The sequence below is a fragment of the Streptomyces sp. NPDC045967 genome (genome assembly GCF_056430495.1).
The window spans coordinates 57,672-115,342 of record NZ_JBWKLE010000010.1 but is presented as its reverse complement, the minus strand read 5'-3'; the positions used below and the strand labels follow the sequence as shown (position 1 = coordinate 115,342).

The 57,671-nt window shown below is 73.2% G+C and carries 49 protein-coding genes and 2 pseudogenes (2 of these 51 cut by a window edge); 26 read left to right on the top strand and 25 right to left on the bottom strand.

What is annotated here, in order from left to right; all coding sequences use genetic code 11:
• Positions 1-282 carry the 5' end (the start) of an acyl-CoA dehydrogenase family protein gene (locus AC07FY_RS20630; protein WP_479008178.1) on the bottom strand. It extends 858 nt beyond the left edge of the window, so 282 of the gene's 1,140 nt are visible here — the first part of the coding sequence; its start codon is at positions 280-282; the stop codon falls past the left edge of the window.
• A gap of 143 nt (positions 283-425) precedes the next feature.
• Between AC07FY_RS20630 and AC07FY_RS20625 the strand changes: the two genes are divergently transcribed.
• The 3 genes from AC07FY_RS20625 (at position 426) to AC07FY_RS20615 (ending at position 3,828) form a co-directional block, all read left to right on the top strand.
• Entirely contained in the window at positions 426-2,057 is a 1,632-nt protein-coding gene (locus AC07FY_RS20625; RefSeq protein ID WP_479008176.1) for an AMP-binding protein, read from the top strand.
• Between the two features lie 4 nt (positions 2,058-2,061).
• Entirely contained in the window at positions 2,062-2,874 is an 813-nt protein-coding gene (locus AC07FY_RS20620) for a PaaX family transcriptional regulator (protein WP_479008174.1), read from the top strand.
• A gap of 114 nt (positions 2,875-2,988) precedes the next feature.
• Positions 2,989-3,828, top strand: coding sequence for a GNAT family N-acetyltransferase (locus tag AC07FY_RS20615; RefSeq protein ID WP_479008172.1), 840 nt, complete (start codon positions 2,989-2,991; stop codon positions 3,826-3,828).
• Between the two features lie 16 nt (positions 3,829-3,844).
• On the opposite strand, the gene AC07FY_RS20610 is transcribed toward AC07FY_RS20615, so the two are convergent.
• Entirely contained in the window at positions 3,845-6,109 is a 2,265-nt protein-coding gene (locus AC07FY_RS20610) for a bifunctional salicylyl-CoA 5-hydroxylase/oxidoreductase (RefSeq protein WP_479008170.1), read from the bottom strand.
• A gap of 4 nt (positions 6,110-6,113) precedes the next feature.
• Positions 6,114-6,941, bottom strand: coding sequence for an enoyl-CoA hydratase family protein (locus tag AC07FY_RS20605; RefSeq protein ID WP_479008168.1), 828 nt, complete (start codon positions 6,939-6,941; stop codon positions 6,114-6,116).
• A gap of 191 nt (positions 6,942-7,132) precedes the next feature.
• On the opposite strand from AC07FY_RS20605, the gene AC07FY_RS20600 reads away from it, so the two are divergent.
• Positions 7,133-7,552: an ATP-binding protein gene (locus AC07FY_RS20600; protein WP_479008166.1), complete on the top strand. Its 420-nt coding sequence runs from the start codon at positions 7,133-7,135 to the stop codon at positions 7,550-7,552.
• On the opposite strand, the gene argF is transcribed toward AC07FY_RS20600, so the two are convergent.
• The 7 genes from argF to AC07FY_RS20565 all read right to left on the bottom strand — a co-directional run bounded on the left by argF (position 7,553) and on the right by AC07FY_RS20565 (position 16,713).
• Positions 7,553-8,563 carry an ornithine carbamoyltransferase gene (argF, locus tag AC07FY_RS20595; RefSeq protein ID WP_479008164.1) on the bottom strand — a complete coding sequence of 337 codons (1,011 nt, stop codon included), beginning with the start codon at positions 8,561-8,563 and terminating at the stop codon, positions 7,553-7,555. It lies immediately after the preceding gene.
• Between the two features lie 143 nt (positions 8,564-8,706).
• On the bottom strand, positions 8,707-9,933 hold the full coding sequence (locus AC07FY_RS20590) for an arginine deiminase (protein ID WP_479008162.1): 1,227 nt from the start codon (positions 9,931-9,933) through the stop codon (positions 8,707-8,709).
• Between the two features lie 46 nt (positions 9,934-9,979).
• Entirely contained in the window at positions 9,980-10,483 is a 504-nt protein-coding gene (locus tag AC07FY_RS20585; RefSeq protein ID WP_479008160.1) for a hypothetical protein, read from the bottom strand.
• 211 nt (positions 10,484-10,694) lie between these two features.
• Complete coding sequence (locus AC07FY_RS20580; protein ID WP_479008158.1) at positions 10,695-13,268, bottom strand: polynucleotide kinase-phosphatase; 2,574 nt, start codon at positions 13,266-13,268, stop codon at positions 10,695-10,697.
• Positions 13,265-14,806: a 3' terminal RNA ribose 2'-O-methyltransferase Hen1 gene (locus AC07FY_RS20575; protein ID WP_479008156.1), complete on the bottom strand. Its 1,542-nt coding sequence runs from the start codon at positions 14,804-14,806 to the stop codon at positions 13,265-13,267. Before AC07FY_RS20575 ends, AC07FY_RS20580 begins: the two co-directional genes overlap by 4 nt.
• Positions 14,807-14,824: 18 nt before the next feature.
• Positions 14,825-15,772 carry a homocysteine S-methyltransferase gene (gene mmuM / locus AC07FY_RS20570; protein ID WP_479008154.1) on the bottom strand — a complete coding sequence of 316 codons (948 nt, stop codon included), beginning with the start codon at positions 15,770-15,772 and terminating at the stop codon, positions 14,825-14,827.
• 17 nt (positions 15,773-15,789) lie between these two features.
• Positions 15,790-16,713, bottom strand: coding sequence for an LLM class F420-dependent oxidoreductase (locus AC07FY_RS20565; RefSeq protein ID WP_479008152.1), 924 nt, complete (start codon positions 16,711-16,713; stop codon positions 15,790-15,792).
• Positions 16,714-16,917: 204 nt separating this feature from the next.
• Between AC07FY_RS20565 and AC07FY_RS20560 the strand changes: the two genes are divergently transcribed.
• A complete protein-coding gene (locus AC07FY_RS20560) occupies positions 16,918-17,205 on the top strand; it encodes a hypothetical protein (RefSeq protein ID WP_479008150.1) in 288 nt (95 codons plus the stop codon).
• Positions 17,206-17,271: 66 nt separating this feature from the next.
• On the opposite strand, the gene AC07FY_RS20555 is transcribed toward AC07FY_RS20560, so the two are convergent.
• The 4 genes from AC07FY_RS20555 to AC07FY_RS20540 form a co-directional block, all read right to left on the bottom strand.
• Entirely contained in the window at positions 17,272-17,757 is a 486-nt protein-coding gene (locus AC07FY_RS20555) for a DUF6099 family protein (protein ID WP_479008148.1), read from the bottom strand.
• 122 nt (positions 17,758-17,879) lie between these two features.
• A complete protein-coding gene (locus AC07FY_RS20550; protein ID WP_479008146.1) occupies positions 17,880-18,272 on the bottom strand; it encodes a nucleotide pyrophosphohydrolase in 393 nt (130 codons plus the stop codon).
• Between the two features lie 3 nt (positions 18,273-18,275).
• Complete coding sequence (locus AC07FY_RS20545; RefSeq protein WP_479008144.1) at positions 18,276-19,523, bottom strand: AAA family ATPase; 1,248 nt, start codon at positions 19,521-19,523, stop codon at positions 18,276-18,278.
• Between the two features lie 382 nt (positions 19,524-19,905).
• On the bottom strand, positions 19,906-20,301 hold the full coding sequence (locus AC07FY_RS20540; protein WP_030012729.1) for a cell division protein SepF: 396 nt from the start codon (positions 20,299-20,301) through the stop codon (positions 19,906-19,908).
• Between the two features lie 155 nt (positions 20,302-20,456).
• Between AC07FY_RS20540 and AC07FY_RS20535 the strand changes: the two genes are divergently transcribed.
• The gene (locus tag AC07FY_RS20535; protein WP_479008142.1) at positions 20,457-21,170 is read left to right on the top strand and encodes a DUF2470 domain-containing protein; all 714 of its coding nucleotides are present in this window, start codon (positions 20,457-20,459) and stop codon (positions 21,168-21,170) included.
• Between the two features lie 28 nt (positions 21,171-21,198).
• Here AC07FY_RS20535 and AC07FY_RS20530 read toward each other — a convergent pair whose 3' ends face one another.
• From AC07FY_RS20530 to AC07FY_RS20505, 6 genes are all read right to left on the bottom strand, one after another.
• Complete coding sequence (locus tag AC07FY_RS20530) at positions 21,199-22,536, bottom strand: LLM class flavin-dependent oxidoreductase (protein WP_479008141.1); 1,338 nt, start codon at positions 22,534-22,536, stop codon at positions 21,199-21,201.
• Positions 22,537-22,636: 100 nt separating this feature from the next.
• Complete coding sequence (locus AC07FY_RS20525; RefSeq protein WP_479008350.1) at positions 22,637-23,407, bottom strand: ABC transporter permease; 771 nt, start codon at positions 23,405-23,407, stop codon at positions 22,637-22,639.
• Positions 23,408-23,766: 359 nt separating this feature from the next.
• On the bottom strand, positions 23,767-24,561 hold the full coding sequence (locus tag AC07FY_RS20520) for an ABC transporter ATP-binding protein (RefSeq protein ID WP_479008139.1): 795 nt from the start codon (positions 24,559-24,561) through the stop codon (positions 23,767-23,769).
• 6 nt (positions 24,562-24,567) lie between these two features.
• Positions 24,568-25,605 carry an ABC transporter substrate-binding protein gene (locus tag AC07FY_RS20515; protein WP_479008137.1) on the bottom strand — a complete coding sequence of 346 codons (1,038 nt, stop codon included), beginning with the start codon at positions 25,603-25,605 and terminating at the stop codon, positions 24,568-24,570.
• Between the two features lie 104 nt (positions 25,606-25,709).
• Positions 25,710-26,297, bottom strand: coding sequence for an NADPH-dependent FMN reductase (gene ssuE, locus AC07FY_RS20510; protein ID WP_479008135.1), 588 nt, complete (start codon positions 26,295-26,297; stop codon positions 25,710-25,712).
• 106 nt (positions 26,298-26,403) lie between these two features.
• Positions 26,404-27,363: a TauD/TfdA dioxygenase family protein gene (locus tag AC07FY_RS20505; RefSeq protein ID WP_479008133.1), complete on the bottom strand. Its 960-nt coding sequence runs from the start codon at positions 27,361-27,363 to the stop codon at positions 26,404-26,406.
• A 1,097-nt stretch (positions 27,364-28,460) separates the two neighbouring features.
• On the opposite strand from AC07FY_RS20505, the gene AC07FY_RS20500 reads away from it, so the two are divergent.
• Genes AC07FY_RS20500 through meaB form a run of 3 tightly spaced genes read left to right on the top strand, consistent with a single transcriptional unit; the run spans position 28,461 to position 33,521 of the window.
• Positions 28,461-30,326 carry a methylmalonyl-CoA mutase family protein gene (locus AC07FY_RS20500; RefSeq protein ID WP_479008131.1) on the top strand — a complete coding sequence of 622 codons (1,866 nt, stop codon included), beginning with the start codon at positions 28,461-28,463 and terminating at the stop codon, positions 30,324-30,326.
• Positions 30,323-32,527, top strand: coding sequence for a methylmalonyl-CoA mutase (gene scpA, locus AC07FY_RS20495; protein ID WP_479008129.1), 2,205 nt, complete (start codon positions 30,323-30,325; stop codon positions 32,525-32,527). Before AC07FY_RS20500 ends, scpA begins: the two co-directional genes overlap by 4 nt.
• 10 nt (positions 32,528-32,537) lie before the next feature.
• Positions 32,538-33,521, top strand: coding sequence for a methylmalonyl Co-A mutase-associated GTPase MeaB (gene meaB / locus AC07FY_RS20490; protein ID WP_479008128.1), 984 nt, complete (start codon positions 32,538-32,540; stop codon positions 33,519-33,521).
• Between the two features lie 261 nt (positions 33,522-33,782).
• Here the strand turns inward: meaB and AC07FY_RS20485 are convergent, their stop codons facing one another.
• Positions 33,783-34,784: an asparaginase gene (locus AC07FY_RS20485; protein ID WP_479008127.1), complete on the bottom strand. Its 1,002-nt coding sequence runs from the start codon at positions 34,782-34,784 to the stop codon at positions 33,783-33,785.
• A gap of 124 nt (positions 34,785-34,908) precedes the next feature.
• On the opposite strand from AC07FY_RS20485, the gene AC07FY_RS20480 reads away from it, so the two are divergent.
• From AC07FY_RS20480 to AC07FY_RS20410, 15 genes and pseudogenes are all read left to right on the top strand, one after another.
• Positions 34,909-35,364 (top strand): Lrp/AsnC family transcriptional regulator, encoded by a 456-nt coding sequence (locus AC07FY_RS20480; protein ID WP_479008126.1) that lies wholly within the window; start codon positions 34,909-34,911, stop codon positions 35,362-35,364.
• Between the two features lie 656 nt (positions 35,365-36,020).
• Entirely contained in the window at positions 36,021-36,476 is a 456-nt protein-coding gene (locus AC07FY_RS20475; RefSeq protein WP_479008125.1) for a helix-turn-helix domain-containing protein, read from the top strand.
• 334 nt (positions 36,477-36,810) lie between these two features.
• Entirely contained in the window at positions 36,811-37,338 is a 528-nt protein-coding gene (locus AC07FY_RS20470; protein WP_479008124.1) for a regulator component, read from the top strand.
• A complete protein-coding gene (locus AC07FY_RS20465) occupies positions 37,335-38,525 on the top strand; it encodes an MAB_1171c family putative transporter (RefSeq protein ID WP_479008122.1) in 1,191 nt (396 codons plus the stop codon). The genes AC07FY_RS20470 and AC07FY_RS20465 overlap by 4 nt, the downstream gene beginning before the upstream one ends.
• The gene (locus tag AC07FY_RS20460; protein WP_479008120.1) at positions 38,522-39,715 is read left to right on the top strand and encodes a cytochrome P450 family protein; all 1,194 of its coding nucleotides are present in this window, start codon (positions 38,522-38,524) and stop codon (positions 39,713-39,715) included. Before AC07FY_RS20465 ends, AC07FY_RS20460 begins: the two co-directional genes overlap by 4 nt.
• Positions 39,716-39,960: 245 nt before the next feature.
• Positions 39,961-40,230 (top strand): hypothetical protein, encoded by a 270-nt coding sequence (locus AC07FY_RS20455; RefSeq protein ID WP_479008119.1) that lies wholly within the window; start codon positions 39,961-39,963, stop codon positions 40,228-40,230.
• A 14-nt stretch (positions 40,231-40,244) separates the two neighbouring features.
• Positions 40,245-40,496, top strand: coding sequence for a hypothetical protein (locus AC07FY_RS20450; RefSeq protein ID WP_479008117.1), 252 nt, complete (start codon positions 40,245-40,247; stop codon positions 40,494-40,496).
• 304 nt (positions 40,497-40,800) lie between these two features.
• Positions 40,801-41,673 carry a glycosyltransferase family 2 protein gene (locus AC07FY_RS20445; protein WP_479008348.1) on the top strand — a complete coding sequence of 291 codons (873 nt, stop codon included), beginning with the start codon at positions 40,801-40,803 and terminating at the stop codon, positions 41,671-41,673.
• A 183-nt stretch (positions 41,674-41,856) separates the two neighbouring features.
• Complete coding sequence (locus AC07FY_RS20440; RefSeq protein WP_479008115.1) at positions 41,857-42,624, top strand: GntR family transcriptional regulator; 768 nt, start codon at positions 41,857-41,859, stop codon at positions 42,622-42,624.
• A gap of 112 nt (positions 42,625-42,736) precedes the next feature.
• Entirely contained in the window at positions 42,737-42,964 is a 228-nt protein-coding gene (locus AC07FY_RS20435) for a 4Fe-4S dicluster domain-containing protein (RefSeq protein ID WP_125741086.1), read from the top strand.
• A gap of 14 nt (positions 42,965-42,978) precedes the next feature.
• A complete protein-coding gene (locus tag AC07FY_RS20430) occupies positions 42,979-44,328 on the top strand; it encodes an ABC transporter substrate-binding protein (protein WP_479008113.1) in 1,350 nt (449 codons plus the stop codon).
• The gene (locus AC07FY_RS20425; RefSeq protein ID WP_479008111.1) at positions 44,325-45,215 is read left to right on the top strand and encodes an ABC transporter permease; all 891 of its coding nucleotides are present in this window, start codon (positions 44,325-44,327) and stop codon (positions 45,213-45,215) included. The genes AC07FY_RS20430 and AC07FY_RS20425 overlap by 4 nt, the downstream gene beginning before the upstream one ends.
• Positions 45,212-45,970 carry an ABC transporter ATP-binding protein gene (locus AC07FY_RS20420; RefSeq protein WP_479008109.1) on the top strand — a complete coding sequence of 253 codons (759 nt, stop codon included), beginning with the start codon at positions 45,212-45,214 and terminating at the stop codon, positions 45,968-45,970. Before AC07FY_RS20425 ends, AC07FY_RS20420 begins: the two co-directional genes overlap by 4 nt.
• Positions 45,971-45,992: 22 nt before the next feature.
• Positions 45,993-48,809, top strand: a complete 2,817-nt coding sequence (locus tag AC07FY_RS20415; RefSeq protein ID WP_479008107.1) for a fumarate reductase/succinate dehydrogenase flavoprotein subunit — start codon at positions 45,993-45,995, stop codon at positions 48,807-48,809.
• 211 nt (positions 48,810-49,020) lie between these two features.
• Positions 49,021-49,864 (top strand): annotated as a pseudogene (locus AC07FY_RS20410) (Imm49 family immunity protein).
• Positions 49,865-50,038: 174 nt separating this feature from the next.
• On the opposite strand, the gene AC07FY_RS20405 reads toward AC07FY_RS20410, so the two are convergent.
• On the bottom strand, positions 50,039-51,715 hold the full coding sequence (locus AC07FY_RS20405; RefSeq protein WP_479008105.1) for an SWIM zinc finger family protein: 1,677 nt from the start codon (positions 51,713-51,715) through the stop codon (positions 50,039-50,041).
• A 454-nt stretch (positions 51,716-52,169) separates the two neighbouring features.
• Between AC07FY_RS20405 and AC07FY_RS20400 the strand changes: the two genes are divergently transcribed.
• Both AC07FY_RS20400 and AC07FY_RS20395 read left to right on the top strand, forming a co-directional pair.
• Entirely contained in the window at positions 52,170-54,479 is a 2,310-nt protein-coding gene (locus AC07FY_RS20400) for a molybdopterin-dependent oxidoreductase (protein WP_479008103.1), read from the top strand.
• 133 nt (positions 54,480-54,612) lie between these two features.
• Positions 54,613-55,164, top strand: a complete 552-nt coding sequence (locus AC07FY_RS20395; protein ID WP_479008101.1) for an EF-hand domain-containing protein — start codon at positions 54,613-54,615, stop codon at positions 55,162-55,164.
• Between the two features lie 133 nt (positions 55,165-55,297).
• Here AC07FY_RS20395 and AC07FY_RS20390 read toward each other — a convergent pair.
• From AC07FY_RS20390 to AC07FY_RS20380, 3 genes and pseudogenes are all read right to left on the bottom strand, one after another.
• Positions 55,298-55,702 (bottom strand): annotated as a pseudogene (locus AC07FY_RS20390) (DUF4158 domain-containing protein); the annotation flags it as partial.
• A gap of 343 nt (positions 55,703-56,045) precedes the next feature.
• Entirely contained in the window at positions 56,046-57,383 is a 1,338-nt protein-coding gene (locus tag AC07FY_RS20385) for a class I SAM-dependent RNA methyltransferase (protein ID WP_479008099.1), read from the bottom strand.
• Between the two features lie 104 nt (positions 57,384-57,487).
• Positions 57,488-57,671 carry the final stretch of an APC family permease gene (locus tag AC07FY_RS20380; protein WP_479008097.1) on the bottom strand. It continues 1,871 nt past the right edge of the window, so 184 of the gene's 2,055 nt are visible here — the last part of the coding sequence; its start codon lies off the right edge, out of view — the gene reads right to left on this strand; the stop codon is at positions 57,488-57,490.

The window sequence follows — 57,671 nt, the reverse complement described above, 5'->3', positions numbered from 1 at the left end:
GCCCGAGCGCAGCACCGGATACGCCCCGAGCCCCTGGAGGGCGAGGGCCGTCTCGGCCTCCGTGCAACCGTAGGCGAGCGACTCCCGCAGCAGGCACAGTTCGAGCGCGCCCGAGGAGAACACCCGCTCGAGCAGGCCGAGCTCGCCCAGCGCCGCGAGCAGCGGCCGGTTGACCCGTCCCGGCTCCCCCTTCTCGGCCAGCGGCCTCAGCCGGTCGGCCGCCTGGGCGCGCAACTGCCCGCACCACGCCTCCTGGTCCGCACCGAGCGCGAATCCGTTCATCCGAACATCCCCGCTTCTATCGCGTCCTGTTGACTGTCGTCACCATCACGATACGCTGCTTCGGTACCCCCCGGCGGGATCCGGGGGAGACCGCACGGCCGGCTCCACCGCATCCGGGACCGTCGCAAGGGGGCGAACCCGCCTTGGATCTCAAGCCTTCCGCTCACGCCGACACCTTTGCGCGCGATCATCTGCCGCCCCCGGACACCTGGCCGGAGCTCCTCTTCGAACTGCCCGAACTGGCCTATCCCGACCGGCTGAACTGCGCTGCGGAGCTGCTCGACGCCACCATCGCCCGGTTCGAACCCGGGGGCGCCGACCGGCCGGCGTTCCGCGGCGCCGGGGGCGAGGTGTGGACGTACGGCGCGCTGCGCGAGCGCGTGGACCGCCTCGCCCACGTCCTCACCGACGACCTCGGGGTCGTCCCCGGCAACCGGGTGCTGCTGCGCGGCCCCACCGGCCCCTGGCTCGCCGCCTGCTGGCTCGCGGTGCTCAAGGCGGGCGCGGTGGCGGTGACCGTACTGCCCCAGCAGCGCGCCCAGGAGCTGGCCACGGTCTGCGCGATGGCCCGGGTGCGGCACGCCCTGTGCCACGTGGACGCCTGGGACGACCTGGTCAAGGCCGAGGTGCCGGAGCTGCGCATCACCCCGTACGGCGGCGGGGCCCGGGACGATCTGCTGCGCCTGGCCGGCCGGCACGCGGGCCGGCCGTTCCCCGCCGTCGCCACCTCGGCCGACGATGTCGCCCTGATCGCCTTCACCTCGGGAACCACCGGCCGGCCCAAGGGGTGCATGCACTTCCACCGGGACCTGCTGGCCATCGCCGACACCTTTTCCCGCGCCGTGCTGCGCCCCCGCCCCGACGACGTCTTCGCGGGCAGCCCTCCCCTGGGGTTCACCTTCGGCCTGGGCGGGCTGGTCGTCTTCCCGCTGCGGGCCGGGGCCTGCGCGCTGCTGCTGGCCGAGGCGGGGCCGCGCCACCTGCTGCCCGCGCTCGCCGAGCACCGGGTGACGGTGTTGTTCACCGCGCCCACCGCCTACCGGACGATGCTGGACGCGCTCGGCCCGTCCGACGTCGGCGTGCACGACCTGTCCGCACTGCGCCGCTGCGTCTCGGCGGGCGAGAACCTGCCCGAAGCGACCTGGCGGGCCTGGCACGAGCGCACCGGCCTGCGGATCATCAACGGCATCGGGGCCACGGAACTGCTGCACATCTTCATCTCCGCCGCCGACGACGACATCCGGCCGGGCACCACCGGCCGGGTGGTCCCCGGCTGGCAGGCCCGCGTCGTGGACCGCGCGGGCCGCCCGGTCGCGGACGGCGAGCCCGGCCTGCTGGCCGTCCGCGGCCCGGTGGGCTGCCGCTACCTGGCCGATCCGCGGCAGGGGGAGTACGTACGGGACGGGTGGAACCTGACCGGCGACACCTACGTGCGCGATACGGAGGGCTACTTCCGCTACGTCGCCCGCGCCGACGACATGATCATCTCGGCGGGGTACAACATCGCGGGCCCGGAGGTGGAGGAGGCCCTGCTGCGCCACCCGGACGTGCTGGAGGCCGCCGTGGTGGGCCGCCCGGACGAGCGGCGCGGGCAGGTGGTCGTGGCGTACACCGTCACGCGGGAGGGCTCGGGGCTCACCGAGGAGGACCTGCGCACCTTCATGCGGGCGGAACTGGCCCCTCACAAGTGCCCGCGCTCCTTCGTGTTCCTGCCCGCCCTCCCCCGGACCGCCACGGGCAAGCTGCAACGGTTCCGGCTGAGGGATCTAGAGTGAAGCCGTGGTCGAGCAGCACACTCCGCGATCCCTGATCGTCACGTTCTACGGCGCCTACGGGCGGGCCTTCGAGGGCCCGGTCCCGGTGTCCGCGCTGGTGCGCCTGCTGGGCGCGGCCGGTACGGACGCCCCGTCGGTCCGCTCGTCGGTGTCCCGGCTGAAGCGGCGCGGCTTCCTGCTGCCGGCCCGCGCGGCGGACGGTTCGGCGGCGTACGAGCTCTCCGCGGAGGCCCGCCAGCTGCTGGACGACGGCGACCGCCGGATCTACGGGAACCCCGGGGGCGGGGCCGGAGCCTCGGACGAGTGGCTGGTGGCGGTGTTCTCCGTCCCCGAGCAGGAGCGGCACAAGCGGCACCTGCTCCGCTCCCGGCTGGCCCGGCTGGGCTTCGGCTCGGTGGCGCCGGGCGTGTGGATCGCCCCGGCCCGGCTGCACGGGGAGACCGGGCACACGCTGGAGCGGCTGCACCTGACCGCGTACGTGGAGCTCTTCCGGGGCGCCCACCTCGGTTTCGCCCCCACCGCCGAGGCGGTGGCCCGCTGGTGGGACCTGGCGTCCCTGGCCAAGCAGCACGAGGAGTTCCTGGACCAGCACGAGCCCGTCCTGCGTGCCCTCCAGTCGGGTCCCGCCCCGACCCCGGAGGAGGCGTACCGGGGCTACCTGCTGGCCCTGGACAGCTGGCGCCGCCTGCCGTACGCCGACCCGGGCCTGCCGCGCGCACTGCTCCCGGCGGACTGGCCGGGCGACCGCTCCGCGGCCGTCTTCGCCGAGTTGCACGCCCGGTTGCGGGACACCGGCGCCCGGTTCGCCCAGCCGTAGCCGGCCGTCCGGCGCGGCCGCGCGCGGCCACGCGCGGCCCGCGGGCCCGGCCGAGCGGGCGGGCCCGCGGGAAATGCGGATGCGCGGGACTCGCGCGTCGCGCCAGGATGTGCCATGACCTGGACCTTCAGTTCCGACCTCGCCGCCTATCTGGCCGCGGCCGGCCCGGCCGTGGCCGCGCAACCCGTGCCCAACACGCTCCTGCTGACCGTGGCCGACGCGCTGGAACGGCGCGGCCCCCATGCCTACGGCCCCGCCGACCCCGTCTTCGGCTGGTGGACCGGGCCCGACGGCGCCGTGTCGGCGGGGCTGCTGTGCACCCCGCCCCATCCCCTCCAGCTCGGTGCGCTGCCCCCGGAGGCGGTCGGGGCGCTGGCGCGGTGCCTGGCCACCGAGCCGCTGCTCGCCGCAGTCCCCGGCTTCAACGCCCGCCGCGCGGACGCCGAGGCGCTGGCCCGCGCCTGGGGCCGGCCCACGCGCACGGCCGAGGAGAACCGGCTCTACCGGCTGACCGGCCTGATCGCCCCGGATCCCGCGCCCGCCGGGCGGGCACGGCGGGCCACCGGGGAGGACCTGCCGCTGCTGCGGAAGTGGATCACGGCTTTCGACGAGGAGCTGGGGCTGCCGGGCCCGGCGTCCGAGGCCGCGCTGCGTGACCGGGTGTCCTACGGCGGCTTCCTGCTGTGGGAGCACGACGCGGCCCCCGTGTCACTGGCGTCCTTCTCCCGCCCGATCGGCGCGGCCTCCCGGGTCGGGCCGGTCTACACCCCGCCCGAGCTGCGGGGCCGCGGCTACGCGGCCGGGGCCACGCACGCGGCGAGCCTGGCGGCGTACGCGGCGGGCGCCTCGGAGGTCCTGCTCTTCACGGACCTGGCCAACCCGACCAGCAACGGCGTCTACCTGCGGCTGGGTTACACCCCGGTCGAGGACCGGGCCGAGATCGTGCCGGCCTGAGCGCGGCGTCCGAGTGTCAGCCGCGTCCCGTCGGGGGCTTGCGGCTGCCGGCCCGGTAGGGCTGCGGCCAGGGTGCGGCCGGGCCCTCGTAGGACTGGTCGGCGGCGGCGTGCAGGGTCCAGTGCGGGTCGTAGAGGTGGGGCCGGCCGACGGCGCACAGGTCCGCCCGCCCGGCCAGGAGCAGGGAGTTCACGTCGTCCCAGGAGGAGATGGCGCCGACGGCGATGACGGGGACGCCCAGCGCGTTGCGGATCCGGTCCGCGTAGGGGGTCTGGTACGAGCGCCCGTACTCCGGTGCCTCGTCCGCGACGACCTGCCCGGTCGAGACGTCGATGGCGTCCGCGCCGTGGGCGGCGAAGGCGGCCGCGATCCCGACCGCGTCCTCGGGCGAGGTGCCGTCGGGTGCCCAGTCGGTGGCGGAGAGGCGGACCGTCATCGGCCGGTCCGCGGGCCATGCGGCGCGCACGGCGTCGAAGACCTCCAGGGGGAAGCGCAGCCGGTTCTCCAGGGTGCCGCCGTAGGCGTCGGTGCGGTGGTTGGTCAGCGGGGAGAGGAACCCGGAGAGCAGGTAGCCGTGGGCGCAGTGCAGTTCCAGCAGGTCGAAACCGCAGTCGGCGGCGCGGACCGCGGCGGCCGCGAACGCGGACCGGACCGCGGCCATGTCCGCGCGGGTCAGGGCGCGGGGGACGACGGAGACACCCGGCCGGTAGGGCAGCGCGGAGGCGGCCACCAAGGGCCAGTTGCCCTCCGGGAGGGGGTCGTCCATGCCCTCCCACATGAGCCGGGTGGAGCCCTTGCGGCCGGAGTGCCCGAGCTGGACGCCGAGTGCGGTGCCGGGGGCCGAGGCGTGGACGAAGTCGGTGATCCGCTGCCAGGCGGCGGCCTGCTCCGCGGTGTACAGGCCGGTACAGCCGGGGGTGATCCGGCCCTCGGCGCTGACGCACACCATCTCCGTCATGACCAGGCCGGCCCCGCCGAGCGCCCGGGCGCCCAGGTGCACCAGGTGGAAGTCGCCGGGGACCCCGTCGCGGGCGGAGTACATGTCCATGGGTGAGACGACGACCCGGTTGCGCAGGGTCAGCCCGCGCAGGGTGAAGGGGGTGAACATGGGCGGGGTCGCCTCGTCCGGGCAGCCGAAGTCCCGTTCCACGGCCCGGGTGAACCGGGTGTCGCGCAGCCGCAGGTTGTCGTGGGTGACGCGGCGGCTGCGCGTGAGGAGGTTGAAGGCGAACTGCCGCGCGGGCTGGTCGGTGTATCCGGCGATCTCCTCGAACCAGCGCATGCTGGCGGCCGCGGCCCGCTGGGTGCTGGCGACCGCCGGCCGCCGGGCCGCCTCGTAGGCCGCGAGCGCGGCCGGTACATCGGGCTCGGTACGGATCGCCTCGGCGAGGGCGAGGGCGTCCTCGACGGCCAGTTTGGTACCGGATCCGATGGAGAAGTGCGCGGTGTGGGCCGCGTCGCCGAGCAGGACCACGTTCCCGTGCGACCACCGGGCGTTGACGACGGTGCGGAACCGCGTCCAGGCGGAGCGGTTGCCGCGCAGCGGCCGCCCGCGCAGGGCATCGCTGAAGACCTTGGCGCAGCGGGCGGCGGACTCGTCCTCGTCGCACAGGTCGAGGCCCGCCGCCCGCCACACCTCCTCGCGCATCTCGACGATGACGGTGGAGGCGTCGGCGGCGTAGGGGTAGGCGTGCAGTTGCATGACGCCGTGTTCGGTCTCGGCGATCTCGAAGCGGAAGGCGTCGAAGGCGAAGTCGGCGGCGAGCCAGACGTACCGGCACCGCCCGCCGGTCACGGCCGGCCCGAAGCGGTCGGCTCCGGCCTCGCGGGTCGCGCTGTGCACCCCGTCCGCCGCGACCACCAGGTCGTGGCCGGCGGCCAGGGCGAAGGCGTCGGGGGCCTCGGCGCGGAAGCGGAGGCGGACGCCGAGCCCGGCGCAGCGCTCGTGCAGGATCTGGAGCAGGCGGCGGCGCCCGAGGGCGGCGAAACCGTGGCCGCCGGAGGTCAGCAGCCGCCCGCGGTGCACGATGTCGACGTCGTCCCAGCGCACGAACTCCGCGCTCAGGGCCGCGTACACCGCGGCGTCGGCCTGCTCGATGCCGCCGAGGGTCTCGTCGGAGAGGACCACGCCGAAGCCGAAGGTGTCGTCGGGGGCGTTGCGTTCCCAGACCTCGACGTCGTGGCCCTGGCGGGCCAGCAGCGCGGCGGCGTACAGCCCGCCCGGCCCCCCTCCGACGACGGCGACCCGCAGGGGGGCCGCGGACGTGTGGCGCGTCGCCATCCGGCTACCTGCCCTTCCACTCCGGCGGGCGCTTGCCCGTGAAGGCCGCGTGGAACTCGGCGTAGTCCCGGCCGTGCATCAGCAGCGCCTGGGTGTTGGCGTCGAGTTCCACCGACGCGGCCAGCGGCATGTCGAGTTCGGCGGTGAGCAGTGCCTTGGTCTGGGCGTGGGCGAGGGCTGGTCCGGCGGCGAGCCGCGCGGCGAGTTCGGCCGCCCGCACGTGCGCCTTGCCCTCCTCGGTGAGCTCGCTGAGCAGGCCGATCCGCTCGGCCTCGGGGGCCCGTACGGGCTCTCCGAGCATCAGCAGGCGGGTGGCGTGGCCCAGGCCGACGACGCGGGGCAGCAGGTAGGCCGCGCCCATGTCCCCGCCGGAGAGGCCGACGCGGGTGAAGAGGAACGCGAAGCGGGCGGTGGGGTCGGCGATCCGGAAGTCGGCGGCGAGCGCGAGGACGGCGCCGGCTCCGGCGGCCACCCCGTGCACGGCGGCGATCACCGGGAAGGGGCACTCGCGGATCGCGCGCACGACCTGGCCGGTCATCCGGTTGAAGTCCAGCAGCTCGGCGGTGTCCATGGCGAGGGTGGCGCCGATGATCTCGTCCACGTCTCCGCCGGAGCAGAAACCGCGCCCCTCGCCGCCGAGCACGAGGGCGCGCACGGACCGTTCGCGGGACAGTTCGGCCAGCAGGTCGCGCAGGTCGGCGTAGGCGCCGAAGGTCAGCGCGTTGAGCTTCTCGGGGCGGTCGAAGGTGACGGTGGCCACGCCGTCCTGCCGGGCTACCCGCAGGTGGCGCCACCGTTCGGTCGCTTCAGTGGAACCGGTGAAGGGGCTCACACCGTGACGGTATCACTGCATCGTGACTGCCGTCACAGAAACGCGACACGCCACGGTGCGGGGGGGCGCCCTCGAGGAGCGGAATTCGACTTCGTATGGTTGAACGTAGTATTTTCAGCCGCTCCGCCTGCCGCCCCACGCCGCCCGCCTCCCGCCGCCCCCTTGCGCCCCACGGAACGGAGGGACCCGCCGTGCCCGACGCCGCCTGGCGGATCACCCTGCCGCACACCACGGCCGCCGTGCCCCTCGCCCGCGCCCTGGTCCGTACCGCACTGACCGCGGTGGACGAGCCGGCCGACCGCGACACCGCCGAGCTGCTGACCGCGGAACTGGTCGCCAACGCCGTCGAGCACACCCGCCCGGACCGCCCGATCGAGCTGCACGTGGAACTTCTGGAGAGCGGCTGCCAGGTCGAGGTCCACGACGGCGATCCGAGTCTGCCCGGCGGTCTGGCGGCCCGCCCGGACGACAGCCACCCCGATCCCTGGCAGGAGCACGGCCGCGGACTGCTGCTGATCCGCGCCCTGAGCTCGTCCTGCGGCCACCGGCCCACCGCGCACGGCAAGGCGGTGTGGTTCACCCTGCCGGGGCGCGGCCTGTCGTGCGTATGACTATGCGCCGGGCTTCGCGAGTGTCGCGACGAGCACGGCCTTGATGGTGTGGAGCCGGTTTTCGGCCTCGTCGAAGACGACGGAGTGCGCGGACTCGAACACCTCGTCCGTCACCTCCAGCGACTCCAGCCCGTGCCGCTCGTGGATCCGCCGCGCCACCTTGGTGCCCAGGTCGTGGAAGGCCGGCAGGCAGTGCATGAACTTCACGTCCGGGTTGCCGGTGGCCCGCAGCACGTCCATGGTCACCGCGTACGGGGACAGCGCCGCGATCCGCTCGTCCCAGACGGCCTCGGGCTCGCCCATGGACACCCAGATGTCGGTGAGGACGAAGTCGGCCTGGGCCACGCCCTCGGCGACGTCCTCGGTCAGGGTGACGCGTGCTCCGCTGCGCGCGGCCAGCTCGCGTGCCGCGGCCACCACGGGCTCGGCAGGCCAGTAGGCCTTCGGGGCGACGATCCGTACGTCCATGCCCAGCAGCGCGCCGGTCACCAGATAGGAGTTGCCCATGTTGAAGCGCGCGTCGCCGAGGTAGGCGAAGGAGATCCGCTCCAGCGGCTTGGCGCAGTGCTCGGTCATGGTGAGGGTGTCGGCCAGCATCTGGGTGGGGTGCCAGTCGTCGGTGAGCCCGTTGAAGACGGGGACCCCGGCGTGGGCCGCGAGCTCCTCGACCGCCTCCTGGCTGTCGCCCCGGTACTCGATCCCGTCGAACATCCGGCCCAGCACCCGGGCGGTGTCCTTGATGGACTCCTTGTGGCCCATCTGCGAGCCGGAGGGGTCCAGGTAGGTCGTGCGGGCGCCCTGGTCGGCCGCCGCGACCTCGAAGGCGCAGCGGGTGCGCGTCGAGGTCTTCTCGAAGATCAGCGCGATGTTCCGGCCCTGGAGCAGGGGCCGCTCGGTGCCGGCCCTCTTGGCGGCCTTGAGTTCGGCCGCGAGCTCGAGGAGGCCGCGGAACTCGGCGGCCGTGAAGTCGAGCTCCTTGAGAAAACTGCGGCCGGCGAGGTCGGGGGCCATGGGGTCGCTCCAGCGTCACGGTGACAGGGGTTTGGAAGTCTATACGATCCCCCGTATTGATATACAGGCCACCCCCGCTGCCGGTGCCGTCCCGCCCCGCCGCCCCCGTTGAACCCCCTCCCCACCCCCGGGGAGCCCCCTCCTCAGATGCCGTCCCGCTCCACGGGACAGCTCATGCAGCGCGGCCCGCCCCGGCCCCGGCCCAGCTCGCTGCCCGGGATCTCGATGACCTCGATGCCCTCCTTGCGCAGATGGGTGTTGGTGGTCACGTTCCGCTCGTAGGCGACGACCACGCCCGGTTCGACGGCCAGCACGTTGCACCCGTCGTCCCACTGCTCGCGCTCCGCCGAGTGCACGTCCTGGGTGGCGGTCAGCACCCGGATCGAGTCCAGCCCCAGCGCCGCCGCGATGGCGCGGTGCATGTGCTCCGGGGCGTGGTCGGTCACCTTCAGCTCCTGCGGCTCCGCGCCGGGTTCGATCGTGTAGGAGCGGAGCATGCCGAGGCCCGCGTACTGAGTGAACGTATCTCCGTCGACCATCGTCATCACCGTGTCCAGGTGCATGAACGCCCGCCGCTTCGGCATGTCCAGGGCCACGATGCTGGTCGCCGACCCGGCGGCGAACAGTCCCCGCGCCAGCATCTCCACCGCCTGCGGGGTGGTCCGCTCGCTCATCCCGATGAGCACCGCGCCGTTGCCGATGACCAGGACGTCGCCGCCCTCGATCGTCGACGGGTAGTCGGCCTGCCCCTGCGACCAGTAGTGGAAGGCGCCCGAGGAGGTGAACAGCGGGTGGTGCCGGTAGATCGCCTCGAAGTGCACGGTCTCGCGCTGCCGCGCCGGCCAGCGCATGGCGTTGATGGACACCCCGTCGTAGATCCACGCGGAGGTGTCCCGGGTGAACAGGTGGTTGGGCAGCGGCTTCATGAGGAAGTCGTCCAACTCCATCGCGTGGAAGCGCACCGACACCGGCTCGGCGTGCCGCTCCAGGAACTCCCGCTTGGTCATCCCGCCGACCAGCGCCTCGGCCAGGTCCGCCGAGCCCAGCGCGTCGAAGACCGCCCTGAGGTGGTCGGTGGCGAGCGGCCCGTACTCCTTCTCGTGGAACACCCGGTCCAGGACGAGGTGCCTGGCCTCCGGGATGTCGAGTGCCTCGCGCAGCAGGTCGCCGAAGAGGTGGACCGCCACCCCCCGGTCGCGCAGCACGTCCGCGAAGCCGTCGTGCTCCTGGCGGGCCCGGCGCACCCACAGCACGTCGTCGAAGAGGAGCGCGTCCTTGTTGCTCGGTGTGAGCCGCTTCAGCTCCAGGTCGGGCCGGTGGAGGATGACGCGGCGAAGCCGCCCGGTCTCGGAGTCGACATGGAATCCCATGCCCTACACGTTCCCAGACCGGGCGGACTTTTGACCTGGCGTCGGCTCAGCGGGGGGTGCCCAGACCGAGAAGTGCCGTCGGGGTGCCCACCAGTTCGGGCGCGATCACACCCAGCTTCGGCGCGGTGAGGTTCGGCAGACCGTGGTTGGAGCCGTCGGGCATCGTCAGCGGCAGGCCGAGGGCCGCGGCCGGGGTACGGGCGCGCATCGTGGTGGACGGGGCGTCGAGGGAACCCTCGCCGTCCGTCGCCGGCTCGCCCAGCAGGTTCGGCACCGGAGAGGTGACGAGGGTGTTGCCGAGTTCGGCGGCGATCGGCACGGCCGGGAGCAGTGGGGTCGGGAGCAGGTCCCCCCGGTGGAAGCGGGGCGCCTCGGGCGCTCCGGCGACCGCCATCGGCACCCCGGTGGCCACGCGGGGGGCGTCCACGCCCAGCGTGGTCTCCACGGCCTCCAGCGGGACTCCGACCGGGACCGAGTCGGCCACGGCCGGGGTGGCCGCGCCGGCCGCCACACAGGTCAAGAGCGCCGCAAAGGTTCCGCGCGCGGTCATCTTCATAGGTGATGTTCCGTCCTTCCAGGTTCGCGGACAGTCCGCTGCCCTGGATGAACGATCCCGCCGGTGGTTTTCCCGGCGTTCCCCGTGAAAGTTCCCCCATACGACCTAATTCGCGGCCGTAGGGGGCTCCGGCTTTACGCCCCCGCCCGGCGTCCTGTACCGCCCCCGCCCGGCGCTGCCCGCCCCCGCCCTCCCCCGGCCGTCCTCAGAGGCGGGGGTCGACCGGCTCCGACTCCAGGGCGAGCACCGCGAAGACCGCCTCGTGGACCCGCCACAGCGGCTCGCCCGCCGCCAGCCGGTCCAGCGCCTCCAGCCCGAGCGCGTACTCCCGCAGGGCCAGCGAGCGCTTGTGGCCGAGGAAGCGCTCGCGCAGCCGCTCCAGGTGCTCGGGGCGGGTGTACTCCGGCCCGTAGATGATCCGCAGGTACTCCCGCCCCCGCACCTTGATCCCGGGCTGCACCAGGCGGCCCCGGCCGTCCCGGGCGTACGCCTGGAGCGGCTTGACGACCATGCCCTCGCCGCCGGCGGCCGTCAGCTCCAGCCACCAGTCGGTGCCCGCCCGCACCGACTCCTCGTCGGCGGTGTCCACCAGGATCCGGCCGGTGCGCCGCAGCAGCCCGGTGCCCGCCGCCTCGTCCGCGGCGACCAGCCGGTCCAGCCAGAACAGCTGCTCGTCGTGGGGGACCGCGGCGAGCGACCGTCCGGCCACCGCCAGCAGCTGGAACGGGGCGAACCGCACGCCGTCCAGCCCGTCGGTGCTCCAGCAGTAGCGCCGGTACGCCTCGGTGAAGGCGGCCGCGTCCGCCGCCCGGCCGCGCTGGCGCTCCAGCAGGCCGCCGGTGTCGACGCCCCGGGCGGCGGCCGCCTCCAGGGCGGCGATCGCGCCCGGGAACACCGCGCCCGAGGCCGCGCCCACGGCGGCGTACTGGTGGCGCAGCAGTCCGCCGGACTTCAGCGACCAGGGCAGCAGTTCGCCGTCGATCAGCAGCCAGTCGGTGGCCAGCTCCTCCCAGAGCCCGGCGTCGGTGACGGCGGCGCGCAGCCGGGCGAGGACCTCCTCGGTGACCTCCGGCTCCTTGAAGAAGGGCCGGCCGGTGCGGGTGTGGACGGATCCGGTCGGGCCGTCCACGCCGAAGCGCTCCCGGGCCGCGTCGGCGTCCTTGCAGAGCAGGACCGTGGCGCGGGAGCCCATGTGCTTCTCCTCGCAGACCACCTGGGCGATGCCGTCCTTGCGGTACTGGGCGAACGCCTCGGCCGGGTGCTCCAGGAAGCCCTCCTCCCGGGAGGTGGCGGTCGGTGCCATGGTCGGCGGGAGGTAGGGGATGAGGCGGGGGTCCACGGCGAAGCGGCTCATGACCTCCAGGGCCGCCGCCGCGTTCTCCTCGCGGACGGTGACGTTGCCCAGGTGCCGGGTCTCCACGATCCGCCGCCCGTGCACGTCGGCCAGGTCCAGGGGACGGCCGTCGAGTCCGCCGGGGGCCTCGGCGACGAGCGGCTTCACCGGCTCGTACCAGACCTTCTCGGCCGGTACGTCGACCAGTTCGCGCTCGGGCCAGCGCAGAGCGGTCATCCTGCCGCCGAACACGGCCCCGGTGTCGAGGCAGATGGTGTTGTTGACCCAGGAAGTGCTCGGGACCGGGGTGTGGCCGTAGACCACGGCCGCCTTGCCGCGGTACTCCTCCGCCCACGGATAGCGCACGGGCAGGCCGAACTCGTCGGTCTCGCCGGTGGTGTCCCCGTACAGCGCGTGGACACGGACCCGGCCGGAGGTGCGGCCGTGGTACTTCTCGGGCAGCCCGGCGTGGCAGACCACCAGCCGGCCGCCGTCGAGCACGTAGTGGCTGACCAGACCGCGGATGAACTCGGCCACCTCCCGGACGAACTCCTCCGGCTCCGCCGCCAGCTGCTCGACGGTCTCGGCGAGGCCGTGCGTCCGCTGGACCTTGGCGCCCTTGAGGTGACGGCCGAGCTTGTTCTCGTGGTTCCCGGGCACGCACAGGGCGTTCCCGGACCTGACCATGCCCATCACACGGCGCAGGACGCCGGGACTGTCGGGACCGCGGTCGACGAGGTCGCCGACGAAGACGGCGGTGCGCCCCTCGGGGTGCACCCCGTCCTCGTAGCCGAGCTTGGCGAGCAGCGTCTCCAGTTCGGAGGAGCAGCCGTGGACGTCGCCGATGATGTCGAAGGGGCCGGTGAGGTGGGTGAGGTCGTTGTAGCGCTTCTCCAGGACGACCTCGGCGGCCTCCACCTCGTCGACGGAACGCAGCACGTGCACCTTGCGGAAGCCTTCGCGCTCCAGTCCGCGCAGCGACCGCCGCAGGTCGCGGCGGTGGCGCTGGATGACGGCGCGCGGCAGTCCGGCGCGGTCGGGGCGGGCGGCGTTGCGCTCGGCGCACACCTCTTCGGGCAGGTCGAGGACGATGGCGACGGGCAGGACGTCGTAGCGGCGGGCGAGCTCGACGAGCTGCCTGCGGGCCTCGGGCTGCACGCTGGTGGCGTCGACGACGGTGAGGCGGCCGGCCTCCAGGCGCTTGCCGGCGATGTAGTGCAGGACGTCGAAGGCGGCCTTGCTGGCGCTCTGGTCGTTCTCGTCGTCGGCGACGAGCCCGCGGCAGTAGTCGGAGGAGAGCACCTCGGTCGGCTTGAAGTGCTCGCGCGCGAAGGTGGACTTGCCCGATCCGGTGGCCCCGACGAGGACGACGAGGGACAGGTCGGGCACGGGAAGGACGCGGGCCCGGTGGGCGCCGGTGGTATCGGTGCCGGTGGTGGTGGTCATGCTGCCTCGCCCTCCTTCGGGGTGTCGGTGGCCGTGGTGGTGGCCGTGGCGGTGGTGTCGGTGGCCGTGGCGGTGGTGTCGGTCTGCGTGGTGGCGGTGTCGGTCTGCGTGAAGACGGCCATCTGGGTGGGCGGGCCGACCTCGGGGTCGTCGTCACCGACGGGGACGAACGCGACGCCGTAGCCGTAGCGTCCGGCGACGGCGCCGGCCCAGGCGCGGAACTCCTCCCGGGTCCACTCGAAACGGTGGTCGCCGTGCCGGACATGCCCGGCGGGCAGGGACTCCCAGCGGACGTTGTACTCGACGTTCGGGGTGGTCACGAGGACCGTGCGGGGCCGGGCCGCGCCGAACACCGCGTACTCCAGGGCGGGCAGCCGCTCCGGGTCCAGGTGCTCGATCACCTCGCTGAGCACGGCGGCGTCGTAGCCGGCCAGCCGCTTGTCGGTGTAGGCGAGCGAGCCCTGGAGCAGCCGGACGCGCGCGCTCTGCCGCTCGCCCATCCGCTCCAGGCGCAGCCGCCTGGCCGCGAGGTTCAGGGCGCGCACGGACACGTCCATGCCGACCACCTCCGTGTACACCGGGTCGCCCAGCAGCGCCTGCACCAACTGCCCCTGGCCGCAGCCCAGGTCCAGCACGCGCTGGGCGCCCGCGCCGCGCAGGGCGGCGAGGATCGCCTCCCTGCGCCGCACGGCGAGCGGCAGCGGCCGTTCCTCCGTGTCTCGGGACTCGTCGACGGCGTTGTCGAGCTCCTCGACCTCGCTGCCGTCGGCCTCGGCAAGGCGGATCAGCTCCAGGCGCTCCAGGGCGTCCCGGGTCAGGCGCTGGTGGCGGGCGAGGTAGCGGGAGCTGATCAGACCGTTCTCGGGGTGCGCGGCCAGCCAGCCCTCTCCGGCGCGCAGCAGCTTGTCGACCTCGTCGGGGGCGATCCAGTAGTGCTTGGCGTCGTCGAGCACGGGCAGCAGGACGTACAGCTGGCGCAGGACGTCGGCGAGCCGCAGCCCGCCCTCCAGCACCAGCCGTACGTAGCGGGAGTCCCCCCACTCGGGGAACCGCTCGTCGAGCGGGACGGGCTCGGCCCGTACGGAGTCCCAGCCGAGCGGGTCGAACAGCCGGTGCACGAGCTCGGGCCCGCCGCGGGCGGGCAGCGCCGGGATCTCCACGCGCAGCGGGCGCACCTGCTCCGGAAGCTCCGGGCGGGCGGCGCACTGGCCCTTCAGCGCACTGCGGAACACCGAGCCGAGCGCGACGGCGAGCAGCGAGGAAGCCGCGTACGGCCGGTCGTTGACGTACTGCGCGAGTGCGGCGTCGGGCGCCTTGCCGTGCCCCTTGCCCTGTCCGCGCCGCACGAGCGCGACGGGGTCCACCTCCAGCATCAGCGCCGCCGTGCACCGCTGGGGGGTGGCCTCGGGGTAGAACACGTGGGCGGGGCCGTGGGAGGTGGAGAACGCCTGCGCCTTCCCGGGATGCTTGTGCAGCAGGTAGCCGAGATCGGTGGCGGGTCGTTCAGGGGATCCGGTGGTGGAGATCGTCAGGAACACACCACCGATTGTTGCTGGTCACCCGCCCTGACTGCCTCCGGTTTTTCGCGGCGCCCGGGGCGTGGCGCGGCCGGGCGGGCCGGGCGGCCGGGCCAGGCCGGCGGCGAGTGCCGCGATGTCCTCGGGGCCGATGCGGCAGCAGCCGCCGATGAGGCGGGCGCCGGTGCGCCGCCAGGCGTCCGCGGGCCACGCGGCGCGGGTCGCGGGGGCGTGCCAGGTGGCGGTGGCCGCCTCCCAGACGGAGCCGTCGTTGGGGTAGGCCAGGAGCGGTGTGCGGGTGGTGGCCGCGGCTGCTTCGAGGGCCGGCAGGACCTGCGCCGGGTCGCAGCAGTTGACGCCGACGGCGATCACCCGCGGCGAGGCCGCCGCGAGGGCGAACGCCTCGGAGAGGGGCGCGCCGGAGCGGGTGCGGCCGTCGGCGACGGTGTAGCTCAGCCAGGCCTCGGCGCCGGTCTCCTCGAGGACGCCGAGCAGGGCCTGCGCCTCGTCCGGGTCGGGGATGGTCTCCAGGGCGAGGAGGTCGGGTCCGGCGGCGAGCAGGGCCTCGACGCGGGGGCGGTGGAAGGCGGCGAGCTCGCGCACGCTCAGGCCGTAGCGGCCGCGGTACTCGGAGCCGTCCGCGAGGACCGCCCCGTACGGGCCCACGGAGGCGGCCACCCACACCTCGTGGTCGGCGGCCTCGGCGGCCCGGGCGGCGAGCGCGACGCTGCGGCGCAGCAGGGCGGCGGCGCGGGGGTGGCCGGGGCCGATCTGATAGCTCGCGGTGATCAGCACCTCGGCGCCGGCCCGTGCGTACGCCGTGTGGGCGGCCCGCACCTGGTCGGGTCGTTCGGCGAGCACCCGGCCCGTCCACAGGCCGCCGGACAGGTCGCAGCCCTGGGCGGCGAGCTGGTTGCTCAGCCCGCCGTCGAGGAGCACGGTCCGCCGGGCCAGGGCCGGGGCGAGCGGGCCGCTTGCACGTGGCATGTGCGTTCCGCCCCCGGTCAGCCGAGCTGGGAGAGGACCTGGCCGGAGATCAGCTCCAGGTGGTCCAGGTCGTCGAGGTCGAGCAGCTGGAGGTAGACGCGGGAGGAGCCGATGGCGCCGTAGGCCCCGAGCTTCTCGACGACCTCGGCCGGGGAGCCGGCCAGGCCGTTGGCCTTGAGCTCCTCCACGTCACGGCCGATGGCGGCGGCGCGGCGGGCCACCTCCGCGTCGTCCTTGCCGACGCAGACGACGAGGGCGTTGGAGTAGACGAGGTCGCCGGCCTTGCGGCCCACCTCCTCGGCGGCCTCCCGGACCCGCGCGAACTGGCGCTCGCTGTCGGCGAGCGAGCCGAAGGGCATGTTGAACTCGTCGGCGTACCGGGCGGCCAGGCGCGGGGTGCGGCGGGCGCCGTGGCCGCCGATGAGGATGGGGACCTTGGCCTGGGCGGGCTTGGGCAGGGCGGGCGAGTTCTCCAGGCGGTAGTGGTGGCCCGCGTAGTCGAAGGTGGCACCGGCCTCGGTGGCCCACAGGCCGGTGATGACGGCGAGCTGCTCCTCCAGCCGGCCCATCCGCTCGGCCGGGAAGGGGATCCCGTACGCCTTGTGTTCCTCCTCGAACCAGCCCGCCCCCAGACCGAGTTCGATGCGGCCGCCCGACATCTGGTCGACCTGGGCGACCTGGATGGCGAGCACTCCGGGCAGCCGGAAGGTGCCGGCGGTCATCAGGGTGCCGAGCCGGATCCGGCGGGTCTCGCGCGCCAGGCCCGCGAGGGTGATCCACGCGTCGGTGGGGCCGGGCAGGCCGTCGGCCGCGCCCATCTTCAGATAGTGGTCGGACCGGAAGAACGCATCGAAGCCCAGGTCCTCGGTGGCCTTGGCGACGGTCAGGAGGGTGTCGTAGCTCGCGCCCTGCTGGGGTTCGGTGAAAATGCGAAGATCCATGCCCCCCATCCTGCCCCTCCCGCCCCTGCCGGGTGAATCTGCGTCAACCGGACGGTCCACGCCGGACGCCGCCAGTGACCACCCCCGGAGGGGATCGTTGGCTCGGACGGAGCCGGACCGCCCGGCCCGCGCGCCGGCGGCCGCATCGCCGGTCCGTCCACCGCGCCCTTCCGCCCCGGAAGGGCCAGGGCCGAGGAGGCCGCCATGTCCCACGAGGCCGTGCCGGAAACCCACCGACAGACCGGGCAACGCGAGCGGGCCGAACAGGCCGGGCAGGCCGGGCAGGCGGCACACGAGGACGCGGGCCGGGAGTCCGCCGACCCCGCCGGGCGCGGCGCACCGAAGGGCCTGCTGCAGCAGATGGAAGAGCTGATGGCGGCGCTGAACGCCGATCTGTCTCAGCTCGACGCCGACCTCCAGTTCTCCACCGCCGGCCGCGCCCCGGGCACACCCGCCGTCGAGGGCGAGCGCCCGGCCTGCGGGCCGCGGTGACCGCGCGGGTCCCGTCGCGCGCGGCGGGACCCGCGGGGCACCTGGGCACCTGGGCACCTGGGCACCTCAGGCCACACCCGAGGCGGACCCCCGCTCGCGCACGGCCATGCGGCGCAGGATCGCCCGCACCCGGTCGCTCGACTCGTCAGCCGCGTCGATCGACTCTATGCACTGCCAGTACAGCGTCTCCTCATCCGTCCCGCAGGCCACACCGACCAGGGCTATGCCCACTTCGCCCAGCAGCGCCTGCAGTCCGAGCAGCGCCTGCCGGACATCCGAGACGCCCGTCAACTGCGCTGCGCGCGACGGATATTCGGGCGCGCTGCCCTCGCCGCGCGACGCCGCCCGGTCGATCACCCCGCACCCTCTGCCTCCCGCCTCCCCCAGTCCCCGTGCCTCCGCTCTCATCTCCGGCGGCCCGGTGACCGCCAGATAGCTCCCTACGCCCTGGGCCAGCGCCTGCGCCTGCCAGGCCTCGCCCACGATGTCCCACGCAGCCCCGCTCTGTGCCAGCGCGTGCCGGCCGGCCGCGATGAGCCGTACCGCATCCATATGCCGTCCCCCGTCCGCACGACATCCCGCCTTCTCACCACTACCCAGAGTGAGGGCAACGAGTCAGTAAAGCCAGGGGTATTCGGAAATTGTGGACACAATCGTGATTGTGGAGAAGTCCATCACTCCGAAGAGTGACGATCGACGGTCGGTTCGCCTGCCACGGGGAAGCGCAATTCGTTCCTTTCGATCTTCGCGGCGAGCGCATCCAGCACATCCACCCCCAGGACCTCACAGAACTGCAGGAGATACGCGAGCACATCGGCCACCTCATCGGCCACGCGGTGGGCGGTTTCCGGCTTCTCCATGACCTCGGCCGACTGCTCCGGCGTCAGCCACTGGAAGATCTCGACCAGTTCGGCCGCCTCCACGCTCAGCGCCACCGCCAGGTTCTTGGGCGTGTGGTACGGCTCCCAGCCGCGCGCCGCGGCGAACGCGGCGAGTCTGCGCTGCAACTGCCCGAGCCGCTCGTCGCGCGGTCCGTGCGTGTCCTTGATGTCCTCGGCGTCGCTCATGGGTCACAGGTCTACCACCGTGACCCCCGACAGTTCCCGGGCGGCCGCCGCCGTCCGCTCCCCCACCGCCGCCGCCAGCCTGACGTGCCCGCGACCGCAGGACAGCAGCGCCAGGCGCAGCAGTTCGGCGCTCTGCGAGCGGTCCAGACCGCGGTCGAAGCCGTCGGCCAGTACCGTCAGCGCCTGCTGAGCGGACAGCAGTTCGGCCGCCGGGTCCATGGCGAGCACCCCCGGCCCGGTCAGCAGGACCAGGGCCAGGGCGAGGAACCGCAGCTCGCCGGCGCCGAGGCGGGCCAGCTCCGTGGCGGGCCGGCCGGGGCCGCGGTCCAGGACGGCCGTGACGCGGCCGTCGGCGGGAGCCCGTACGTCCAGCCCGGCGACCGGTCCCGCGCAGCCGGTCCGGGCCGCCTCGGCCAGCAGCGCGTACCGGGTGCCGCATTCGTGGCGGGTCCGGCGCAGTACGTCGGCCAGGTTGGCGCAGTCGCCGAGCAGCCGGCCTTCCCCCGGCGGGACCGGCGCGCGCATCCGGTCGGGCCGGGGGTCGCAGGGGAACACCGAGCGCAGGGCCACCACGACCTGTTCGGCGGCGGCCAGGACCTGGCGCTGGCCGGCCGTCGCGCCGGCCACGCGCAGCGGGAGCAGCGCCGTGCCGAGCCGGTCGTCCGGGAGCGGGGCCCGAGTGACCCCGACGGCGCCCCCGGTCAGCCAGGCGGCCTGTACGGAGCGCCGGCCGGGGTCGCGCAGGGCGGTGGCGAGCAGGATCTGCCCCGGCTGCGAGAGCCGTTCCCCGACGACGCGCAGGGTGGGCTCGGCCTGGACGGCGAGGTCGAGGCGGACCGGTCCCGCGGGGCCGTCGACGGTGCAGCCGACACGGAAGCCGCGCCGTCCGCCGCCGTCGGGGACGGCCAGGTCGGGGATGCGGGCCGCGGCGTCGGGGAACGCCTCTTCAAGGGTGGCGCCGGAGCCGAGCGCCGCGAGGGCCTCGTAGGCCGCCAGCGCCTGGGACTTGCCGCTGCCGCTCGGCCCTGCGAAGAGGGTGACGGGCCCGAGGGCGAAGGCCGCCCCGCGGTGCGGCCCGAAGGCGGACAGCCGCAACTCCGTGATGCCGGGCCGGTGCAGCCGCCCGGCCTGCCCGGGCACGACCGCCGGCCCGCCGGCGACCGCCGCACCGCCGGACCGGCCGGGGCGCCGCCCGACGGACCCGGCGCCGGCCGGGGCGGCGGACCGCGGGGCCGGGACCCCGGCGGGCACGGCAGGCGCGGCCGTCAGCGCGGCGGGGGCGGCGGGTTGAGCCGCGAGAGCTTCGCCAGAGGGCGTTAAGCACCCTGCCGCAGGCGGCACGGCGGCCGGGAGGCCGACGGGACGGTGGGCAGGCGGCCCGGGGGCGGTGTGCACCGCAGGCGGCACGGCCGGAACTTCGGCGGGGTGCGCGACGGGCGGCACGGCGGCGGTGTGCGCCGACGGGGGCTCGGCCGGAACCTCGGTGGGGCGCGCATGGGGCGGCTCGGCGGCCGCGAGATTGGCGGGGTGGGTCGCAGGGGGCTTGGTGGGGAGGGTGGCGTCCATGCGGCGGACGGTACGGGCCGCCGGGCCCGGGAGGGACCCGGCGAACCGTTACCTCGCGGCCACCTTCCTACGATCGGGGGACGGCCGCCGCCGCGATCCCCTCGACCTCGGTCCCGACCGGCGCCAGCAGGAACACGTTCCGGTCCACCCGGTGCATCCCGCTGCCGAGCCCGAACACCACACCGCTGCTGAAGTCCAGGATGCGCTTGGCCACTTCGCTGTCGGCTCCGGTCAGGTCCAGCAGCACCGGGATCTGCGCGATCAGGTACTCCGCCACCTCTCGCGCGTCCGCGAAGATCTGGACCCGGATCACCACGAAGCGCCGCTGCTCCGCCGCCGACGCCCCGGGCGCCGTGGGGATGGTGCGGTGGTCCACCCGGGAGGGCCATTCGTTGCGGCTGCGCAGCGGGACCACCTGCGCGAGCCCCTCCCACTGTTCGTCGGTGACGTCGTACCTGCTCACCGGGCCGCCTCGGCCGCGTGCTTCATGTGCATCCGCCCATCCTCTCGCGTTTCACCCGTTCAGCCCAACTGCGACACGGCAGAGCGGGCTACTCCCGAGGCGTGAAGTAGGTTAGGTTAGGCATACCTAACTACTCGGATGACGGAGAGATCCAGATGCGCATGCCCGGTGCCCCTGCCAGCCGGCCCACCGACGCCGAGCGGGTGCGGTCGATCCTGGCCGCCGCCCACTCCATGACCGCGGTCACCGGCAAACTGCGCTCCGAAGTCCGCCACCTCGACGGCGGCGATCCGATGGGGCGACTGCACCTGCACCCGGCCGAACCGGGCGGGGAGTCCGAGCACCGGGCGGCGATCCGGCTGGAGTTCACCGATGTCGCCCCGACCCCGGTGCGCGACCGCGTGCGGGCCCGGGTGACGATCCTGGGCCACCTGCTCACCCCCTACGTCGACGCCGCCGACACCGACCCCGGGCGGGAGAGCACCTGCATGGAGTTCGGGCAGGCCCTGCTGGAGACGGCCGACGGCCTCTCCTGCGTCACGCTCGACGAGCTGGACGCGGCCCGCCCCGACCCGCTGGCCCCGTACGAGGCCGGCATGCTCACCCACCTCCTCGACGACCACCCGGATCTCGTCACCCTGCTGCTGCGCCTGGTCCAGCCGCTGCCCACCGCCTCGGTGCTCCGCGCGCTGCCCGTCGCCCTGGACCGGTACGGCATCACGCTGCGGCTGGAGGAGCGCAGCGGCCACCGCGACGTACGCCTGCCCTTCCCCTCGCCGCTCGACGACGTGGAGCAGTCGGGCGCCCAGATCCAGGCCCTGTTCAGCGCGGCGCGCCGGCGCTCGCACCGCAACACCCTGCCCGCCTGAACCACCGCCGGGCCGAGCGCCCGTCCCGTCAGCCGCCCGCCGGGGCGCTCGCGTACCGGTTGGCGGGGCGCGGCAGGCCGTAGTTCTCGCGCAGGGTGCGCCCGGTGTACTCCGTCCGGAACAGCCCGCGCCGCTGGAGGATCGGCACGACGTGGTCGACGAAGTCGGTCAGGCCGGTGGGCAGGACGGGCGCCATGATGTTGAAGCCGTCGGCGGCTCCCCGGGTGAACCACTCCTGCAGTTGGTCGGCGATCTGCTCCGGGGTGCCGGCGAAGACCCGGTGGCCGCGGCCGGCGCCGAGCCGGGCGATCAGCTCGCGCAGGGTGAGGCCGTCGCGCCGCGCGAGTTCGGAGACGAGGGTGAAGCGGCTCTTGTTGCCGTTGACGTCCCGCTCCTCGGGCAGGTCCGGGAGCGGACCGTCCAGGGGCAGCCCGGTGAGGTCGACGTTCAGCATCCCGGAAAGCTGGGCGAGCCCGTACTCCGGCACCTGGAGGTCGGTGAGCTGCTGCTCCAGGGCCTTGGCCTCGGCTTCCGTGGAGCCGATGACGGGCGCGATGCCGGGCAGGACGAGCAGGTCGCCCTCGGCGCGGCCGTACGCCGCCAGGCGGGACTTGAGGTCCTTGTAGAAGGTCTGGCCGTCGGCGAGGGTCTGCTGGGCGGTGAACACGGCCTCGGCGTACTGGGCGGCGAACTCCTTGCCGTCCTCCGACGACCCGGCCTGCACCAGCAGCGGGTGTCCCTGCGGGGAGCGGGGCACGTTGAGCGGGCCGGCCACCGCGAAGTGCTCGCCGCGGTGGGCGGCGGGGTGCAGCTTGTCGGTGTCGGCGTAGACGCCGCGCTCCTTGTCGAGGACGATCGCGTCGTCCTCCCAACTGTCCCAGAGCTTGGTGGCGACCTCCAGGAACTCGCGGGCCCGTTCGTAGCGCAGGCCGTGCTCCAGGTGCTCGTCCCGGTTGAAGTTGCGGGCCTCGTCGACGGTGCCGGAGGTGACGATGTTCCAGCCGGCGCGGCCTCCGCTGATGTGGTCGAGGGAGGCGAACTTCCGGGCCAGGTTGTAGGGCTCGTTGAAGGTGGTGGAGACGGTCGCGATGAGCCCGATGTGCTCGGTGACGGCGGCGATCGCGGAGAGCAGGGTGAGGGGTTCGAAGCCGCCGACGGCGTTGTACCGGGCTTTGCCCCACAGGGCCACTCCGTCGGCGAAGAAGATCGAGTCGAGCCGGCCGCGCTCGGCGGTACGGGCCAGTTCCTGGAAGTACCGCAGGTCGGTGACGCGTTCGGGGGCGCTGTCCGGGTGGCGCCAGGCGGCGTCGTGGTGCCCGGCGTTCATCAGGAAGGCGTTGAGGTGGAGGGTGCGGGATGCGGTCATGACGGTTCCTGGTCTCTGGGGCGGGGCCGGCGGCGGACGCGCGGAGGCGGGGCGAGGGGTGCGGGGGGTGCGGAGGGGTGAGGGCGGGGCGGGTCGGGCGTCAGGCGGGGACGCGCCAGAGGCTGAGGCGGCGTTCGACGGTCACCAGCAACTGGTTGAAGGCGACGCCGATCGCGGAGATCGTGACGATCCCCGCGTACATCTGCGGGATCGCGAAGTTGAACTGCGAGGCGTTGATCAGATAGCCGAGTCCGGCCTTCGCACCGATCATCTCGGCAGCCACCAGGACGAGGATGGACACCGCCCCGGCAAGCCGGATGCCGGTGAAGATCGCCGGTACGGACGCCGGGAGGATCACCTTCTGGAACAGGCGGAACGTGGGGAGGTCCATCGACCGGGCGAGCCGGATCAGCGTGGGGTCGGCGTTGCGGACGGCGCTGATGGTGTTGAGCAGGACGGGCCAGAGGCAGGCGTAGACGACGATCGACACCTTCGAGGTCTCGCCGATGCCGAGGAGCAGGACGAAGACCGGGAGCAGCGCGAGGGCCGCGGTGTTGCGGAACACCTCCAGCAACGGTCCGAGGAAGTCGGCGAGGGGCCGGTACCAGCCGATGAGCAGGCCCAGGGGGACGGCGACCGCCACGGCGATGCCGAAGCCGCCGAAGGACCGGATCAGGCTGGCCCGGGCGTGGTCGGCGAGCTGGCCGTCCCCGGCCAACTCCCACCAGGCGACCGCGACCTCGCTGAGGGGCGGCAGGAAGGTGGCGTCGACCAGGCCGACGCGGGGGGCGACCTCCCAGAGGACGACCAGGGCGAGGATCGCGGCGCTCCGGACGGCGAGGGCCTTCAGGGCGCGTACGGCCGCCCGCACGGCTGCCTTCGTACGGGCGGGAGCCGGAGCGGGGGCCTTGCCGGCCGGGGAACCGGCGGGCGCGTTCTCGGGACGGCCGGTCCCGATCCCGGTCTCGGCCTCGGCCTCGGTCCGGGTCTCGGTCCGGGCCCCGGTCCGGGTGTCGGTCGGGGTTTCGGTCCGGGTCCCGGTTTCGGTCTCCGTCCCGGTCCCGGTCCCGGTCACGGTCTCGGTCCCGGCCCGGGCCCCGGTCTCGGCCTCGAGCCGGCGGGTGCCGGTCCCCGTGCGGGCCTCGGCGGGAGTCGGGCGGGGGGTGCCGGTCGGGGCCGGCGGCGCCGCGAGGCCCGCGGCCGCCTGGGCGGTGGTGTCGGTTCCGGTGGTCATACGGCTGCCGCCTCCTTCTCCAGTCGCTGGGCTCGGGCCACCTCGTCGTGGAGGAGGTTCCAGATGTCGTGCCGGTAGCGGGCGAACTCCGGGCTGGACCGCAGGGCCTCCCCCAGCAGTCCGTCGCGGTCTCCGAAGGACACGGGCACGACCTCCTTGATCCGGCCGGGCCGGGAGGTCATGACGGCCACCCGCTGCCCGAGGTACACGGCCTCCTCGATGCCGTGGGTGATGAAGACGACGGTCTTGCCGGTGCTCTGCCAGATGCGGCGCAGTTCGTCCTGGAGGGACTCGCGGGTCTGCGCGTCGAGCGCGGCGAACGGCTCGTCCATCAGCAGCACGTCCGGGTCGTAGGCCAGCGACCGGGCGATGGCGACGCGCTGGCGCATGCCGCCGGAGAGCTGGTGCGGGTGGCGGTCCTCGAAGCCGGTCAACCCGACCAGGTCCAGGAACTCCCGGGCCCGGGCCGCTCGTTGCCGGCGCGGCACGCCGGTGGCCTCCAGGCCGAACTCGACGTTGCCCTGCGCCGTGCGCCACGGCAGCAGCGCGTACTGCTGGAACACGATCCCCCGGTCCAGGCCCGGTCCGTTGATCTCCCTGCCGTCGAGCAGGATCCGCCCGGCCGTCGGGGCGGACAGTCCGCCGAGGAGGTCCAGGAGCGTGGACTTGCCGCAGCCGCTGGGGCCGACGACCACCAGGAACTCCCCGCTGCCGATCTCCAGGTCGATGCCGTCGAGAGCGGTGAAGTCCCCGAAGGTCTTGTGCACCGCGTCGAACACGATCTTCGCCATGGCGGGTCAGCCCTTTCCGTAGGCGTTGAACTCGTTGGTGTAGAGGTCGGACGGCTTGAACCGGCCCTCCTTGATCTCACCGCGCTCGCCGAGCCAGTCGATCCAGAGCTGGAACTCCGCGTCGGGTATCCGGCCGCCGGTCTCGGCGATGCCGTAGGAACGCCAGTACTGCAGCGTGGAGGTGTCCTCGCTGCGGCCGCGCTTCTTGACGATCTCCGTCATCCGGGCGACGACCTCCTCGCGCGGCGTGCTGCGCGACCACTCGATGGCCTTGGCCACTCCCGTGACGAAGGTCCGCACGGTGTCCGGGTTCTGCTTGATGAAGCGCTCGGTCATGATGTAGGTGCCCGCGCTGAACGGGCCGAGCAGCTCCACGTCGGTGAACAGCGGGCGGATCCCGCCGGAGGCCACCGCCTTGTCGCGCAGGACGCCCGTCAGCACCCCGACCTCGATCTGCTTCGCGCGCAGCGCCTGTTCCGTGTTGACGGGCGGTATGACCAGGGCCTCGACCTTGGCCGCCTCCGCCTTGGAGAGGCCGTTGCGGCTGAGGTAGGTGTCGAGGAGCGCCTGGTAGTGGGCGCCCAGGGTGTTCATGCCGACCTTCTTCCCGAGCAGATCGCGGGCGGAGCGGATCGGGCTGTCCTCCAGGACGAAGTAGCCGGCGTACGAGTGCCGGTCGGAGCCGTAGGAGGAGATGACGGCCTTGATCGGGGCGTTTCCGGCGGCGAGTTTGATGACCGCGCCGTTGAAGGCGCTGCCGAAGTGGGTCTGGCCGGTCGCGGCGGACTGGATGTCCTGCGGCCCGCTGGTGGTGTTGCCGACCCATTCGAGCCGGACGTCCTCGAAGTAGCCGAGGTCTTGTGCGAGTTCGGGGAGCGTGACCGCGCCGACCGCTCCCTGGTACTTCAGGGTCTTGACCTGCGACGCGCGGGATCCGCCGCCGTCGGCGGTGGCCGTGCCGCAGCTCACCGCGGCCGCCGAGATGCCGAGCAGGGTGAGGAACTGGCGCCGGGAGGTGGGGGTCGAGGTGAGGGCTGCGCGCATGGCGGGTCCTTGGTCCTTGGGTCGGTGCGGGGGGTGGCGGGCGGAGGGCAGGGGCGGAGGGCAGGGGCGGAGGGCTGCGGCCGGGTGGGTCGGGGCCGGTGGGGTTACGGAGTGGCCGCGAGGGCGGCCGGGTGCACGGTGCTCGGCGTCGTCGCGTACGGGGCGCCGCCGCGCACGGCTGCCGCGAACTCGTCGACGGCCTGGAAGAGGTCCAGCTCGGCCTCGGGGCGCAGCCGGTCAGGGCCGGAACCGCGCTCCACGGAGGAGTCCAGGACGAACCGCCCGGCGGTGACGTGCCGGGCTCCGAGGGCGGAGAGCACGGGGCGCAGGGCGTAGTCGATGGCCAGGACGTGGGCGAGACTGCCACCGGTGACCAGCGGAAACACCGTCTTGCCGACGAGACCGTCCTGCGGGAGCAGGTCGAGGAAGGACTTGAGCAGGCCGCTGTACGAAGCCTTGTAGACCGGGGACGCGATGACGACGCCGTCGGCCGCCGCGACCGCCTCCAGGGCCCGGCGGATCTCGGGCTCACCGCGGCGGGCGGACAGCAGGTCGGCGGCGGGGAGGTCGCGTACGGACAGGTGCCCGGTGGCGAACCCGGCGTGCGCCAGGCGGCGCAGCACGTGCTCGGCGACGACGGCGGTACGGGAGTGGGCGGAGGGGCTGCCGGTGATGGCGAGCAGCTGGGGCACGGGGGGTCCTTGGATGTCGTACGGAAGCGGGGGCGGGGGCGAGGGGGCGGTGCTCGGGCGGGCGAACGGTGCGGCCCGGCGGGGGGTGGGGCCGGCGCCGGTGGGGTCAGGAGGCTGCGGCTCCCGAGGCTCCCGACGCGATGCCGAAGGCCGGGTCGGGAACGGTCTCCGGGCTGAGCAGGCGGGAGGGTTCGCCGTCGGGGCCCACCGGAACGTCGCCGTCGACCGTGACGCGGCGCAGGGTGCGCTCGTGGTCGTCGGAGTCGTCGACGCCGTAGTGCTGGGTGGCCCGGTTGTCCCAGATCGCGACGTCCCCGGTCCGCCACTGCCGGCGGACGGTGTTCTCGGGGCTCTCGATGTGGGCCTGGAAGAGGTCCTGGAGCACGCGCGAGTCACGGCCGGTGAAGCCCTGGATGCGCTGGACGAAGTTGCCCAGGAGCAGGCTGCGTTCACCGGTCTCGGGGTGGACGCGGACGACCGGGTGCTCGGTGAGGAACTTCGTGGAGGTGAAGACCTCGCGGTACTGGGCCAGGGCCTCGGGCAGCGCCTCGGGCTTCAGGGCTGCGTAGTCGTACTCGTTGGAGTGCACGGCGCGCAGGTTGTCGGCGAGGGCGCGCAGCGGTTCCGGGAGGCCGGCGTAGGCGGTGGCCGTGTTGGCCCACAGGGTGTCGCCGCCGTACGGGGGGATGGTCACGGCGCGCAGGATGGAGAAGGCCGGGTAGGCGGGGACGAACGTGACATCGGTGTGCCACTGATTGGCGCGGGCACCGTGGTGGGAGTCGATGCCGAGGGCGTAGCGGCCGTCCGCGGACGGCACGGTGGGGTGCGCGACCGGGGTCCCGAGCAGTCGGGCGAAGGCTTCGTGGGCCGCTTCGTCGAGGTGGTCCTGCCCCCGGAAGAAGACGACCTTGTGGGCGAGGAGCGCGGCACGGATGTCGGCGACGACCCCGGCGGACAGGTCCCCGCCGAGTCGTACCCCTTCGATCTCGGCCCCGATACGGCCGCCGATCTTGGTGACGGTGACGGAGGGGGCGGTTGCGGTGGCGATTGCGGTCGCGGTGGCCATGGAAACTCCCTGGTGTGGAGGCGGAACGGATGGCGGGCGTGCGGGAGCCGCCCTGCACGGACGCAGCGGAAGGCAGGCAGGCGGGCGGGCAGGCAGGTCAGGGCAGGGCAGGGCAGGGCAGAAAGACGGACGGACGGACGACGCGGTACGACGCGGTGCGGAGCCTGGGATTCGGCCGGGGCGCGGAGGACCTCACCGTGCGGGGGCGCCCGAGCCCGAACCCGGCGCGCCGATCCCCTGCCGTGACGGCGGGGATGCCGGCCGGAGACGGGCACCGGCGCGCGCCCTGCCCCGGGCCGTGCAGGCGGCCGTCAGAGGTTCGGTACGGGCACGGGCACGGCTGCGGCTACGGCTGCGGAAGCCGCCACGGGCACGGGTACCGGTACGTGTACGGGCACAGCCACGGATACCGGCAGGGCTGCCGACACCGGGACCCGTACCGCCGGACCCTTCACGGTCCGAGCGGCGGGCTCAGGCGGCGGGGCGCGGGGCCGGACAGCGGCCCGGACACCTGCCGGGCGCGGTACAGAGGCCGGTGGTGTGGAGCCGCGGGGCGAGGAATGCGTTCGCGGTCATGACCCGGAGCCTGACAGCGCCCCCCGACCCGGTCAACCCCCGCCGAAGGCCCCCGCCGACGTCCGGCACCGAACCCCCGCAGGCCCCCATACCCGTGCCGTGACCTGGCCTTTCCTCCCCCTGGCGATACGGCGGCGCCCCGCCCGAAACGGCTGAAAAGCGTGGCCGGATTTCACGACCCCGCAACGCCACCGCCACGCTGGACCCTGCCGCGGCCCGCTCCCGGAAGCGGCGCCGGGCGACCGTTGGACGGCAGCCCGGCGAGGCCGTTCTGCCGGACGCCCGCACACGCACCCGCCACGCACCCGCAGCGCGCATCCGCAGCGCACATCCGCCGCACGCACCCGGAGCGCGCCCCCGCGCCGGGATCCGGAGTCGGGATCCGCTGTCGTCGCCGCGGCGCGGCCGGAACGGTGCTGCTCAGCCCGGCCGCGACGGAGGCCCCCGGCGCTCAGATGAGAGGGGGAGATCACACCCGTTGGTGTAGTGCCGCTTGAGCGTCCTCCCCTACATTCGAGGCCATGACGGTCCTGCCTGACGACGGGCTCTCCCTGGCCGCCGAGTTCCCCGCCGCGACACATGAGCAGTGGCAGCGCCTTGTAGAGGGCGTACTGCGCAAGTCGGGCAAGGAAGCCTCCGGCGAGGCCGCTGAAGAAGCGTTGTCCACCCAGCTCGAGGACGGGCTCACCACCCGCCCGCTGTACACCGCGACGGCCGACGGGTCGTCCGCCGACACCGGTTTCCCCGGATTCGCCCCCTTCGTACGGGGCGGCAGGCCGGAGGGCACCACCGCGAACGGCTGGGACGTGCGCCAGCGCCTGGTGGGCACCGACCCGGCGCGCCTGAACGAGGCGGCCCTCGCCGACCTGGAGAACGGGGTCACCTCCCTCTGGCTGACCACGGGCCGCTCCGGCATCCCCGCCGGCGCTCTGGGCCGCGCCCTGGAGGGGGTCTACCTCGACCTCGCCCCGGTCGTCCTGGACGCCGGGGCCGACTACGCCGAGGCCGCCCGCGCGCTGCTGGAGCTGTACGCCGAGCGCGGGGTCTCCCCTGAGGCCGCGCGGGCCTCCTTCGGCGCCGACCCGCTGGGCCACGAAGCCCGTACCGGCGAGGCGCAGGATCCGGCGGACGCCGTGGAGCTGGCCCGGGAGGCCGCCGCCGGCTGGCCCGGGATCCGGGCCCTGACCGTCGACGCCCTGCCCTACCACGAGGCCGGCGGCAGCGCCGCCGAGGAGCTGGCGCTCTCGCTGGCCACCGGCGTCGCCTACCTGCGCGCCCTCACCGGGGCGGGCCTGAGCACCGGGGCGGCCCTCGCGCAGCTGGAGTTCCGCTACGCCGCCACCGCCGACCAGTTCCTCACGATCGCGAAGCTGCGCGCCGCGCGGCGTCTGTGGTCCCGGATCGCCGAGGCCTCGGGGGCCCCGGAGGCGGGCGCCCAGTACCAGCACGCGGTGACGTCTCCGGTGATGATGACCCGCCGGGATCCGTGGGTGAACATGCTGCGCACCACCGTGGCCTGCATGGCCGCGGGCGTCGGCGGCGCGGACGCGGTCACCGTCCTGCCCTTCGACCACGAGCTGGGCCTGCCGGACGCCTTCGCGCGCCGGATCGCCCGCAACACCTCCACCATCCTGCTGGAGGAGTCCCACCTGGCCCGCGTCATCGACCCGGCCGGCGGCTCCTACTACGTCGAGCGGCTGACGGACGAACTCGCGCACGCCGCCTGGGAGTTCTTCCAGACCCTGGAGAAGGCGGGCGGCCAGGCCGCCACCCTGCGCTCCGGACTGGTCGCCGAGCGGCTCGCCGCCACCTGGGCCGCCCGTTCGAAGAAGCTGGCCAAGCGCCGCGAACCGATCACCGGCGTCAGCGAGTTCCCGCTGCTGTCGGAGAAGCCGGTCGTCCGCGAGCCCGCCCCCGCCGCCCCCGCAGGCGGTCTGCCCCGCGTGCGGCGCGACGAGGCGTACGAGGCCCTGCGCGCGCGCAGCGACGCACACCTGGCGGCGACCGGTGAGCGGCCGAGGATCTTCCTGGCCGCCCTCGGTCCGGCGGCCGCGCACACCGCGCGCGCCACCTTCGCCTCGAACCTCTTCCAGGCGGGCGGCATCTCGCCGGTGCACGACCCGGTGTCGGTCGACGCGGCGACGGCCGGCGCGGCCTACGCCGCGAGCGGCGCGGACGGCATGGCCGTGCTCTGCTCGAGCGACGCGCTGTACGAGGAGCACGCCGAGGCGGTGGCCGGCGCGCTGCGCGCGGCGGGCGCCACGACCGTGTTCCTCGCCGGAAAGCCCGGCACCGCAGAGGCTTCCGTGGACGAGTACGTCTTCGCCGGCTGTGACGCCGTCGCCGTGCTGTCCTCCGTACTCGACCGGATGGGAGTGCCGTCTTGAGCATCCCCGATTTCTCCGAGCTGGCGCTCGGCCCCACCGCCGCCGCCGGGATCACCGAGGACCAGTGGCGCGCCGCGGTGAAGGAGTCCACCGGCACCGCGGCCGGGGACCTGCTGTGGGAGACCCCCGAGGGCATCGGCGTCAAGCCGCTGTACACGGGCCGGGACCTCGAGGGCCTGGACTTCCTCGAGACGTATCCGGGCGTGGCCCCCTACCTGCGCGGCCCGTACCCGACGATGTACGTCAACCAGCCCTGGACGATCCGGCAGTACGCCGGCTTCTCCACGGCCGAGGAGTCGAACGCCTTCTACCGGCGCAACCTGGCCGCCGGCCAGAAGGGCCTGTCGGTGGCCTTCGACCTGCCGACGCACCGCGGTTACGACAGCGACCACCCGCGGGTGACCGGTGACGTCGGCATGGCGGGCGTGGCGATCGACTCGATCTACGACATGCGCCAGCTCTTCGACGGGATCCCGCTGGACAAGATGTCGGTGTCGATGACGATGAACGGCGCGGTGCTGCCGGTCCTCGCCCTCTACATCGTGGCGGCGGAGGAGCAGGGCGTCTCCCCCGACAAGCTCGCCGGGACCATCCAGAACGACATCCTCAAGGAGTTCATGGTCCGCAACACCTACATCTATCCGCCGGGTCCCTCGATGCGGATCATCTCCGACATCTTCTCCTTCACCTCGCAGAAGATGCCGCGGTACAACTCGATCTCCATCTCCGGCTACCACATCCAGGAGGCCGGGGCCACGGCCGACCTGGAGCTCGCGTACACCCTCGCCGACGGTGTGGAGTACCTGCGTGCGGGCCAGGCGGTCGGGCTGAACGTGGACGCGTTCGCGCCGCGCCTGTCGTTCTTCTGGGCGATCGGCATGAACTTCTTCATGGAGGTCGCCAAGCTGCGCGCGGCCCGTCTGCTGTGGGCCCGCCTGGTCAGGCAGTTCGATCCGCAGAACCCCAAGTCGCTGTCCCTGCGCACCCATTCGCAGACCTCGGGTTGGTCGCTGACGGCGCAGGACGTCTTCAACAACGTCACGCGCACGTGCATCGAGGCGATGGCCGCGACGCAGGGCCACACCCAGTCGCTGCACACCAACGCCCTGGACGAGGCGCTGGCGCTGCCGACGGACTTCTCGGCGCGCATCGCCCGCAACACCCAGCTGCTGCTCCAGCAGGAATCGGGGACCTGCCGGTCGATCGACCCCTGGGGCGGCAGCGCGTACGTCGAGAAGCTGACCTACGACCTGGCGCGGCGGGCGTGGCAGCACATCGAGGAGGTCGAGGCGGCCGGCGGCATGGCGCAGGCCATCGACGCGGGCATCCCGAAGCTGCGCGTCGAGGAGGCCGCGGCCCGTACCCAGGCGCGGATCGACTCCGGCCGGCAGCCGGTGATCGGCGTCAACAAGTACCGGGTGGAGAGCGACGAGGCGATCGAGGTCCTGAAGGTCGACAACTCCTCGGTGCGCGCCCAGCAGATCGCCAAGCTGCGCCGGCTGCGCGAGGAGCGCGACGAGGCGGTCACGCAGGACGCGCTGCGGGCGCTGACGAACGCGGCGGAGCGGGGTTCGGCGGGCCAGGGGCTGGAGGGCAACCTCCTCGCCCTGGCGGTGGACGCGGCGCGCGCCAAGGCCACCGTGGGGGAGATCTCGGACGCCCTGGAGAAGGTGTACGGGCGGCACGCGAGCCAGATCCGTACGATCTCGGGTGTGTACCGCACCGAAGCAGGCGAGTCCCCGTCCGTGGAGCGCACGCGTGCGCTCGTCGACCGTTTCGAGGAGGCGGAAGGCCGCCGTCCGCGCATCCTGGTCGCCAAGATGGGCCAGGACGGGCACGACCGCGGCCAGAAGGTGATCGCGACCGCCTTCGCCGACCTGGGCTTCGACGTGGACGTCGGCCCGCTGTTCCAGACCCCGGCGGAGGTGGCCCGCCAGGCCGTCGAGGCCGACGTCCACGTCGTGGGCGTCTCCTCCCTCGCGGCCGGCCACCTGACCCTCGTACCGGCGCTGCGCGAGCAGTTGGCGGAAGAGGGCCGCGAGGACATCATGATCGTCGTGGGCGGGGTCATCCCGCCGGCCGACGTGCCGACGCTCCTGGAGATGGGCGCGACGGCGGTGTTCCCGCCGGGAACGGTGATCCCCGACGCGGCCCACGACCTGGTGACGCGGCTGTCCGCGGACCTGGGCCACGGGCTGTAGGCGGCCGCCGGTGCCGAAGATCGACATCGAGGCGTACGCGAAGGGCGTGCTCGACGGGAAACGCGCGTTCATCGCGCGGGCGGTCACCCTCGTCGAGTCCACCCTGCCCGCCCACCGGGCGCTGGCGCAGGCGTTGTTGACGGAGTTGCTGCCGCACGCGGGCAAGGCGCGCCGCATCGGGATCAGCGGGGTGCCGGGGGTGGGCAAGTCCACCTTCATCGACGCGTTCGGCACGATGCTGACCGGGCTCGGCCACCGGGTCGCGGTCCTGGCGGTGGACCCGTCCTCCACGCGCACGGGCGGCTCCATCCTCGGCGACAAGACGCGGATGGAGCGGCTCGCGGTGGACCCGGCGGCGTTCGTCCGGCCCTCGCCGTCCGCGGGGACGCTGGGCGGGGTCGCGAAGGCCACCCGCGAGTCGATGATCGTCATGGAGGCGGCGGGCTACGACGTGGTCCTCGTCGAGACGGTCGGCGTCGGCCAGTCCGAGACCACGGTCGCGGGCATGGTCGACTCCTTCCTCCTGCTCTCCCTGGCCCGTACGGGCGACCAGTTGCAGGGCATCAAGAAGGGCGTCCTGGAACTGGCCGACGTCCTGGCGGTGAACAAGGCGGACGGGCCGCACGAGCGCGACGCGAAGGCCGCGGCACGCGAACTGTCGGGCGCGCTGCGGCTGATGCACCCGGCGGACGCGGCGTGGACCCCGCCGGTGCTGACGTGCAGCGCCCGGGAGTCGGCCGGCCTCGACGAGATCTGGAACAGCCTGGAACAGCACCGCCGGCTGCTGGACGCGAACGGCCGCCTGGCGGCGAAGCGGGCGGCGCAGCAGGTGGAGTGGACCTGGTCGATGGTCCGCGACGAACTCCTGGACCGCCTGCGCGCCGATCCGGCGGTCCGCTCCCTGGCCCCGTCCCTGGAGGAGTCGGTCCGCGCGGGCACGGTCACACCGACGTCGGCGGCGGACCGGATCCTGGCGGCTTTCGGAACCCAGTGAGCCGGCGGGCCGGGCGGAGCCGATCCAGCCCGGGCCGATCCAAGCCCCGCTCCCGGTCTTGCCCGGCTCCGATCCCGCCCCGCCGGTAGTCCGCAGGCGCTTTCAGCCCCGCCGGCGTGTGAGGCGCGGGGTCCGGGCGGGAGCCCCGGCAGCGGCGCCGCAGACAACGCCGGACCGGCAGGCCCGCCCCAGCCCCGCCGGCGTCTGGGCTCGGGGTGCGGGGCGGAGCCTTGGGCAGCCGGGACACCAGGGCGGCGGGGGCTACGCCCCGACCAGCACCGACCCCGGCGCCCCCAGCACCTCACGCAGGATCCGGACCTGCTCATCGGCCTCGCCGGAGGCGAGCAGCGCCGACAGCACGGCGATCCGCGCCTGCCCCGCCCGCAGCGTCCCCGTCGGCACCGCACCCGCCGCCACGAGGTCCACCGCCCCGCCGTGGGTGTAGATCTCGGTGACGGGCCCCGCCATGACCCGCGTGGTCAACGCGACCAGCACCCCGCGCCCGACAGCCGCCCGCACCGCCTCCACGATCTCGGGCGTCGCATTGCCCGCACCCGTCCCGACGAGGACGACACCCCGCGCGCCGGCCGCAACAGCCGCGTTCAGCAGCACCGCGTCCCCGTCCGCGTGGTGCACCACCACGTCCACCCGCGGCGGCAGCTCCGGCATGGCGGGCAGCGCGAGCGGAGCGGGCCGCTGGGGCGTGCGCAGCACGGTGACCTTGCCGAAGCCGATCTTCCCGAGCAGTTCCTGCGAGGGGTCGGCGAACGCGTCCAGCGCCACCGCCTGCGTCTTCACGGTGCCGCGCGCCGCGTGCACGCGCCCCGCGAACGCGATCAGCACACCCAGCCCGCGCGTGGTGGCGGCGGTGAGCAGCGCGTCGTACAGGTTCTCCGGCCCGTCCCCGTCCGCGGTGCCCATGGGCCGCTGCGAACCGGTGAAGACCACGGAGCGCGCGTCGTGGTGGTGCAGGTCGACGAGGAACGCCGACTCCTCCAGGGTGTCCGTGCCGTGGGTGACGACGATGCCGTCGACGCCGGGGTCGGCGAGCACCTCGTGCACGGTGCGCAGCAGGGTGAGCTGGTGGGCGGTGGTGAGCCGCGGGCTGTTCACGCTGAACAGGTCCACCACCTCGACGGTGACGCCCTCGGGCAGCGGCGCGGTGGCCATGACCTCACTGCCGTCGGCGTCCGCCGCGAACCCGGAGCCCTGCCAACGGCTGGCTATGGTTCCGCCGGTACTGATGACGACGATCCGCCCCATGGCCGCGGCCACCTCTCTCGCACATGTGTACTGAAACCGGAAAAGGCAATGATAGAGAGATGCACGCGCAATGTGATTGCCTCTTTCCCCTCGCCCGTAACACTCCCTGGGCGATAATTGCGCCATGGACGCCATCGACCGTGAAATCTTGCGCGAGCTCCAGGCGGACGGCCGCCTGAGCAACCAGGAACTCGCCCAGCGGGTCGGCCTGACCCCCTCCCCCTGCATGCGCCGCGTACGCCAGCTGGAACAGGACGGGGTGATCCAGGGCTACCGCGCCGTGATCTCCCCCGAGGCGGTCGGCCGCGGCTTCGAGGTCCTCGTCTCGGTGGAGGTCCGGCGCGACCGCGAGGCGGTCGAGGCCTTCGAGGCCGCCCTCCAGGACATCCCCGACGTCATCGAGGCCTACCGCCTCTTCGGCAGCCCCGGCTGCCTGCTGCGCATCGCCGTCGCGGACCTGCGCGCCTACGAACGTCTGTGGATCGAGAAGCTGACCGCCCTGTCCGGGGTCACCGAGGTGAACTCGCAGATCATCATGAAACGCATCAAGGAACCCACGGGCCTCCCGGTCGCCCGCTGAGCCGGGATTCCCCGCCCCGTACCAGGAGTCAGCCACAGCGCCGCATGCGGACGCCGCTCGCCGGCCGGCGGGCTTCCGAAGCGGTGGGTCTCCAGCGTGGATACCAGAGGGAATCCGGCGGCCCAGACGGCGGCGAGGAACCATCCCCCGCTCCACAACGCCCGGGTTTTCCACGGCTGATGAACCTGGTGAGTAGGCACCCACCCATTCCAGCGGCGCTCCTCGGCCCGGTCATGACAGTCAGGTCGAGACCTCTTGGTCGCGTTTCCCCTACCAACTCGTCGGCGGAGCACGGCTTGTGACCGGCGCCTGCCCCGCACTGGTCGGGCGTTCCCGCCCACGCCCGGTCCCGCGTGCCTGACCCCGCACCGATCGCTTCGCTCTGCGACGCGAGCGGGTCGGCGTCGGGCCGCGTCCGCCCAACCGCCCGGCGCCGCCGCGGAGTTCCGGGCCGTCGGCCGAGCTCACCCCCGTGAAGCTCGACCCCGGCCCGGCCGCGGACGCCACCTCGACACTTCAGTGGCGACGAAGCATTGGTAACGTACACCAGAGTCACTATCCGGCGTCAACCAAAGTGTTGCCGTTGCCGGTCCGAGGGGCCTCGAGAAACACTGTGGTGGGCAGAGGCCCGGTATCACGCCAAGGAGGTCGTGTACGTGGAGGATGACCAGTCGCCCACCTTCGCCCAACTCCTGGACCACCTCTTCCGCGAGGTGCACCCCCCTTCGCGGGGCCCCTACACCTACGCGGAGGTCGCCGAGGGCATCCGCAAGGCCGCCACCGGAGAGGGCCGCGGGGTGACGGCGAGCGCCATCCAGCAACTGCGCACCGGCGCCAAGCGGAACCCGACGCGGCACACCATCAAGGCGCTCGCCGACTTCTTCGGCGTACCGGCGGGCTACTTCGTCGACAGCGCGGCCGCCGAGCGTACGAAAGCGGAGATAGCCCTGATCGCCGCCATGCGGGACCAGGACGTCCGCAAAGTGGCCCTGCGCGCCAACGGCCTGAGCGTCGACAGCCTGAAGATGCTGTCCACCGTGATCGAACAGGCTCGGAAGCTCGAAGGGCTCACCACCGACGACAGCACCCAGGACCTCAACCTGGACGACTGAGCCGCGCACCGGACGGCGGCGCCGCGCTCTCCACCCCGACACGGCGCGCCCCCCACCCGCCCCACCCGCCCCCGACGCGATACACCCCGCGACACGCGATACCGCGACACCCCTCGACGCCCCCCTGAGCCCGATCAACGGCAGGGGGGCATCAGCCATTTCCCGGAACAGGTCCGGCATCCCGGGCGGCACGACACGTCCGCGGCCGTACCCCGCCCGCGCAGCGGAGTCGCGAACATGTCAGCATGGGCGCGCGCAACGGGCCTGCGGGGAGACGTGTGGAGACGTTCCGCGACGGCCGACCGGCCCCCTACCGGCTCACCAGGGTGAGGACATGGATTTCGAGCAGCTTCGCGCCGCGTGTGAGGCACGCGTCGAGGCGCTCGGACTCCCGCACCGCTTCAGCACCCGCGACCTCCGCGACGCGGTGGCCGAGCGACGCGGACGCCCCATCGTCCTGCGCCCGCTGAGCACGCTGGGCGCCCTGGACGCCCCGTGCGGGATCCGCCTGGAGACCGCGGACGCCGACCTGTTGTTCTACGAGGAGGCCACCTCCCCCCTCCACCAGAACCACATCCTCGCCCACGAGATCAGCCACATCATCTGCGATCACCCCGGCAGTCTGGAACTGGACCAGGACACCCTCCGCGCGATCGGCTTCAACCCGACCCTCGTCCAGCGCATGTCCGGCCGGACCAGCTACACCAGCGAGGACGAGCGCGAGGCCGAGGTGATGGCCAGCGTGATCCGCCACCTCATGTACCGGGGACGCGAAAGCCCGCCGAGTCGGCCCGCCAGCGGCGCCGAGAGCTGGGACGCGCTGTTCGCCGAGCCGCACAGGAAGAAAAGCCACCGGAAATGATCAACATCCTCTTCACGGGCACGGCCGTCGTGCTGCTGTGCTTCGCCGTCTACTGGGTGCGGGGGCGCGGCGGACACCGCCCCACGGGCACCTGGGCGATGGCGGCGCTGCTGACCTCGTTCGCACTCGCCTTCGCCTCCTACGCCCCCGCCGTGGAGCGCGCTGTCGAATCCGTGGTTCCCCACGTCGCCCGGCTCCTCAGCAACACCTTCACCCTGACGGCGGCCACCTCGGTCCTCGCCTTCCTCTTCCAGCTCAACCTGGACCGCGAACGGGCCCACCGGCAGATCAGGTTGCGCGTCGTCGCCCTCGCAATCTCGGTCGCCGGCATGACCGCCTTCTTCACCGCCGAACAACTCGCCGGTCGCAACCCGGTGTTGTACGCGTGCTACGTACTGATCTACATCTCCTTCCTGGGCTACACGGCCAAGGACTTCCTGCTGCAGACCTGGGCCCAGTCCAAGCGCTCGACCCGCCGAAGCCAGCGCTGGGGCCTGCGCACCACTTCCGTGGGCTGCGGTTTCGCCCTCGCCTACGCCGCGTACAAGCTCTTCGCGCTGGTGTCCATCGGCCTCGGGCTGGGGCTCGTTCCCGACCACGCCCGGTGCTCGACGCCGCTGACCCCCTTCCGCTGCGCGTTCAGCGTGACCGCGCCCGCCGTCGCCGTGCTCCTCATCACCCTCGGCCTCACCCTCCCCGCCCTGCTGTGGCCGCTCAGCCAACTGCGCCGGCGTCGCTGGGAGCGGAACTCGTTCACCGCGCTGGAACCGCTGTGGCGGGAGGTCACCGCGGCGGTCCCCGAGGTCGTGCTCGACCCGGGTGACACCGGGGCCGACACCCACGACCTCGACTTCCACCTGCACCGCCGGGTCATCGAGATCAACGACTGCGTGCTGGCCCTGCGCCGGTACCGTCCCGCGTCGGTACGCGACACCGCGGCCGCCGAGACCGCCCGCCGCGGTACGGCCGGCACCCCCGAGGGCGAAGCCGAGGTGGAGGCGGCGGTCCTCGCCGCGGCCGTCGCCGCGAAGCACGCCGGAGCCACCCCCGAGGGCGACGAGGCCCCGCCCGCCACCGGGACCGCCTCCCGCAAGGGCGACCTCCAGGCGGAGACCGCGTGGCTGCTGCTCGTGGCGGACGCCTACGCGCGGCACCGGGCACCGGTCAACGCGGGCGCGGCCTCGTGACCGCCCCCCGGCAGGGCCCGCTGCGCGACCCGCGGTTCTTCGCCGACCCCTACCCCACCTACGACCGCCTGCGCGAAGGCTGCCCGGTCCGCCGGATCCCCACCGGCTCCGGCGGCCACCACGCCTACCTGATCACCGGCCACTCCGAGGCCCGCGAGGCGTTCACCGACCCCCGCCTGTCCAAGGACACGGCCCGCTTCTTCGCCGACCGGCCCTCGAACCGCGACCTGCATCCGGCGATCTCCCGCAACATGCTGGCCAGCGACCCGCCCGCGCACACCCGCCACCGGCGGGTCGCGACACGGCTGTTCACGACCGGCCGCGTCAGGGAGCTGCGCCCCTTCATCACCCGCGTCGTCGAGGACCTCACGGCCCCGTGGCGACCCGGTACGGACATCGACCTGGTGGCGGACCTGGCGATCCCCCTGCCGGTCACCGTCGTCTGCGAACTGCTCGGCGTACCGGAAGCCGACCGCACCGCCCTCGCCGCCTGGTCCCACGACCTCTTCGACGCGACCGACACCGCTCGCATCGACGCCGCGTCGCACCGCATCGGCGACTACCTCACCGACCTGATCGACACGGCCCGGGCGAACCCCGGCGACGGCCCGCTCCACTCCCTCCTGCGCGACTGCGGCGAGGGCGGGCTCGACCGGGAGGAGACCGTCTCCCTGGCCGCGCTCCTCCTGGTCGCCGGGCACGAGACCACCACCCACTTCATCGGCAACGCCGTCCTGGCCCTGCTCCGCCACCCCGACGCCCTCGACCGCCTGCGCCGGAACCCGGACCTGATCCCCGCCGCCCTCGACGAACTGCTCCGCTTCGACTCCCCGGTGAGCGTGGCCACCTTCCGCCACAGCACGCAGGACCTGCGCGTCGGCGGCATCGACATCCCGGCCGGCTACCCGGTCCTGATCGCCCCCGGAGCCGCGAACCGCGACCCCTCCAGGTTCCCCGACCCGGCCGCCCTGGACCTCGACCGCGACGCCACCGCCCACCTCTCCTTCGGCCACGGCGTCCACCGCTGCCCGGGCGCCCCCCTGGCCCGCGCCGAGGCGGAGATCACCCTCCGCACCCTCCTGACCCGCTACCCGAACACCCGCCTGGCCGTCCCCCCGGACGCCCTGACCTGGCGCCACACCCGCCTGACCCGCGGCCTGAAAGCCCTCCCGCTCACCCTCCTGGCCTGACGCACGGCGAAACGCTGCGAGTAGCGGGCCCGGGAACCGCGTACCGCGCCCCCGGGGCACCACGCGCCCCGGGGAAACCCAGGCCCCTGCTCACGGGCAGCGGCGAAGAGGAGCAGGGGGCGACCTCCCCTTCGCCTGCCGGCTGCCCCGCGGGACGGGGCCACCCGTCCGGCGCCGACCGCTGTTTTGGCCGCCCTGGCGCGGGCAGCCGCCCGTAGAGGTGGTCGAGACAGAAGGACACCGAGATGACCAAGCACACACCGGACGCCGCGCGGCAGGCCGAATACCAGCGTGCGCGGAGCAGCGAGGAACCGGGAGCCCACTCGGGCTCGGAGAGCCAGGCGCAGGAGCGCGTCGTGCCCGGTACGGCGAGCGCCCGCGAGGGTTACCACCAGGCCGGAACCGGCAGCGGGGAGCCGCTGACCGGGGTCGAGGCCACATCCGAGGAGGACGCCGGGGAGGCCGAGGACGCCGCGGGAACGGACTCCGATTCCGCCGACTCCGGGAACCGGTGAGAGGGGACGGGGCCGTGGCAGTCACACGGGCGCAGGTCCGAGCCCTCCTCGATCCTTCCGGCGGGAACCACTCGCTCGTGCTGCTGGAGGGGCGTACGGAGGTCGTCCCCTCGGACCGGCTGGCATCGGAGCCGTACTCCGGGGCCCTCGAAATCGCCTCGGGCCGGGATCTGGCCGCGACCCTGCCGTCCGGCACCCCGACCGACCAGGATCTCGACGCCTTGGCGTCACGGTTGGAGACCGCGATCACGCATCTGGGGGCATGATCAGCGCACCACCAGACCTGGGAGCAGGTGGCACAGGCGCGGCGGGTGCCTAGGAAGCGGCCAGGCGCGTCGTCGTGGGCGCGGAACCGGACCGGGGCGACCGAAGCCGTCGGACCGGCGGCCGACGGCGCCGCACCCGTCGGCAGGCGGGCGGGCAGGGGCAGGCGCGGGCGCAGGGCAGGCGCGGGCAGGCAGGCAGGCAGAGCCAGACGGCCTGACCGGCGTTTCTCCGCAGGCGGCCGCCCGGCCCCGTGAAAGCCTCACGCATCACCCCGTAGACCCTGCCCGAGGTGGCCCAGCCGTGATCCTCGATCCCCGCGTCACCGTCGTCGTCATCACCCACAACCGCCGCGACCAGCTGCTGCACACCCTCGACCGGCTGGCCGCGCTGCCGGAACGGCCGCCCGTGATCGTCGTCGACAACGCGTCGGCCGACGGGACCTCGGAAGCCGTCGCCCGGCTCCGGCCGGAGGTCACCGTGCTGGCCGCCGGCCGCAATCTCGGAGCTCCGGGACGGAATCTGGGCGTACGCCACGCGCGCACCCCGTACGTGGCGTTCAGCGACGACGATTCCTGGTGGGAGGCGGGATCCCTGGCGCGCGCGGCGGACCTGCTCGACCGGCACGCGCGCCTCGGCTTGCTCGCCGCCGGCATCCGTGTGGGTCCCGATGGCGACGCCGATCCGCTGAACGACCGGCTCGCCGCCTCCCCGCTCGACCATGCCGCCGATCTGCCCGGGCCACCGGTGCTCGGATTCCTGGCCTGCGCCGCCGTAGCCCGACGGGACGCCTACCTCCAAGTCGGCGGCTACCAGCCGATCCTGTTCCTCGGCGGCGAGGAGACCCTGCTCGCCTACGACCTGGCCGCGCACGGATGGGGGGTGTGCCACGTCCCGGACGTGGTGGCCGTGCACCGGCCGACCGGGGGCGTACGGCCCGGCCGGCCCGCGGTCCAGCGCCGCAACGCCGCCCTCACCGCCTGGCTGCGCCGCCCGCTGCGCGTCGCCGTGGAGCACACCCGCCGGCTCGCGGCCGAGGCGCCGCGCGATCCGGAAGCCCGCCAGGCGCTCATGGGAGTGCTCACCAGGCTCCCGGCGGCGCTGCGCTCGCGCCGCCCGCTGCCGCCGACCGTCGAGGCGGCCGCCCGCCTCCTGGACGCGGACGGAGCGCGGGGCTGATCGGCAGAGGCGCGCCCGGCGTTCGGATCGTGGTCGCCCGGTCGTCCACGATGCGGGCGGCCCAGTGGCGGATCTTGCCGCGTTCCCCCTGAAACACCAGGTCAGAGCCGTATGAAGGGGGCGTCAGGTGGCGCAATACTGCGGCAACACCACAGGGATCGCTCTGCCGGTACGTTCCCTCCCATGCCAGCCGAACCCGCTCCCGCCGCCCTCCCGGTCGCCGCCGCGCGCCGCCGACGGCTGCGTGCGGACCAGGCCCGGCAGCTCGCCGACCTGCTGCGCCACCAGATCCTGGCGGGCGGTTTCCCCCACGGGGTACTGCCCCTGGAGAACACGATCGCCGCCGACTACCGAACCAGCCGCAACACCGTCCGGCAGGCCCTGGACCTGCTGCGCGGCGAGCACCTCATCGACCGGCAGCCCGGCGTCGGCACCGTCGTGGTCTGCGAGAAGTACCCGCACGGCCTGGACCGCCTCCAGGGCCTGGCCGAGACCCTGCACGAACACGGACGGGTCACCAACGAGGTCCGTACCGTCGGGCCGGTGACCGCCCCGGGCCCGGTCGCCCACCGACTGGGGCTGCCCGAGCACACCGATGTCCTCTGTATCGAGCGGCTGCGCCGCCTGGGCGGACTGCCGCTGTCGCTCGACCTGTCCTACCTGCCCATGGACGTGGGCGGCGAACTGCTCGGCTGCGACCTCGAGAACACGGACGTGTTCCGGCTCCTGGAAGCACTGACCGGTGGCCCGCTGGGCCATGCCGAGATCACGCTGGAGGCCGTCAACGCCGACGCGCACTCCGCCGCGGTGCTCCAGGCCCCGCGCGGGGCGGCCCTGCTGATGCTGGAACGGCTGACGCATCTGCCCGACGGCCGGCCGGTGGACCTGGAGTTCATCCGGTTCCGCGGTGACCGCATCACCATGAGCGGTGTGCTCCGCCGCTCCCCTTGAGCCCCTGGCCTCCTGGCCCCCTGGCCTCCTGAGCCCTTGAGCCCCTGAGCCCCGAGTTCCGCCCTCCCCCCTTCCTCGTGTTACCCGCCCTTCCGGGCCCTTGGAGACAGCCATGCCCCTTGTTCCGCAGCGCGCCGACGTGCCCGTGACCATCGACGAGTCCAAGTGCATCGACGGCTGCACGCTCTGCGTCGACATGTGTCCGCTCGACTCGCTCGCGATCCGCGAGGACAACGGCAAGGCGTACATGCACGTGGACGAGTGCTGGTACTGCGGCCCGTGCGCGGCCCGCTGCCCCACCGGCGCGGTCACCGTCAACATGCCCTACCTGCTCCGGTGAAAGGCCGAACTCCCATGAACAACGGCAGAATCCCGCTCGTTCTGCTCGCCCTGCTGGTGCCGCTGACCACCGCCTGTGAGGCCGCGGCCGGCGCAGGCGCCGACGGCAAGGCCGCCCCGAAGACGGTCACGGTCACGGTCGGCTACCAGTCGAAGACCATCAACACCGTCACCGCCGGCACCCTGCTGCGCTCCCTCGGCTACTTCGAGGAGGAGCTGGCGGCCCGCGGGAAGAAGGACGGCACCACCTACAAGGTCGAGTGGCAGGATTATGCGACCGGCGCGCCGATCACCGCCCAGATGACCGCCGGGAAGATCGACATCGGTTCGATGGGCGACTTCCCGCTGCTGATCAACGCGGCCCGCGGCAAGGAACTGCGCCAGCCGACCCGCTTGGTCGCGGTCACCGGCTACAACCTGCGCGGCGGCCTGAACACCGTGGTCACCGCTCCGCAATCGCCCCTGCGGTCGCTGGCCGACCTGCGCGGGAAGAAGGTCTCCACCAGCGTCGGCTCGGCCGCCGACGGCACTCTGGTCCGGGCCCTCCAGCAGGCCGGCATCGATCCGGACAAGGGCATCCAGAAGCTGAACCAGCAGCCGAGCGTGGGTGCTTCGGCCCTGACCGCCGGCAGCGCGGACGCGCTCTCCCAGTTCGTCGCCTGGCCCGGCCAGCTGGCCTTCGAGGGGCGCGCCACGGCTCTGTACGACGGGGCGGAACTGAACCTGCCGACCTTCCACGGAGTCACGGTCCGGGAGAAGTTCGCCAGGGAGCGGGCCGGGGTCCTCGACGACTTCCTCACGGCGCAGCGACGGGCCACCGACCACCTGCGCGAGCAGCCGGTCGCCGCCGCCGAGTCGGTCGCCAAGGAGACCGGGCTGCCGGCGGAAGTGGTCTACCTCTACAACGGCGCCAACGGCATCGCCACCTTCGACCCGGAGCTCCGCCCGGAGCTGATCGCCGCGCTGAAGGAGGACGTGCCGGTACTGAAGGCCGCCGCGCTGGTCGGCGACGTCGACGTGGACGCGTTCGTCGACCCGGCGCCGCTGAAGCGGGCCGTGCCGGCGCCGGCCTACCCGCCGGCGGGCGCCGCCAAGCCCGAACTGTGGCTGAAGGGCCAGAGCACCACGCGCACGTTCGACAGCCCCAAGGAGCTGCTGAAGGCCGCCAAGGGCGCGGACGTGCGGGCCGCGTACGTGCCGGACGCGCTGACCGGCACCCCGTGGTTCGCCGACAAGGCGGTGTGGGTGGCGGACGGCGCCGAGCTTCGCGCCTTCGTCACCCCGGCCAGTGCCAAGCGGTACGCCGACGGTCATCCCGGGTCTCGGATCATCCGCTACGCGGACGCCGTGGGTCTGGTGTCATGAGTGCGGGCCGCTGGCTGCTGCGCGCCGCCTCGCTGGGCGCGGCCCTCGCGCTGTGGCAGGTGCTGACATCCCTGGACGTCAACCTGTGGCTGCGGTTCGAGCAGTTCCCGACGGTGAGCGAGGTCGCCTCCGCCTTCACCGATCGGCTCGGCACCGGCCCGTACTGGCAGGACCTGGGCCACAGCCTCCGCCGGATCGTGGTGGGCTTCCTGTTGGCCGCCGTGCTGGGGGTGGCGGCCGGTACGGCGATCGCCCGGTCGCGGTGGGCCGCCGACCTGCTGGGCCCGCTGGTGGAGGTGGTACGGCCGGTGCCGGCCATCGCCCTGGTTCCGGTCGCCATCCTGCTCCTGCCGACGAACGAGCAGGGCATCGTCTTCATCACCTTCACCGCCGCCTTCTTCCCGGTGGTGGTGTCGACCCGGCACGCGGTCCGGGCGCTCGCCCCGGTCTGGGAAGAGGCCGTGCTGACCATGGGAGGCGGCCGGCTGCGGGTGCTGTTCTCGGTGGTGCTGCCCGGCGCCCTGCCCGGCGTCTTCGGCGGTCTGTCGGTGGGCATCGGCGTCGCGTGGATCTGCGTGATCTCCGCCGAGATGATCTCGGGCGAGTACGGGGTGGGTTACCGCACCTGGCAGGACTACACCATCGTCGACTACCCCGGAGTCTTCGTCGGGATGGCCACCATCGGGGCCCTCGGATGGCTCACCTCGACCGCCGTGGAGCTCCTCGGCCGCCGCGCCACGGCCTGGCTGCCGCGCCCGGCCGCACGGGGTGGTGCCCAGGCGAAGCGGCCGGCGTCGCGCGGGGCCGCCACCCGCACCCGCCCGCGCACCGGCGCCGTCCCCGCCGCCGCCCTCACCGCCGTTCCCCGGAAGGAACCGGTCCCATGAGCCCCACGATCCTGCCCACGGCGCCCGCGCCGACCACCGGGGCCGCACTCGCCCTGCACGACGTACGGCTCGGCCATCCGGACGGCGCTGCTCTGCCGGGCACCGTCAGCCTGCGCATCCCGCCGGGCGAACTGCTCGCGGTGGTCGGGCCCTCCGGCTGTGGGAAGTCCACCTTGCTGCGCACCCTCGCCGGGCTGCTGCCGCCGCTGGACGGCCGGGTCACCCAGGACGACGAGCCGATCACCCGGCCCGCCGCCGACCGGGCGCTGGTGTTCCAGCACGACGCCCTCCTGCCCTGGCGCACCGTCCGCGCCAATGTGGAACTGCCCCTGGCCATCCGCCGGCTCCCCCGGACCGAGCGGCGGTGGTCCGCGGCCGACTGGCTGGACCGGGTCGGTCTGGCCGAGCACGCCCGCAAGCTGCCGCACCAACTGTCCGGCGGGCAACGACAGCGGGTCCAGCTGGCCCGCGCCCTGGCCGGCCGGCCCCGCGCCGTCCTGATGGACGAACCCTTCGGCGCCCTCGACGCGCACACCCGCGCCGAGATGCAGGACCTGCTGGTGGACATCCTGCGGGGCACCGGCGCGACGGTCGTCTTCGTCACCCACGACGTGGACGAGGCCCTGCACCTCGGAGACCGGGTCGCCCTTCTGGGCACCGGCCAGGTGCTGGACGTACCGCACCCGCGCGACCGCGACGCGCAGCGCGATCCCGGCACCGTCGAACTGCGCCGCCGCATCCTGGAATCCTTCTAGAACGATCCGAAAGGCATCCCCCGTGGACACCCTGGTGGACGCTCCCCTGACCATTCCCGCCCTCGCCGACGCGACCGAACTGTCCTGCGACGTCCTGGTCATCGGCGGCGGGACGGCCGGCACCATGGCCGCGCTGACCGCGGCCGAGCGCGGCGCGCGGGTACTGCTGCTGGAGAAGGCGCACGTGCGGCACTCCGGCGCGCTCGCCATGGGCATGGACGGGGTCAACAACGCGGTCGTCCCCGGCCGAGCCGAACCCGACGACTACGTCGCCGAGATCACGCGCGCCAACGACGGCATCGTCGACCAGTCCACCGTCCGGCAGACCGCGACCCGCGGCTTCGCGATGGTCCAGCGCCTGGAGTCGTACGGGGTGAAGTTCGAGAAGGACGAGCACGGCGAGTACGCGGTCCGCCAGGTGCACCGGTCCGGGTCGTACGTGCTGCCGATGCCGGAGGGCAAGGACGTCAAGAAGGTCCTCTACCGGCAGCTGCGGCGCCGGGAGATGCGCGAGCGGATCCGCATCGAGAACCGGGTCATGCCGGTCAGGGTGCTCACCCACCCGGACGACGGCCGGGCCATCGGCGCGGCCGGGTTCGACACGCGCACCGGCGCGTTCGTGACCGTCCGGGCGGGCGCGGTGATCCTGGCCACCGGGGCGTGCGGCCGGCTCGGGCTGCCGGCCTCGGGCTACCTGTACGGAACGTACGAGAACCCCACGAACGCGGGCGACGGCTACTCCATGGCCTACCACGCGGGGGCCGCGCTCACCGGGATCGAATGCTTCCAGATCAACCCGCTGATCAAGGACTACAACGGGCCGGCCTGCGCGTACGTCGCGAACCCGTTCGGCGGCTACCAGGTGAACCGGCACGGCGAGCGGTTCGTGGAGTCGGACTACTGGTCGGGGCAGATGATGGCCGAGTTCGCCGGCGAACTCGCCTCCGACCGGGGCCCGGTGTACCTCAAGCTCAGCCACCTGCCGGAAGAGACCGTCACCGCCGTCGAATCGATCCTGCACACGACCGAGCGGCCCACCCGCGGCACGTTCCACGCGGGCCGCGGCCACGACTACCGCACCCACGACATCGAGATGCACATCTCCGAGATCGGACTGTGCGGAGGCCACTCCGCCTCCGGGGTGCGTGTCGACGCGCACGCCCGCACCACCGTGTCCCGGCTGTACGCGGCCGGAGACCTGGCCTGCGTACCGCACAACTACATGATCGGCGCGTTCGTCTTCGGTGACCTGGCCGGCGAGGACGCCGCACGGTACCGGGCCTACGAGGGCGAGCTGCCCCGGGACCAGCTGGCCACCGCCCACGAGCTCGTCTACCGGCCGCTGCGCAACCCGGACGGGCCGCCGCAGCCGCAGGTGGAGTACAAGCTGCGGCGGTTCGTCAACGACTACGTGGCACCGCCGAAGACGGGGGCGAAGCTGTCCCTGGCGGTGGAGGCGTTCACCCGGATGGCGCAGGAGATCGCCGGGATGGGGGCGCGCACTCCGCACGAACTCATGCGGTGCGCCGAGGTGAGCTTCATCCGGGACTGCGCGGAGATGGCCGCCCGGGCCTCGCTGGCCCGCACCGAGTCCAGGTGGGGCCTGTACCACGAACGGCTGGACCACCCGGAGCGGAAGGACGCGGACTGGCTGCACCATCTCGACCTGCGCAAGGCACCCTCCGGGGCGATGGAGTTCACCGCACGGCCCGTGGAGCCGTACGTGGTCCCCGTCCCGGAGTTCACGCCGGTACCGGGGCCCGAGCGCCGACTGGGCGAGGTCGCGCTGGTGCCGGTGGCCACGGCGGGCCCGCGGGACACGGCCCCGGCCGCGCGCCCGGCCGCACCCGCGGGGGGCGGATCCGTGGCGGACGCACGGGTGGCGGGCGGATCCGTGGCGGACGCACCCGTGGCGGGGCCCGCCCCGGCACCCGCCCCGGCCGAGGCTCCGGAGACGGCCGCGCCCGGCCCCGCCCTGCTCCGCCTGCTCTCCCTCGCCGAGGAGTCCCCCGACCTGGACGCCCTGCGCCCCTACCTGGCCGACGCCGACCCGGGCGTACGGGCGGCCGCGGTCGCCGCCCTCGGCGAGACCGTACCGCCCGGCGCCGGGCCCGCACTCGCCGCCCGCCTGCAGGACCCCGCACCCCGCGTCCGGGCCGCTGCCGCGGCCGCGCTGCGCGAACTCGTGGAAGTACTCCCGGCCGAACCGGAGTTGGGCGACGGCCTACGGGCGTCGCTGGGCGTCGCCGACCCGACCGTCCGGGCCGCCGCGCTCGACGTGCTGCGCACCCTGCGGCTGGGTGACGCCGGGGTGTACGCCGCCGCACTCGCCGACACCGACATCGAGGTGCGTACCACCGCCGTCCGTGCGCTGGTCTCGGTCGACGCGGTGCCGGAACTGGCAGCGGCCGCCGCCGACCCGGCCCGCGAGGTCCGCGTCGCGGTGGCCCGCGGACTCGCAGCCGTGCCCGCCCCGGCACCGGCACCGCTCGACCCGCTGCTGGACGATCCCGACCCGCTGGTCCGCGGCGCCGCCCTGGCCGCGCTGGCCGCCATCGGATGCCCGCCCGAGTACGCAGCGCGGGCCGCGGCGGCGCTGGACGACCCCGCGTGGCAGGTCCGGGCCGGCGCCGCGACCGCCCTCCGCGCGGCCCCACCCACCACGGCGGTCCCCGCCCTCGCCACGGCCTTGGCCGACGCGAACGCGGATGTCCGCAAGGCCGCCGTCCTGGCCCTCCTCACCCACCGCGCCACCCCCGAAGCCCGCACCGCCCTCGCCAGGGCCACCACCGACCCCGACGCCGACATCCGCGCCTACGCGTCCCGCGCGACGACGTGACGGGAGCATGAGGAGCCGCACAGGAAGCGCGCCCCAGCGATCACCGGCGGCCCAGATGTGGATCTTGCCAGCCTCGACTGCGCCGACGGTGTACGCGCCCGCGCGAACGGCACTCTCGCCGAGGAAGCGGCCGGCGCTGAGTGTCAGCGCTCGTTGATAGCGTGCTTCGTCCGGTCGGGGAGTTCACGAAGGGACGCGGTACGTACGGAAAGTGGCATGCCATCAGGTCAGCGAGCAGCGGTTGGCCAAGGCGCTCGACGACATCGACGGCCGGGCCTACACACGGTGGCACTCGCTGCGGTACGGCAGCATCTCGCCGACGCTGATCCGGGCCATGGCGGACGAGCTGCTCGACCATGTCGCCGCGCGAACGGTGACGGAGCCGGGGCTCGACGCGGCGGCCGGCACGGTCGCCGTCACCGCCGCGGAATGTGTGCACGCCCACCGCGCGGACCTGGCTCGACATGTTCGAGATGTGTGTCGTCAGTGGGCATGTGTGGAACTGGGAGCGGGTCACCGGGCTGCTGCTGCGCGGCGACTACGCGCCCGCCATCCGTGACGGCGTGCCCTACAACCGGTACACGTCCGTCTCCGACCCCGCCGACCTCGCCGCCATGGACGCCCTGTGCCCCTATCTCACCGAGGCGGCCGGGCATCTGCCCCGCGACCGGCCTACGGTTCCGCTGCGCAAGCCGGACGCCGAGGAGCGCGCGGAGGCTGCCCGGCGGCTCGACGAGGTCGGCGACGCGCTGAGTGCGGACCAGCGGCTGCTCCGGGTACTCCTCGACGACGACCAGCACGCCTTCGAGGACGCCCTCGTCGCCCGGCTGGTCGCGTACCGGGAGAGCGTCGAGGCCGATGCCGGTGATCCCGCGCCCCGGTCCCTCCTCCCCCTCGGCGCCCTCGCCCTGGCCTGCCTCGCCGTCCAGGTCCATGCGTGGGAACTCGGTGTCCGGTCCGGGTATCTGCCGCACGGTCTGCTGGGATCGCCGGACGCGCTGCGCCTGGCGGCGGAGGGGAACCGGAACAACGTGGACTGCTGGGCCGCCAAGTAGGCCACCCGCGGAAGTGGGCCTGGGCCGACATCCGGGACATCGTCCGACGTGGGGCAGGGTGGTCCTCCGTCCTTGGCTGTCGCACAGGCGTACGCGCCGCCTCGGAATCGTGGGTGCGGACCGCAAGGGGGAGTCCCGGCTTCCCGGAGGCGCCGACCGGCGTGACGGTCCTCATCACGAGCCGGACAAACCGTGGCCGTCCATCAATCGCATCAGGTTCCGCTTGCGCTTCTGGGCGGCGCGCAGGTCGCGGATGTACGCGGTGAAGTCGGCCGGTGTGCCGAGGCGGTGGTGGCAGTCGCGGATGCTCAGGAGCAGGCTGACGAGCTGTTCGTAGGCGTGGTTGCCGGTCTCACGGGTGAGGCGGGCGGCGAGGCGGAGGTAGACGCCGAGGGCGTCGGCAGGGCGGGTCGGCCGGGAGAGGTCGGCTAGGGCGAGCCACTGGCCGTCGTGGGCGCCGAACCCGACAGCTGCCTGCCAGGCGGCATCCACGTCCTTGTCGTCGAGGAGGACGTCGACGAGCACACGGGCACCGTGTGCACCCGCCCGTTCGGCATCGGCGCGGAGAAGTGTCCGTGCTCTCTCGCGCTCGGTCGGCCAGCATGCGGCGGCCTCGGCGGCGGCGCGAAGCTGCTGGTAGGCGAGCAGGGTGCGGCGGGCCGTGAAGTGGTCCCGGCGCAGGGTGACGGCGTCGGCGAGCCGGTCGGTCCGCGCGTAGCGGTCCGCGAGGTGGTCGACGAGGGCGGTGTCGACCGTAGCGAGGCCCTCGGTCTCGCGGATGCCGCGCTCAGCCCATTCCAGGGCCTCGGCGGTACGGCCGGCGGTGTCGAGCTCTCGGGCGATGAGCAGGTGGGTGTGGCCGTTCGGCGCGAGGTCGGCGGCGTGCACGGCGATCACCGTGTCGATGTCCCGCCCCGACTTCGCCAGGCGCTGTATGAGGTGCTTCTCGGCCCAGCCTGTGCGGTTCGCCTTCCATGCTTCGGTCGCGTACCGGCGCAAGGCGGCCATTCCTTGCTCGCCGAGCAGGTCCTTGTAGCGGAGCGGGTCGATCTCCGTCAGGTCGGCCGCGTCGTCGAGCGCGTGCGTCACCAGCCAGTGCGCGAGTTCCTCCGGGTCTGGACGGGCCGCGCGGCAGGCGTCGTGGTGGGCGTCGGCGAGGTCGCCACCTACGCGCCCGAGCCATCCGTCGGAGTCATCGACGTTCTCGACCACGGAGGCCAGGAACCCGATCGCCTCCCGGGTCAGCGCCATCGCGTCGGCCGCCCGGCCGGAGGTCGTCAGTGACCGGATCACGGTGACCGCCTGCCCAGCCTGGTCGGCGTAGGCCCGGGCGTCGGCGTACTCGACGTATCCGTATCGGGCGAAAGGCCCGACATCGAGCAGCTCACGGATGCGGGAGCGGACCTCGGCCAGATCTCCGCGCGCGCTCGCCGCTCTCAGTTCCAGGCGACGCCGCAGCTGCCGGTCCTCGGCCATCTCCTCCCGTACAAGCGCGATCAGATCCTCCCGAGAGAGGTCCGCCAGCCAGGCTTCGAGGCCACGCGCCCTGTCCCGGGCCGACGTACGCTGCCGGGAGAGGTCAGCCTCCCGGCCGATCAAGGTCAGGCCGACGGCGACCAGATGCTTGCAGAAGTTGCCCTCCTGGCCATACGGGCAGTCGCACGTGCCCGTCGGCGTCCTGCGCCCGCCCAGGCGTAGCTCCACCTCATACCGCTCGGTACCGCGTACCGAGGCCCTGACCCAGCCGTCACCGACCTCGACCCCGGACACCGCGTCGACGTAAGCGAGCCCGCGCTCGAACGAACGCTCCCCGGCCAGCGCCCTCAGCTTCGCTTCCGTAAGACCGCCCACAACCCCCGCACTCCGATCCGGCTCGGGCTCCGTTGCCACGGCCCTCACCCTAACGGCCGCCCGTCGAACCACCCCTGGGATCAGCGCGGCGCTACTCCTCAGCACCGCCCCCGTTGCGTTCTTCGCGGTCCTGAAAGAGGGCCGTCGGCTCTCCCGGCACTGGGCGGCGGGTGCGCATAGCTGCCGACGGAGAGATCTCGGCAGGTGGGGATGGATAACCGTACCGCCGGTGTCTCGGACGTATTGCCGGCCCATGACGGCGCATGCTCCCTGAGGCGAGTCGACGCGGACGGCGCTTGTGTGCGGCCGTTGGAAGGGTCGTGCACGTGCGGGGTTGGGCAGCGGGCCGCAGGGGGAGTCTGTGCCCTGCGGCCCGACAACTGACGTCGAGCCACTGTGACATGAGTGGCCGCTGTCCTAGAGCGGGGAACTTCAGAGACGGAGGCGATGCATCGTGGAACGACGCATGTCGGTTGCGACGCACTGGGGCAGTTTCGTCGCGGTGGTCGATTCCGGTCGGCTGGTGCGAATCGAGCCGAGGGGCGATGACCCCGCGCCCTCGCCTATCGGACCCGGAATGGTGACAGCCGCCGACGACAGCGCGCGCGTTTTGCGCCCCGCGGTGCGCAAGGGCTGGCTGAACGGCCTGCCGCGCGCCCACGACACGGCCAGGGGCGCGGATGCCTTCATGGAGGTGAGCTGGGACGACGCGATCACCCTGGTGAGCGACGAACTGCGCCGAGTGCGTTCGCAGCACGGAGACAGCGCCGTGTTCGGCGGCTCCTACGGCTGGGCGAGTGCAGGCGCGTTCCACCATGCGCAGGGGCAACTCCACCGGTTCCTGGCGTTAGGCGGGGGATACACCGACTCTCGCAACACGTACAGCACCGCAGCTTTGGAGGTCATCCTCCCCCATGTGATCGGCGGATCTCCGTGGAGCTACCAGTCCCGGATGCCGATGTGGGACGAGATCGCCGAGAACTGTGAGCTCGTGGTGGCGTTCGGAGGGCTGGCCCTCAAGAACAGCCAGATCAACCCCGGCGGACTGGCCAGGCACCAGACGCAGGACCGCCAGCGAGCGTGCCGTGCGGCCGGGGTGCGGTTCGTGAACATCAGCCCCATCCGCAGCGATACCGCCGGCTTCCTCGACGCCGAGTGGCTGCCCGTCATCCCCAACACCGACACCGCCGCGATGCTCGGCATTGCACACACCATGCTGGTCAACGGCTGGCACGACGAGGACTTCCTTCGCCGTTGCTGCGTCGGGTTCGACCGCTTCGCCTCCTACTTGACCGGCGCATTCGACGGCGTTGCCAAGGATGCTGCCTGGGCAGCGAGGATCACGGGCATGAGCCGGGACACGATCACGGAGCTGGCCCGCCGCCTGTCCACGCAACGTTCGCTCATCATGGTCAACTACGCGGTACAACGGGCGGACCACGGCGAACAGCCGATCTGGATGTCGGTCGTACTGGCTGCCATGGCGGGCTCGATGGGGCGGCCAGGCTGCGGCTGGGGCGCGGGCTACGCGACGATGGACGCGACCGGCGTCGCCCCCGGCCGGCCCTCCGTGGCGTCGATTCCCCGGGTTCCCAACCCCGTCGCGGATTTCATCCCTGTCGCACGGATCGCCGACACCCTGCTGCATCCGGGCAAGACCATCGACTACGACGGCCAGCGCCTGACCTTGCCCGAGCTCCGCCTGATCTACTGGTGCGGAGGGAACCCGTTCCACCACCACCAAGATCTCCACCGCTTGTCCCGCGCCTGGCAGACCCCTGACACGGTGGTGGTTCACGAAGCCTGGTGGAACACCACGGCCAAGTTCGCCGACATCGTCCTTCCCGTCGCCACCAGCCTGGAGCGCGACGACTTCGCCGCCGGATTCTCCGACCCCCACCTCGTCGCGATGCCGAAAGTCCGTGAGCCGGCGGGCGAGGCACGCACCGACCACCACATCTTCACCGCCCTGGCCTCCCGGCTCGGATACGAGAGCGAGTTCACGCAGTCACGCTCCGAGATCGAATGGGTCCGGCACCTCTACGAGCAGACGAGGACCGACCTCGGCGACGGCGCGGCCTTGCCGAGTTTCGACGACTTCTGGCGAAGCTCCACGGCTGAACTGCCGGCGCTCCGCGGCCCGTTCCCCGGCAGCTTCGAGGCGCTCCGCGCAGATCCGCAGCGTTTTCCCCTGACGACCCCGTCGGGCCGGATCGAGATCTTCTCCGAGGAGGTCAACTCGTTCGGCTACGACGACTGCGCCGGGCATCCGGCGTGGTTCGAACCAGTGGAGTGGCTCCGTGCCGACCTGTCGGACCGATTCCCGCTGCACTTGATCTCGAATCAGCCCGCCTCACGTCTGCACAGCCAGTACGACAACGGCGGTCACAGCCTCAAGTCGAAGATCCGTGGCCGTGAGCCCGTGACGATCAATCCGCTGGACGCCGCGTCCCGCGGCATCGAGAACGGCGTGATCGTCCGCATCCACAACGACCGCGGCAGCTGCCTGGCGGGCGCAGTCCTGTCAGACGATGTCATGCCCGGCGTCATCCAACTGTCCACCGGAGCATGGTGGGACCCGGCCCAGCCAGGCCGGAGCGGCACTTTGGACCGCCACGGCAATCCGAACACCCTCACGGCCGACCGAGGGTGCTCGCGACTGTCCCAGGGACCGAGCGCCCACAGCGCGCTCGTCGACGTCGAGCTCTACGACGACCCCCTTCCGGACGTGCTCGCCTTCACACCACCACACCTCGAACGCTGACACGCAAGCTGCCCGCCTCTGCGGGCAGTTGTTCGAGTCCGCCGCCGTCAGTGCGCAGCGGGTCGCCGCCGGCCGCCAGAGGCGCCACCTCCCGTTTTGCAATTGCGTAATCAAATGAATACTGTGCGCAACCGTGACTGCACTTCAAGACCTCAAGTACGGCCAGTGGTTCAGGGGCGCCGACGTCGACGGCGACGGGTTCATCACCCAGCAGGACGTCCGCGCGATGAGCGAGCGCTACCTCGCCGCCCGAGACACCGCACCGGACTCCGCGACCGCCCGCCGACTCATCGAGGGAATGGACGGGTTCTGGACGAATGTGATCGCCCCGATGGACCAGGACGGTGACGGGAAGGTCGATCTGCGGGAGATGACCGAAGGCTTCAGGAGCGTCCTGACCGACCCCGCCCTCTATCCGCAGCAGATCGCGCCGGTCACCGACTGCTTCTTCGACCTCGTCGACCTCAATGCAGACGGCAAGATCGACCAGGCCGAGTTCCAGCAGATGTTCGACTCGGTCGCCGGTGTGCCCGGCGAGGACTGCGCCACGGTCTTCGCCGCTCTGGACAGGGACGGCTCCGGTGGGCTGGACCGCGCCGAATTCCACCAGGTTCTCACCGAGTTCTTCTACGGCAACGACCCGGATGCTCCTGCCAACCACCTCTTCGGCAGGGTCGCCGCCTGACAGCCCCGAATCCGGCCGCCCACACCACTTGCTGTGTGGGCGGTCGGCGTCGAGGCCCCAGGCCAGGCAGCCCCTGGCGCGCCCCGTCGGCCGGCGGCCGACTCGTCGCCGCGCACCCGGGCGGCGCCCGTCCAGCGCGGGCGAACGCGGTGCGCCGCGTCGGCGACCGGTGCGACCGCTCCAACTCCGAGCACCGCGACCCCTCCGGCGTCTTCGGCGTCGCCACCAAGTCGCCGGGCAACGCCGGGTCCGTCCGCCGCGCGGCCCCGCGACCGTGGCGTGCGGCCGCTGCTCCGCAGCCTTCCGCGCCTCCGGGCAAGCACGCATACCTCAGGCAGCAGTAGCCGGTGACGGCGCAACCAGCCCACCGACTGGTCGAACAGCGACACCGGTCCTGGGCGTGCGTCCACGCCCGCCCCTGCAGGAACGTATGGAACCGCCGCGACCACTCCTCGTACTCGTGGTACGCGTGGGCGTCCCGGATCTCCCACGCTCGCTCGTACGCCGTCGGCGTGCGCTCGGTGAACCGCTTCACGCACGGGACGCGCAGAACCTGCTGCCCGCGCCGCGTGCCCCTGACCCCCGCGCCCACCGGACACCCGGCGGGCGGACCTTCGCGTCCGCCGCTGCCGCTGGGAAGCCCGGCCTGCGCGTCCGCTCAGCCACTTCTGTCGGCATACGCAACCGCGGCCGCGCCGACACGGTGTCGGGCGGCCGGCGCTCGCCCTGGAGCGGTCAGACCTGGAGTGACGGCCGGTCGGAACGAGCGTCCAACGAGCGTTGAAACGGCGGACAGCCACCCGTGGCGCCGGCAACCGGAACTCCCCCAACATCCCGCAAAGGCCCGGCGCAATGCCAGGTCAAACGACGTCAGCGTCAGTTCAGACCCCCTTTGACACCGGCTCCAGGATCGCCACGCACTCCACGTGGTGCGTCATCGGGAAGAGGTCGAAGGCGCGGAGGGTGCGGGGCTTGTAGCCGGCTTCGGCGAAGTAGGCCAGGTCTCGGGCCAGGGCTGCCGGGTCGCAGGCCACGTACGCGATGCGGCGGGCCGAGAGGCCGGCGATGTGGCGGACCGTCTGCTTGCCGGCGCCCGCGCGGGGCGGGTCCAGGACGACCAGGTCGCACTCCGTGATGCCGGTCTTGGGGAGAATCTGCTCGACCTTGCCCTGTTCGACGCGGACGCGGGGGAACTCGGCCAGGTTGTGCCGGGCGTCCTCGACGGCGCGCTTCGTCGACTCGATGCCGAGGACCGCGCCCGTCTCGCCGAGGCGTTCGGCCAGGGCGCCCGCGAAGATGCCGACGCCGCAGTAGAGGTCGAGGGCCATCTCGCCCTTGCGGGGCATGAGGCCCTGCATGACGGCCTTGATCAGGGTGTCCGCGGCCTGGGGGTGGACCTGCCAGAAGCCGCCCATGCCGACGCGGTAGGTGCGGCCGTCCGCGCGCTCGCGGACGAAGGGGCGGCCGTGGACGCGGTGGACCCCGCCGTCCTTCTCCTCGACGCGCAGGACCGACACCGGCTTGTCGAGCTCCACGAGCGGCAGACGGCCGCCGGGACGCGGGGTCAGGACCACCTGGCGGTCGCTCGAGCCGGAGGCGGCGATGGCCTCCACCGAGGCCATCTGCGGCCAGTCCTGCTGCTCGATGCCGAGTTCCGAGACGCCCGGTGCCGCGATCATGCAGTGGTCGATCAGCTGCACGGAGTGCGAGCGGTGCTTGCGCAGGCCCGTCCGGCCGTCCTCGTCGATCGCGTACTGCACGCGGGTGCGCCACTGCGGCACCTGCCCGGCCGGCACCTTGTCGCCCTCGGCCGGCATGACCGTGCCGTCCCAGCCGGCCTCCTCCGGGGTGAGCCCGGCGAGCCGCTTGAGCTGCTCGGCGATGACGTCGCCCTTGAGGCGGCGCTGGGCGCCCGGCTTGGCGTGCTGCCAGTCGCAGCCGCCGCACTTTCCGGGACCGGCGTACGGGCAGGGGGCCTCGACGCGGTCCTTGGAGGCGTCGAGCACCGTGATGGCGTCGGCGCGCAGGAAGCGGGAGTCGCTCTCGCCCTCGGTGACGCGTGCGACGACCCGCTCGCCGGGGAGCGTGTGGCGGACGAACAGGACGCGGCCGTCCTCGGTCCGGGCGATGCAGTGCCCGCCGTGCGCGACGGGGCCGACCTCGACCTCGTACTCCTCCCCGACCAGTGACTGCTTCTCGTTCTGCTCGGCGCTCGTCATGGTGGGGAGACTCCAAAAACCTGAAAACGGTGAACGGCCGGACGACCGACCCACCAGTTTACGTGGATCTCGTCCGGCCGTTCACCAACCCGGTACCCGGCCCCTCAGGCCTTTGCCGCGGGGTCCTTCGGGGGTCGCGGGGTGTCCACCGGACCGCGGCGCACGGCGCCCGGGGCGTTCCACTCCTGGCGCTTGCGGGCCCGCCTCTTGGCCAGCTCGGAGGACTCCAGCTGGTAGGGCACCGAGGTGACCATCACACCGGGCGTGAAGAGGAGCCGGCCCTTCAGC

Bases quoted from the DNA above. Each gene is read 5' to 3' on its own strand.
- AC07FY_RS20555 (WP_479008148.1), bottom strand. From the start codon at position 17,757: ATGGATGCGGTACGGCTCATCGCGGCCGGCCGGCACGCGCTGGCACAG.
- AC07FY_RS20520 (WP_479008139.1), bottom strand. From the start codon at position 24,561: ATGGCGAAGATCGTGTTCGACGCGGTGCACAAGACCTTCGGGGACTTC.
- AC07FY_RS20480 (WP_479008126.1), top strand. From the start codon at position 34,909: ATGGACGCCATCGACCGTGAAATCTTGCGCGAGCTCCAGGCGGACGGC.
- AC07FY_RS20580 (WP_479008158.1), bottom strand. From the start codon at position 13,268: ATGACCACCACCACCGGCACCGATACCACCGGCGCCCACCGGGCCCGC.
- AC07FY_RS20550 (WP_479008146.1), bottom strand. From the start codon at position 18,272: ATGAGCGACGCCGAGGACATCAAGGACACGCACGGACCGCGCGACGAG.
- AC07FY_RS20515 (WP_479008137.1), bottom strand. From the start codon at position 25,605: ATGCGCGCAGCCCTCACCTCGACCCCCACCTCCCGGCGCCAGTTCCTC.
- AC07FY_RS20500 (WP_479008131.1), top strand. From the start codon at position 28,461: ATGACGGTCCTGCCTGACGACGGGCTCTCCCTGGCCGCCGAGTTCCCC.
- AC07FY_RS20560 (WP_479008150.1), top strand. From the start codon at position 16,918: ATGTCCCACGAGGCCGTGCCGGAAACCCACCGACAGACCGGGCAACGC.
- AC07FY_RS20465 (WP_479008122.1), top strand. From the start codon at position 37,335: ATGATCAACATCCTCTTCACGGGCACGGCCGTCGTGCTGCTGTGCTTC.
- AC07FY_RS20535 (WP_479008142.1), top strand. From the start codon at position 20,457: ATGCGCATGCCCGGTGCCCCTGCCAGCCGGCCCACCGACGCCGAGCGG.
- AC07FY_RS20385 (WP_479008099.1), bottom strand. From the start codon at position 57,383: ATGACGAGCGCCGAGCAGAACGAGAAGCAGTCACTGGTCGGGGAGGAG.
- AC07FY_RS20505 (WP_479008133.1), bottom strand. From the start codon at position 27,363: ATGGCCACCGCGACCGCAATCGCCACCGCAACCGCCCCCTCCGTCACC.
- AC07FY_RS20565 (WP_479008152.1), bottom strand. From the start codon at position 16,713: ATGGATCTTCGCATTTTCACCGAACCCCAGCAGGGCGCGAGCTACGAC.
- AC07FY_RS20585 (WP_479008160.1), bottom strand. From the start codon at position 10,483: ATGACCGCGCGCGGAACCTTTGCGGCGCTCTTGACCTGTGTGGCGGCC.
- AC07FY_RS20455 (WP_479008119.1), top strand. From the start codon at position 39,961: ATGACCAAGCACACACCGGACGCCGCGCGGCAGGCCGAATACCAGCGT.
- AC07FY_RS20430 (WP_479008113.1), top strand. From the start codon at position 42,979: ATGAACAACGGCAGAATCCCGCTCGTTCTGCTCGCCCTGCTGGTGCCG.
- AC07FY_RS20470 (WP_479008124.1), top strand. From the start codon at position 36,811: ATGGATTTCGAGCAGCTTCGCGCCGCGTGTGAGGCACGCGTCGAGGCG.
- AC07FY_RS20590 (WP_479008162.1), bottom strand. From the start codon at position 9,933: ATGGGATTCCATGTCGACTCCGAGACCGGGCGGCTTCGCCGCGTCATC.
- AC07FY_RS20440 (WP_479008115.1), top strand. From the start codon at position 41,857: ATGCCAGCCGAACCCGCTCCCGCCGCCCTCCCGGTCGCCGCCGCGCGC.
- AC07FY_RS20425 (WP_479008111.1), top strand. From the start codon at position 44,325: ATGAGTGCGGGCCGCTGGCTGCTGCGCGCCGCCTCGCTGGGCGCGGCC.
- argF (WP_479008164.1), bottom strand. From the start codon at position 8,563: ATGGCCCCCGACCTCGCCGGCCGCAGTTTTCTCAAGGAGCTCGACTTC.
- AC07FY_RS20485 (WP_479008127.1), bottom strand. From the start codon at position 34,784: ATGGGGCGGATCGTCGTCATCAGTACCGGCGGAACCATAGCCAGCCGT.
- mmuM (WP_479008154.1), bottom strand. From the start codon at position 15,772: ATGCCACGTGCAAGCGGCCCGCTCGCCCCGGCCCTGGCCCGGCGGACC.
- AC07FY_RS20435 (WP_125741086.1), top strand. From the start codon at position 42,737: ATGCCCCTTGTTCCGCAGCGCGCCGACGTGCCCGTGACCATCGACGAG.
- AC07FY_RS20610 (WP_479008170.1), bottom strand. From the start codon at position 6,109: ATGGCGACGCGCCACACGTCCGCGGCCCCCCTGCGGGTCGCCGTCGTC.
- AC07FY_RS20420 (WP_479008109.1), top strand. From the start codon at position 45,212: ATGAGCCCCACGATCCTGCCCACGGCGCCCGCGCCGACCACCGGGGCC.
- AC07FY_RS20530 (WP_479008141.1), bottom strand. From the start codon at position 22,536: ATGACCGCATCCCGCACCCTCCACCTCAACGCCTTCCTGATGAACGCC.
- AC07FY_RS20615 (WP_479008172.1), top strand. From the start codon at position 2,989: ATGACCTGGACCTTCAGTTCCGACCTCGCCGCCTATCTGGCCGCGGCC.